We start from the raw sequence: 56,715 nt of genomic DNA, 5'->3' as shown, positions 1-56,715 counted from the left end.
TCGAGTACGGCAGCGCTGCCCAGGGCACCTGCTACGGCAAGTCGTGGTCGTCGATGCGGAGTTGGATCAAGGACTTCAACAGGACCGTCGTCGCCAAGACGGGCCGGTACCCCGCGATCTACACCACGACCGACTGGTGGAAGCGCTGCACGAACAACAGCAACCAGTTCTCGAAGAACCCGTTGTTCGTCGCGATCTACCCGGAGAAGAACTTCACCACCCCCGGCACCCTCGGACGCAGCTGGTCGAAGTGGACCTTCTGGCAGTGGGCGGCCAGCGGCACGCTCCCCGGGGACCAGGACGTCTACCGCAACGACATCACGTACCTGAAGCGCTTCGCGTCCCGGACGAGCTGACGCCCGTCAGGGACGGCGCTGCGACCGACGGCCCTGCCACCAGCCGACGGCGAACAGCACCGCGCCGACGAGCAGGAACGGCCCACCCGCGAAGACGAGGAACGCCGCGCCGAACGGGAAGCTCCCGCCGGTCGCGGCGGACACGGTCAGGATCAGCGCCCCGGTTCCGGAGACGGCTCCGCCGAGGGCGGCGGTGACGCCGCCGGCGATGGTGAGGGCTCGACGTTCGCTCATGTCGTCAGCCTAGGGGCGCGCCCCCGGCGCTCCGCCACCACGAACGGACAGGAGGCCCGTGGCGGTGTCGCCACGGGCCTCCTGTCCGGCACGGGCGCGCGTTCGCACCCGCCGTGTCAGCGCACGGTGTCAGCGGACGTCGCGCGTCGCCTCGGCGAAGTCGGCGTCGAGGGCGGTCGCCATGCGGGCCACGCCCTGCGCGAGCTGCGCGCGGACCGCGTCGCGGTCCGCGTCGAGCGCCTCGAGCTGCGCCGTGACGTCGTCGACGAACGTGGGCTCGAGTGCGGCCTCGATCGGCTTCGAGTAGGCCTGCTGGCCCATCTGCTCGAAGAACAGCCGACCCTTGTCGACGTAGTAGAGGACCGCGGCGGGGACCCCGGCGATGGTCGCGACGATCGCGGAGTGCAGGCGGCTCGCCAGGAACAGGCGGCTGCGCGACATCAGACCGGCGTACTCGGACGGCGAGAACGCGTCGGCCTCGACCACGTGGGTGCGGTCGGCGTGCCGCATCAGCGCGATGACCTCGCGGGCGAAGGCGGCGTCGCCCTCGGACGCTTCCATGTGCATCGGGTAGAACACGACGTCGGCGTCCCAGCGGTCGATCACACGATCGGCGAGGTCGGCGACGGCCTGCCGGTAGGTCACGAGCTTGTCGCTGTCGACACCGGTCTGGCGGAAGCGCTTCGGCAGGAAGCGGAACGGGATCCAGCCGCTGCGCTTGTAGTGGAACCAGCGACGGACGCCGAAGCCGATCGAGCCCTCGAGCTGCTCGGCCGTCAGGCCCGTGGTGCGCTCGAGCCGCTCGAGCACGTCCGCGTCGGGCGGCGTGACCGTCCCGACGACCGCGGGGTCGAAGGACGACACGATCGGTGTCTTCACGCCCCAGGACAGGAGCTTCTCGCGGGACTCGTCGTCGCGGACGGCGAACGCGCTGCAGAGGTCCACGGTGGCACGGATCAGTCGCTTGCTGACCCCGGCGGTGGTCGGGCCGATGCCCTGGAACGCCCCGACGAGGTGCTTGTTGACCGCACGGACGAGCAGCATCTTGCCGAACCAGTACACGAGGCCGAGCTTGTTCGTGTAGTCCTTGAGGATCTCGCCGCCGCCCCACAGCACCACGTCGGCGCCGCGGGCGGCACGGAGCAGCGCGAACAGGTCGCCGATGCCGGTGCTGTACGGGGAGACCGGCAGGAACCGGATCCCGAACCACGCGGCGTCCCGCTCGGGGTACTGGGACAGGGAGACGATCTCGGCGTCCGGCCACCGGCGGCGGACGAGCTCGACGTTGCCGGCGAGGATCGCCCGGTCCCCGCGGTTGTGGGGCGAATCGCTATTGTGGATCAGTACGCGCACGGGTGGAGAGCCTACCGGACCGTCCACCGCCAGCCCCGGAAAGGCACGATGTCCCGCAGCACCCGCTCCGCCCGTCCCCACGCTCCCCGGCCCCGCCTGCTGGTGCTCGGATCGACCTTCCCGGCCCGTCCGGACGACGGCGTGCCGGCGTTCGTGCTCGACCTCGCCCACCAGGAGGCCACCGAGTTCGACACCCTCGTGCTCACCCCCCGCGTGCCGGGCGGTGCCGCGAAGGAGCGCATCGGCGAGGTCGCGGTGCGCCGCTACCCGTACTTCCCGCGTCGCTTCGAGGACCTGGCCGACGGCGCGATCCTCGACAACCTCAAGGAGCGACGCTCCCGCATCGTGCAGGTGCCCGCGCTGGTGCTGGCGCAGTACCTGGCCGTGCGGCGCGTGGTGCGCTCCGCGAAGCCCGACGTCATCCACGCGCACTGGGCCATCCCGCAGGCCCTCGTCGCGACCCTGGCGGCCCCGGGCGTGCCCGTCGTCGTGACGACCCACGGCGGGGACATCTACGCGCTCCGCGCAGCTCCCCTGGTCCGGCTCAAGCGCTGGATCTTCGGACGATCGGCGCACGTCACCACCGTCAACTCGGAGATGCGCGAGCGCCTGACCGAGTGGGGCGTCCCCGAGTCGCGCTCGACCGTGATCCCGATGGGTGTCGACCTCGGCCCGGCCCGCGACACCCGCGCCCGTGTCGCGCCGCAGGAGCACCACGTCGTCGCTGTCGGTCGTCTGGTCGAGAAGAAGGGCTTCGGCAACCTGATCGAGGCGCTCCGCGGCCTGAGCGACGACGTGCCGTGGCGGCTGACCATCGTCGGCGACGGGCCCTACCGCGCCCAGCTCGAGCAGCAGGCGGCGGGGCTGCCGGTGACGTTCCTGGGCCAGCGGGGACGCACCGAGGTCCTCGAGACCCTCGCCTCGGCCACCGTCGTCGCGGTGCCGTCGATCCCTGCGGCGAACGGCGACCAGGAAGGGCTGCCGGTCACCCTGCTCGAGGCCGCCGCGGTCGGGGCCGCGATCGTGGCGAGCGACCTGCCGGGCATCCGGGACGTCGTGCAGGACGACGTGTCCGGCGTGCTCGTGCCCCCGGGCGACGTCCCGGCGCTCCGCGCAGCACTGCAGCGCACGCTCACCGACGACGCAGCGCGCTCGCGCTACCAGGAGCAGGCAGTGGTCTCGGCGGCGGAGTTCTCCACCGAACGGATCGGCGAGCGCTACCGGGCGGTGCTGCGCGCGGCGATCGCGTAGAGCACCACGACGGCCGCGGCGCACACCGCCGCGGCCGAGGCCGCCAGGACGACGACCGTCCCGGAGTGCCCGACGAGCTCGGACCCGGCCGTGTCGACGAGCGACCAGGTCGGCACGACGGCCGCCACGGCCCAGACCAGCGCGGTCCACGTGCCGAGTCGGCCCCAGGCGAGGAACCCGACCGACATCGCCAGGGCGATCGGCACCAGGACGGTGAGCGTGTAGCGGTTCAGCGGCGCGCCACCGCCGGCGGCGTAGCGGATCTCGACGACCACGAACAGCACGGTGACGACGACGAGCATCGCGACCACGAGCCGGCGCGGCCACCGGTCGTCGTCGGCCGGTGCCACGGGCCGCAGGCGACGCGCCACCAGGGCGGCGACGAACAGCAGCAGCGGCAGGAGCAGGAGCACCCACGGCAGCGGTGACGCGACGGGCAGTGCGCCGCGGAAGAGCGCGAAGAGCTGACGCCAGAACCCCAGCATCGAGACGACCTCGACCTCGGAGTAGTGCGGCCGGGGCGTGTACCCGGGCCACGCGGTCGGCCGACCGCTGAACGAGCCGGTCAACGCCTGGTTGCGGAGCCAGAACCACCCGGACGCCACGGCCGCGACGGCGAGGGGCACCGCGGCGACCAGGACACGGGCCCCGAGCCCCCGCAGGCGACCGAGCCGCACCGTCCGGGACAGCGCGAACGCGACGACGATCGCCACGAGCCAGAGCGCGAACGTCAGTCGCGTCGTCATCCCGGCGGCGGCGACGAGTGCTCCCCCGACCGCGAGCCCCGGGCCCACTCCGGAGCGGAGCGCCGCACCGGCCACCCCGCACGCGAGGGCGCAGGTCAACGCCGCCAGCGAGTCGTTGTAGACGACACCACCCTGCACCACGAGGACGCTGGTGGACGCGGTGACGACGGCGACGGTCGCGGGCAACCGCACGACGCCCGGGAAGCAGCGTGCCGCCGCCCACGCCGCACTCGGCACGACCGCGGCGGCGAACACGGCGTTGACCAGCCGACCGAACACGACCGCCTGCACCGGGTGGCCGGCGTCCACGAGCGGTCCGACCACCGGGGCGAGCAGGACGTAGTACAGCGGCGGGTGCTGGGCGACCCACTGCACGGGAGGCGTCCCGCCGAAGCCCGGCCGGAAGCGGATGCCGTCGAGCAGCACGGGCAGCTGCCCGTTCCACACCCGCAGCACGTAGTCCACGTGCGCGGACTCGTCGACGCTCGCGAGCGGCATCGACGAGAACGTCCGTGCCACCGAGGCGGTCAGGACGAGCAGCGTGGCGGCGAGGACGACCGGTGTCGCCCAGTCCCGGCCGCGGAACCCCGTGGTGAGCAGCGCGTGGACGCGGTCGGAACGCCGGGGGTGCCGCCGCACGTCAGGCGACGTCAGCGTCCCATGCCGCGGTACGTGAAGCCGGCGGCGGTCCACGCGTCACGGTCGAGGCAGTTGCGGCCGTCGATGACGACGGGCGACGCCACGAGTGCAGCGGCGGCGGCCGCGTCGAGCTCGCGGAACTCGGTCCACTCGGTGAGCACGAGCACGAGCTCCGCCCCGCCGAGCGCCTCGGCCGCGCTCTCGACGTAGTCGAGCTCGGGGTGCACGCGGCGGGCGGTGACGACGGCCTCGGGGTCGTACGCCGAGACGACGGCGCCGAGCTCGTGCAGGCGGGCTGCGATGTCGAGGGCCGGCGAGTCGCGCACGTCGTCGGAGTTCGGCTTGAAGGCCAGGCCCAGCACCGCGACACGCTTGCCGCTGACGACCCCGCCGAGCAGCTCCTGCGCCAGCTCGACGACGTGGGCGCGACGTCGCAGGTTCGTGGCGTCGACGTCGGCCAGGAACGCCAGGGACTCCCCGACCCCCAGCTCGTTCGCCCGCGCCTGGAACGCACGGATGTCCTTCGGCAGGCAACCGCCACCGAAGCCGAGGCCGGCGTTCAGGAACTTGCGGCCGATGCGGGCGTCGTGACCGATCGCGTCGGCGAGCGCCGTGACGTCGGCACCGGCGACCTCGGCGATCTCGGCCATCGAGTTGATGAACGAGATCTTGGTGGCGAGGAACGCGTTGGCGCTGATCTTCACGAGCTCGGCGGTGGGCAGGTTGACGACGAGTCGGGGCGTGCCGGCGGACAGCGCCTCGGCGTACACCTCGTCGAGGGCGGCGGCGGCCTGTTCGCCGGCCTCGCCATCCGGCACACCGTAGACGAAGCGGTCCGGGGCGATGGTGTCCTGCACGGCGAAGCCCTCACGCAGGAACTCGGGGTTCCAGACGAGCGTGGCACCGGGAACGGCTTCGCTGACCTCGGCGGCCAGCCGTGCGGCGGTGCCGACGGGCACGGTCGACTTGCCGACGACGAACTCGCCGGCGGACAGGTGCGGGGTGAGCGCGGCGACGGCGGCGTTCACGTAGGTCAGGTCCGCAGCACCGGTCGGACCCTGCGGGGTGCCGACGGCGAGGAAGTGCACGCGGGCACCGGCGACCTCGGCCATGTCGGTGGTGAAGCGGATCCGACCGGACTCGAGGGCCTCGGTCAGGATCTCGGGCAGGCCGGGCTCGAAGAAGGGGGCCTCGCCCGCGGCGAGCCGCTCGATCTTGGTGGGGTCGACGTCCACGGCGACGACCTCGTGTCCGAGTTTGGCCATGGAGGCGGCGTGCACGGCACCGAGGTAGCCGCAGCCGATCACTGAGATACGCACGTCGAAGAAGGTACCGGTTTCTCGCCGAAGTCTCATCACGGCGCCCGCAGCGACGCTCGCAGCGCCCGGTCAGGCCCGCACGTCGCCCCACGGCGGACGGTCCGGTCCGCCGACGATCTCGTCCCAGTCCGGCTCACGGTGCCGACGCCTGGCCTCGTACGCCTCCACCAGGTCGTGCAGGACGGCGACGACGAGGTCGGCGTGCGGCACGTCGGCGAGCACCACCGCGGGGTCGTCCCCGGGGAACACGAGCACGTCGCCGGAGCGGAACAGCCCCTGCAGCCCGCGGCGCCGTACCGTGACGTCGTAGCCGCGGGAGTGCAGGAGTTCCCGTCGGGTACGCGTGCCGAGTCCGTTGACCACGACCAGGCGACGGGTGGTGACGACGTACCGCTCCGACATCCAGCGGAACAGCGGGACGGCGCCGCCGAACACGACGAGCACCACGACGACGAGCGCGACGACGGCGTTCAGCCACGCCAGCTGTGCCTGGAACACGCCGAAGCCGAACCCGCCGGCCGCGGTGACGAGCACGACGAACACCGCCGGGCGCACCAGCCGACGGGCGTGCGGTCGCAGGCGTGCGACGACACGTTCGGGCGGGGGCTCGGCGGTCATGCCGTCATGCATACCGCAGGTGGGTGACGTCCCCCACCGCGACGCCCCTGGCGACGCCCGCCTGGTCCCGGATCGTGATGCGGCCGGCGTCGTCGATGCCGGTTGCGTCGGCCTCCTCGACGGTGCCGTCCGGCAGCTCGAGGCGGATGCGGCGACCGATCGTCCCACACGCGGCGCGGACGTGGGACCGGACCGTCTCAGCGGCTGGACCACCCGTGACCAGGCCGGCCACCGCCTCCAGGACGGACCGCAGGAAGGCGGCCAGGACCGCGTCGGCCAGGGCGGGTGCGTCGTCGACCGCGCCGGCGAGCAGGAGCGAGGTGGACGTCGGGGTGGGCAGTCGATCCGTCGGGATCGTCAGGTTCACGCCGGCCCCGACCACGACGCTGCCGTCGGCGGCGACCTGGCAGAGGATCCCGCACACCTTGTCCCCGGCGACCTGCACGTCGTTCGGCCACTTCACGACGACGTCGGCGCCGGCAGGGAGCACCGACGCGATCGCGTCGCGCATCGCCGCCCCGGCGACCAGCGGCAACCAGCCGCGGTCGTGGTCGTCCAGGTCCGCACGGACGAGCACGCTGGCGGCGAGCGTCTCACCGGCCGGAGCGGTCCAGGTGCGGTCCAGCCGGCCCCGACCCGCGGTCTGGTGCAGGGTGGCGACGACGCTGCCGTGCTGCTGCTCTGGGGCGGCGGCGAGCAGGTCCGCGTTGGTGGACCCGGTCTGGGCGGGAGCGGTGATCGTCGCGCCCGCCGACCGGACGGCCGCGCTGGTGGCGGGGAACGACGGCGACGGGGATGTGGACATGCACGCAAATGTACGGGCAGGAACCGTGGGGGTCCTCCAACCGGCACCGGTCCCACCCGCCGGTAGGGTGAGCGGGTGACTTCAGGAGACACCCCCGATCTGTCGACGACGGCCGGCCGACTGGCCGACCTCCGCGACCGGTACCACGAGGCCGTGACCGCCGCGGGCGAATCCGCCATCGCCAAGCAGCACGCGAAGGGCAAGGGCACCGCGCGCGAACGCATCGAGCAGCTGCTCGACGAGAACTCCTTCGTGGAGTTCGACGAGTTCGTGCGGCACCGCACCACGTCGTTCGGCATGGACGCCAAGCGCCCCTACGGCGACGCGGTCGTCACCGGCGTCGGCACGATCCACGGCCGCAACGTCGCCGTCTACGCGCAGGACTTCACGGTCTTCGGCGGGTCGCTCGGCGAGGTCGCCGGCGAGAAGATCATCAAGGTCATGCAGCACGCGCTGAAGACGGGCGTGCCGATCATCGGCATCCTCGACTCCGGCGGCGCCCGCATCCAGGAAGGCGTCGTCGCCCTCGGCAAGTACGGCGAGATCTTCCGCCTGAACACGCAGGCGTCCGGGGTCATCCCGCAGCTGTCGATCGTGATGGGCCCGGCGGCCGGCGGTGCCGTGTACTCCCCCGCCCTCACCGACTTCGTCATCATGGTCGACAAGACCAGCCACATGTTCGTCACCGGCCCCGACGTCATCAAGACCGTCACGGGCGAGGACGTCGGCTTCGAGGAGCTCGGCGGCGCCCAGACGCACAACGCGGTCTCCGGCGTGGCCCACTACCTGGCCGAGGACGAGACCGACGCGCTCGACTACGCGCGCTCGCTCATCGGGTTCCTGCCGGACAACAACCTGTCCGACCCGCCGGCCTACGACGTCGCCCCCGAGCTCGAGACCACCGACGCCGACCACGAGCTCGACCTCGTGATCCCGGACTCGACGAACCAGCCGTACGACGTCACCACGATCATCGAGCACATCGTCGACGACGGTGAGTTCCTCGAGGTCCAGCCGCTCTTCGCGCCGAACATCCTGATCGGCTTCGGCCGGGTCGAGGGCCGCACGGTCGGCATCATCGCGAACCAGCCGCAGGCGATGGCCGGCACCTTGAACATCGACGCCGGCGAGAAGGCCGCCCGCTTCGTTCGGTTCTGCGACGCATTCGGCATCCCGATCCTGACCCTGGTGGACGTGCCCGGCTACCTGCCCGGCACCGACCAGGAGTGGACCGGCGTCATCCGCCGCGGCGCGAAGCTGCTGTACGCCTACGCCGAGGCCACCGTCCCGCTCGTCACCGTGATCACCCGCAAGGCCTACGGCGGCGCGTACATCGTGATGGGCTCGAAGCAGCTCGGTGCCGACATCAACCTGGCGTGGCCGACCGCCGAGATCGCCGTCATGGGCGGCCAGGGCGCCGTCAACATCCTGTACCGCGCCGAGATCAAGCGCGCCGAGGAGTCCGGCGAGGACGTCGCCGCGGTCCGCACGAAGCTCGCGAACGAGTACACGTACAACGTCGCGTCCCCGTACCTGGCGGCCGAGCGCGGTGAGCTCGACGGCATCATCCAGCCGCACGCCACCCGGGTGTCGGTCATCAAGGCCCTCCGGTCGCTGCGGGGCAAGCGCGCCACGCTGCCCCCGAAGAAGCACGGGAACATCCCCCTCTGATGGAACCGGTCGAATCGCCGCGCACGGGATCATCACAGTCCCGCGGCCTGATGGAACCGGTCGAATCGCCGCGCACGGGATCATCACGATCCCGCGGCCTGATGGGTCGCCACGCAGCAGCCGTGCCCTCGGACGAACCGGCCTCGGTGGCGGACGTCCGGGTGGTCTCCGGCGACCCCAGCCCCGAGGAGCTCGCCGCCGTCGTGGCCGTCCTGCAGCGGCAGGCCGACGAGGCCGCTGCCGCCGGACGCGCCGCCGTGGTCGTCGAGCCTCGCACGGGGTGGGACGCCGCGGCCCGCGGACTGCGCCGCCCGCTCGACCACGGACCGGGCGCCTGGGGCCGATCGCTCCGCTGATGTACCCCTGGTGCGCAGGCGTCCGAGAACGGTCGCAGGGCGTACTTCCCGGTCGGTATCCCCTCACTCGGGGGACACGATCAGCGGATGCGGACCGGAAACGCCGGAATTGTCCCCCATAATGACGACTGACATGCAACACGGGTGTGGGCATAGTTGGTGGTGTTCGGTGTCCTTCAACGAAAGACATCGCAGGTCGGTGGCCGACTAGGGTACGAAGCCACCGTCCGCTGCGAGGCAGGGCGACATTCGGGTTGTCGCTCAGCCTCGGGTCGTGAACGGGCCGGTCGGTATCCGACCGGCCCGTTCCCCGTCCTCGGGGCGTGTCGCCGGTGCAGGCGGGCGCAGGTGCGGCTGGCCAGGGCGTGGACGGAGCCGATGCGGAACGACGCCGTCGACGTCGTCCGACGACGACGCGGTCGCCTCCGTGCGCGCGCCAGCCCGGCGCTCCCACGTGACGGCCGAGAGGCCCGTGGCGATGCCGCCACGGGCCTCCCGGCTGTCCCCCATCACGTCCACCGCCGCCCGCACGCCCGGCCGCGCCACCCGCCTCCGCAGCGCCCTCCACACCACGTTCGCGACGATCCACACGTCGATCACGTGGTGCATCGTCGCGACACGTGTGCCGGGCGGGGCGTGCGTCCGCGTGCCGCGCGCTACGCCGGCTCGTGCCTCGGGATCTCCAGCCAGAGCGCGACGGAGTCGTCCTCGTCCCCGTCGTCGTCGTCCATCCCCGCTCCGAGCGCCGCGGACTCGCTGGCCGCGCCGTCGAGCCGGAGTCCGACGACGGTCACCGCGGAGTCGGAGCCCTCGCTGACGGTCCGGACGATGACGTTGTCGGCATCGCGGGCCTGCCGGAGGGCCTCGGCGACGCGGGCGTGGATGCGGCGGATGTCCGGGGCGTCCAGGTCGTCGAGCCCGCCGTCGTCGTGCAGCTGGACGGTCGCTCCGCGGCGGCGCAGGCGCATCACCTCGTCGCGGACGTCGTCGGACAGCAGGGACCGGCCGCGGATCTCGTCGCGGATGGCCTGCTCGAGGTGCAGGCACTCGGCACGGTCGGCGTCGTCGAGGTCGCCGCAGGAGTCGATGATGCGCTGCAGCATCGGCAGGGCCATCCGGGTGGTCTGGCTCAGCCGGAACTGCCGCTCGAACACGTGGGCGTCCTGCGCGGCCTGCCAGTCGGCGGTCTCCTGCTCGGCGAGGACGAGCTCACGGGTGTTCCGGGTGGCGCGGCTCATCGCGGCGGCGAAGACCGTCGCGATCGCGACCCAGGCGACGCTGCCGACCACACCGAGCCCGCCGAGCGAGCCGAGACCGGCCCACGCGACGGTGTACACGGTCAGGAACAGCACGCCAGCCCATGCGAAGGGACCACGGCCGCGCACGACGAGCACCACCATGAGCGTGCCGATGGCCGCGATCCACCACGTGGCGGAGCCCGGACCACGACCATCGACGAGGACGGGGGCGGCGATCACCGGCATCACGATGGCGGTGGCGAGGGAGAAGCAGGCCGTCCAGACCGGTAGGACCCTGCCGGGGACGAACAGTGCGAGGCCGGTGGCTGCGGCGTACAGGACCATGCACGCGATGATCGGGGCGACCTGGTCGACGCGCGGGAGCGTGGCCGCGGCGAGGACCAGGTGGTAGAGGGAGAACAGCGACGCCAGGCCGATGGCGATGCTCGCCGGCAGGGAGACCTTCATGCGGTCACCTTCGCGGAAGGTGACCACGTCAGCACGATGCGGGTGCCCTCGCCCGGTGCAGTGTGCACCTCGGCGCGACCGTCGACGGTCGCGACCCGCTCCACGATGGAGCGGCGGACACCGAGCCGTTCGGCGGGGATGGCCGCGACGTCGAATCCGCGCCCGTCGTCACCGACCTCGACGAGCACGCCCTGGCCCTGCTGCTCGATGCGGACCCAGCGCGAGACGTCACCGTCGCCGGCGTGCTGCACGCTGTTCACCGCGGCCTGCAGCGCCGCCGAGGCGAGCGCGTCGGCGACCGATGCGGGCAGACGGACCGACCCGGTCGGTGTCGGGACCAGACGGACCGGGGCGGGCAAGGCACCCACCCCCTCGCGGATGCGCGCCCGGAGTTCCCCGAGGGCGACCGGCGCGACGTCACCGGGACCGTCGGTGGCCGCGGCCTCGAGGTGGTCGATCGCGTTCCGGGCCATCCGCGCGGCGAGGGTCTTGGCCTCGAGCGTGTCGGCGCGAGCGGCGGAGAGCAGCGTCGTGAGCACGCTGTCGTGCACGATGGCGTCCACCTGGACCCGCTCGACCTCGGTGGCGTGCTCCCGGATGGCGAGCGAGTACCGCCGCACGGCCGTGGACTGCGCCGTGTCGACCGACGTGGCCGCACGCCGCAGCACCACCGCGATGACGAGCACCGCGCCGCTGAGCAGTGCCGTGTAGACGCCGTCGAGCAGGACCGCGAGGACCCCAACGTCGCCGCCGAGCGGGCTGAGCCGGATCACCACGTAGACCGCGGGCACGAGCGCCGTGTAGACCGTCGCGCGCCACGTCGCGAAGCCCATCGCCGCCGCCGTGCAGCCGACCGTGCAGAACCACCACGGCCACGGCTGCTGCGACGACGGGATGGGCTCCTGCACGGTCGCCGTCCACGTCACGAGCACGACGAGGAACAGCAGCGCGCAGACGATCTGCGCCAGCTGCGCGACCCGCTGCACGAAGGCGGAGACCCCGACGAACACGAACGACGCCGCGAGGGCGAGCATCAGCGTCGGACCCCAGAACGGGTCGAGGTACGGCAGCTGCTGCAGGACCGCGGGCGCGTCGACGATGCCGAGGCCGATCGCCGCCATCGCGAGGAGGATCGCGAACGCGCGCTCCACCGACGCCTGCGTGATCGAAGCGCGGACGCTGCGCGCCGGATCGGCGCCGAACGGCGCCGGTTCGACGACCGTCCGCGCCGACTCAGCCGCGGTCGCCATCCGTGTCAGCGACCGTCGCCGTCGGGGTCGATGCCCGAGTCGAGCCCGGGGAGGATCCCGTCCTCGACGGCTCGACGCAGCAGGTCGACCTTCGTCGGGGCCGGGCGGCCGACCTCGACGTACTTCACCCGGATCCGGTCGAGGTACTCACGCGCCGTCGAGTAGCCGATGCCGAGCTGCTGGGCGGCGAGCTTGAGCGGGAGGCCCGAGGCGTAGAGGTGCAGGATCTCGCGCTCCCGGCGGCCGAGCTGTGCCTTCGCGAAGTCGCGGTCGGCGTCGATGGCGCTCGCCCACTCGAGATTGTTGAGCACGTCACCGCGTGCGACGGTGGCGACCGCGGCCATCACGGTCTTGGTGGCCGAGGACTTCGGGATGACGCCGGCAGCCCCTGCTGCGAGCGCCTCACGCACGTTGGCGACCCGGTCCGCGATGGAGTGCACGAGCACCGCCGATCCCGTCCCCTGCACGCCCTTGACGTTCTCGGTGACGGTCGAGCCGTCGCCGAGGGACAGGTCGAGGACGACGACGTCGACCTCTCGCCCGTCGAGGTTCTGGACGTACTCCGGGACGCTCGCGGCGGTGAGTACCACCTCGAACCCCTCGTTCTGGCACGCCGCCTGGATCCCGAGTCGGACGGACTCGTGGTCGTCGACGATCGCGACCCGGACCGGCCTGGTGGCCGCCCCTGACGTCTCGGTGCTGGTGGTTGTCGTTCCTGCTGCCACAGTGGCCTCTCGTTCCGATGCGCGACGCCGGCCCCTGAAACCGGAGTGCCATCAACGACCCAGGATACCCAGCCCGGACTCAGGTGCGGGGCTTCTGGGCTGCGCCACGCTGGCCGGTCCGCCGATTGGTGGACACCCCGGCACGCAAGCAGCGGCAGCCGGACCCGCCCCGGTCGCGCCAGGGTCGCGCCCGGGCCTCAGCGGGCGGGGACCAGGCGTGCGACGGCTTCCAGGTGGTGGGTGTGCGGGAACAGGTCGAAGGCCCGCAGTGCTTCGAGCCGGTAGCCGAGGTCGGCGAACGTCGCGACGTCGCGGGCCAGCGCCACCGGGTCGCACGCCACGTAGACGACCTGCTCCGGCTGGAGCGCGGCGATCTGCACGACCACGTCACGACCGGCACCGGCGCGGGGCGGGTCGAGCACGATCGTGCCGGCGCGGAAGCGGTCCTTCTCGGCGCGCGAGGCGTTCGCCACCGTGTTCGTCAGCCAGCGGTCCACGCGGCCGGTCTCGGCGCGGGCGCCGAGCCACTCGGACAGGTTCTCCTGCGCGTGCTCGGTGGCACGGGCGGCGCTCTCGACGCTCGTGATGCGCGCCTTCGGGCCGACCAGGTCGCCGAGGGCGGCGGCGAGCAGGCCGACACCGCCGTACAGGTCCAGGTGGGTGCCCTCGGGGTCGAGGCGGTCGCGGTCGACCAGGTCCTGCACGGCCTCGGTGAGCACGGTCGCCGCGGCGCGGTGCACCTGCCAGAACCCGTTGTCGTCGACCTGGAACGTGCGCTCGCCCACGACCTCGGTCACCACGGTCGGCTTCTGGTCGTCGATGACGAGCCGCGCGCCCTCGGAACCACTCGGTGCGAGGACGTCGATGACCGACGAGCCCGGCAGTGCCCCACGGCCGAGCGGGGCGCTCTGCTGCACGACGGCGGTCGCGAGCGGCAGGCCGGTCACCGGGATGACGGAGTGGGAGCGGGCCGCGAACGGACCGGCGGTGCCCTGCTCGTCGACGTGCAGCCGCACGCGGGTGCGCCAGCCCAGGCCGTTCGCGGCGTCGTCGCCGGGCGCGGCCTCGACGACGACGTCGTGGCCGAGCACCTCGGCGAGGTCCATCCGTGCGAACCGCGCGAACGAGTCGACGAGGACGTCGTGCTTGAGCGTGCGCTGGTGTGCGAGGGCGACGTGGCCGAACTCGGCACCACCCGGGCGCGTCTCGGGGTCACGCCCGAGCGCGGCCTCGGGCCAGACGTGGTCGACGCGGTGCTCGCTCGGCGTGACGACGCTGACCGTGTCGGCGCGCCAGAACGACTTCTTGCGGTCCTCGGTCACCCGGGCGACGACGCGCTCCCCGGGGATCGCGTCCGACACGAAGACCACCCGTCCTTCGTGCCGTGCCACCGAGATGCCGCCGTGGGCGATCCCGGTGACGTCGAGTTCGAGCAGCGTGCCGACGGATTCACCCATGGTGAGATGGTCCCATGCGTCTGTACCTCGCGAGTACATCCCCCGCCCGCCGAGCACTCCTCGCCCAGTCCGGGATCGAACCCGTGCTCGTGTCCCCCGGGGTCGACGAGGACGCCGTCGGTGCCGCCGCAGCGGCATCGCTCGGCCGCGCACTGAGCGGTCCGGAGCTCGTCTCGCTCCTCGCCGTCGCGAAGGCGTCCGCAGTCGCCGACTCCGCCGTCGCCGGGTCGCCGGTCGACGGGGTGGTGTTCGGCGGGGACTCCGCGTTCGAGGTCGACGGACAGCTGTACGGCAAGCCGCACGACCCCGCGGTCGCCCGGGAGCGCTGGCGGCAGATGCTCGCCGCGGGCGGCGGGACGCTGTGGAGCGGACACTGCGTGATCGATCGACGGCGCGACGACCGGCGCCGGGCCCCGGACCCGGCCACGGGACGGCCTGGAGGCGCGGCACCGGACCGCACCGTGCCTCCCGTCCGGTCCCTGGTCACGTCCACCGCCGGCGTCCCGCAGCTGGGTGACGTCGCGCCCGGTGGGTCGGCGCTGGCCGCCGGTGGCGACCGCGTGGTCGCGGTCGACAGCGCGGTGCTGACCTTCGCCGACGACGTGTCCGTCGACGAGATCGACGCGTACGTCGCGACGGGCGAGCCGCTCGAGGTGGCCGGTGCCTTCACCATCGACGGTCGGGCCGCGGCGTACATCACGCGGATCGACGGGGCACCGTCCGCCGTGATCGGGATGTCGCTTCCGGTGCTGCGATCGATGCTCCTCCGGGGCTTCGGCATCGCCTGGCACGACCTCTGGGCACTGTAGACATCCGCACCTCTTCGGGGCGGTTCTTTGTGGGTGCCAGTCAAAACGCACTCCCGCCGCACGAATACGCTGATGTGTCATGCCCCGTATCAGCAAGGTCCTCATCGCGAACCGCGGCGAGATCGCCGTCCGCATCATCCGCGCGGCCCGCGACGCGGGCAAGGCATCGGTCGCGGTCTACGCCGACCAGGACCGCGACGCCCTGCACGCCCGCCTCGCCGACGAGGCCTACGCGCTGAACGGCACCACGAGCGCCGACACGTACCTCGTCATCGACAAGATCATCTCGGTCGCCCGCCGCTCCGGCGCGGACGCCGTGCACCCGGGCTACGGGTTCCTCGCCGAGAACGCCGACTTCGCCCGCGCCGTCATCGATGCCGGGCTCGTCTGGATCGGCCCGTCGCCGGAGTCGATCGAGCGTCTCGGTGACAAGGTGTCCGCGCGCCACGTCGCCGAGAAGGTGGGCGCCCCGCTCGCCCCCGGCACCATCGAGCCCGTCAAGGACGCCTCCGAGGTCATCGCGTTCGCCGACGAGGTCGGCCTGCCGGTCGCCATCAAGGCGGCGTTCGGCGGCGGCGGCCGTGGCCTGAAGGTCGCACGGACGCGCGACGAGGTCGCCTCGCAGTTCGAGTCCGCCACGCGAGAGGCGATCGCCGCCTTCGGTCGGGGCGAGTGCTTCGTCGAGAAGTACCTGGACAAGCCCCGTCACGTCGAGACCCAGTGCCTGGCGGACGAGCACGGCAACGTCGTCGTCGTCTCCACCCGCGACTGCTCGCTGCAGCGCCGCCACCAGAAGCTCGTCGAGGAAGCCCCGGCGCCCTACCTGACGCCCGAGCAGCAGACCGCGCTGTACGAGTCGTCGAAGGCGATCCTGCGCGAGGTCGGCTACGTGGGCGCCGGCACCTGCGAGTTCCTCATCGGCGCCGACGGCACCGTGTCCTTCCTCGAGGTCAACACCCGCCTGCAGGTCGAACACTGCGTGTCCGAAGAGGTCACCGGCATCGACCTGGTGCGCGAGCAGTTCCGCATCGCCGAGGGTGGCGTGCTCGACTACTCGGATCCCACGCCGCGGGGACACTCCTTCGAGTTCCGCATCAACGGCGAGGACCCGGGTCGCAACTTCTTCCCCGCGCCCGGCCCCGTGCACGCCTTCAACGCGCCGTCCGGCCCCGGCGTGCGCGTCGACTCGGGCGTCGTCTCCGGCGACGTCGTGTCCGGCTCGTTCGACTCCATGCTCGCGAAGCTGATCGTCACCGGCGCCACCCGCGCCGAGGCGCTGGAGCGTTCGCGTCGCGCACTCGCCGAGTTCGAGGTCACCGGCCTGCCGACGGTGCTCCCCTTCCACCGCGCGGTCGTGTCCGACCCCGCCTTCGCGACCGACGACTCCTCGCCCTTCTCCGTGTACACGCAGTGGATCGAGACCGACTTCGTCAACGACATCCCGGCCTGGAGCGGCTCCCCCGAGGAGCTCCCGACGCCGGCCGCGCGCGACAGCGTCGTGGTCGAGGTGCAGGGCAAGCGCATCGAGGTCACCATGCCGTCGATCGTCGGTGGCGGTGCCGCCGGGCGTCGTCCGGCGGGCCCCTCCGCTCCCCCGAAGCGCCGTTCGTCGGCCGTCCGCGGGGGCCTGGCGAAGTCCGGGTCGTCCGTGGCGTCGCCGATGCAGGCCACCGTGGTGAAGCTCGCGGTCGCCGAGGGTGACACCGTGGTGAAGGGCGACCTGCTCGTCGTGCTCGAGGCCATGAAGATGGAGCAGCCCGTGCAGGCCCACAAGGACGGCGTCGTCACCGGGCTGAACGCCCCGGTCGGCCAGACGGTCTCGTCCGGTCACGTGCTGCTCGAGCTCGCGTAGCGCGGGCTCCCTCTCGCAAAACACCGGTGTTCGCCGGTTGAACACGCGCAGACCGCGGTTCGACTCGTGAACACCGGTGTTTTGCTTCATCGAACACGACGCACTCCGGCCGCCTCGAGTGCCACGGGGCCGTTGCCGCCCGGCTCGACGTCCGGCCACGTCACGCGGACGACCCTCCGGACGGAGCGGTGCGCACGGAGCCGGTCCTCTCGGAGCTTCTCGTCGATGACGACACGCTCAGGGGTCCGACCAGCGCGCATCGTCCGGTCGCGGTACTTGACCAGCCCGTCGAACTCCACGACCACGCCGGCGTCCTCGAACCAGAAGTCCACCCGGCCGATCAGGCCGGCCGCATCGCGGAACTCCTGCTGCAGCATCGGCGCCGGGAACCCCGCTTCTGCCCAACACAGCCGCGCCACTGACTCACCCGGCGAGTCAGCAGCCGCGTCCGCGAACTCGATCGCCCGTCGCGCGCGGGTGGACGCCCGCGGACGAGGCTCCCGACTGCGCAGTTCGGCGAGCAGCGCTTCGCGCGACACTCCTCGGGCCAACACCGCGTCCAACACGACCACCGCAGTGCGGAACGACGCTCGGAGCGCGACGTCGACCCCGGTGACCAGGAGGGTCGTGACGGGCAGGCCGCCGACGCTCGCACGAGCGATGGGACGACCCGCCCCTCCGACCTTCTGCAGATGGGCGCGACGTTGACCGGTCGCTCGACGCGGATCGGTGGCGACGACGTGCTCGGGGAACTCTCCGAGCCACGGGAGTCCGAGCATCGCCACAGCCGACTCGTGGGAGATCACGAGGGCGGGGTGGATGCTCGGCGCGACCGCTTCGACCCGTGCACGATGGCGTTCCGCTGCACTCGCTGCTCCGAACGCGTCTCGGTCGACGTACCGGCCGGCCGTGAGGCGGATGAGCGTCCCTCGGCGTGCGGCATCCGCGAGCCGTCTGTGCGCCCTCGGATCGGGATCGCCCGGAGCCGCGCCGAACACCGTGATGTGAGCCATGGCCCCACCGTCACGGCTCCCGCAGGACCCACACGAGGGCGACCCGCTCCTTGTGGGGAGTCCCTCGCTCCCCCACCCCCTGTGGAGGAACAGCAAAACACCGGTGTTCGCGCTCTGCACCGCGTTGTGCGGGTGTTCAGAGCGCGAGCACCGGTGTTTTGCGGACCGGCGCCCTACGACACCAAGGGGCGGACCGAACTCGCCAGGGCGTCGACGAGCCGCTGCGCCTCGGCGGGGCTGCCCGCGACGGTGTCGATGTAGACCTTCACCTTGGGCTCGGTCCCGCTCGGGCGGACGATCACCCGGGCGTCGCCGGACAGGTCGTAGCGCAGGATGTCCGAGGGCGGGAAGCCCGCCACCCCGTCGGCGTAGTCCGTCACCGTGTGCACGTCGAGGCCGCCGAGCGTCGTCGGCGGCGTGGACCGGAGCGACGCCATGATCTCGCCGATGCGCGACAGGTCGTCGACGCGCGTCGCCACCTGTCCCGACGCGAACGCCCCGAACTCGGCGGCGAACGCCTCGAGGTGGTCGGCGATGGTCGAGCCCGACGCGGCGAGCTCGTCGGCGAGGGACAGCAGTTCCAGTGCCGCCGAGATGCCGTCCTTGTCGCGCACGACCGACGGGTCGACCAGGTAACCCAGGGCCTCTTCGTAGCCGAACAGCAGCTCGGGCACGCGCGAGACCCACTTGAAGCCGGTCAGGGTGTCGCGGTACTCCAGCCCGTGTCGCGCAGCCACCCGGGCCAACGCCGGCGACGAGACGATCGACGCGGCGAGCGCGCCGGTCGCGCCGGACTCCGATGCCCGCGCGGCAGCGCGCCACCCGAGCAGCCAGCCGACCTCGTTGCCCGACAGCCGACGGTAGGACGGCGCACCGGCGTCCGAGCCCGTGGGGATCGCGAGCGCGAGCCGGTCGGCGTCGGGGTCGTTCGCGATCACCAGGTCCGCGCCGACGGCGACACCGCGGGCGATCGCCAGGTCCATCGCACCCGGCTCCTCGGGGTTCGGGAACGACACCGTCGGGAACGCACCATCGGGATCGATCTGCTCCGGCACGACCGCCGGCTCGGCGAACCCGGCCGCCGCGAACACCGCGCGAGCGGTCTCCCACCCGACGCCGTGCATGGCCGTGTAGACGACCTTCGGCTGCTCGTCGACTCCGAGTGCGGGAGCGGGCACGATCGCTGCCGTGGCGGCCACGTAGGCGTCGACCAGGGCCGACGACGCAACGGTGTAGTCCGTGTCGCGCGGCAGGTCCGTCACAGATCCCGCGGCGACCGCGTCGATGGCGTCCGCGATCTCGCCGTCGACGGGCGGCACGATCTGCGAGCCGTCGTCGTCCTGACCGAGGTAGACCTTGTACCCGTTGTCCCGCGGCGGGTTGTGGCTCGCCGTGACCATGACGCCGGCGCCGACGTCGAGGTGCCGGACGGCGAACGCGAGCACCGGCGTCGGCAGGGCCGACGGCAGCAGGGTGACCTCGAGCCCGAGGCCGCGCATGACCTCGGCCGAGTCGCGTGCGAAGACGTCCGAGTTCACCCGGCCGTCGTACCCGATCACGACGCTGCGCGAGCGACCGGTGTCGATGAGGAACCGGGCGAGCCCCGCAGCGGCCTGGGTCACGACGACCCGGTTCATCCGCAGCGGGCCCCAGCCGAGCTCCGCGCGGAGTCCGGCGGTGCCGAACTGGAGCCGGCCGTCGAACCGCTCGGCGAGCGCCCGGACAGCGGGCCCGTCACCGTCGGCCGCCGCATCGATCGCCGCGGCCAGCTCGTCGCGGGTCTCGGGGTCCGGGTCCTGCGCCAGCCACGCCCGCGCGGTGCCCAGCACCTGGTCGAGGTCGAGCTTCACGACGCCGACTGCCCGAGTGCGGCGACCACGCGTGCGAGCAGGTCCGCGATCACCGGCTCGGCCTGCTTGCCGGCCTCGAGGACCTCGGTGTGCGACAACGGGGTCTTCTGGATGCCCGCGGCGAGGTTCGTGATGAGCGAGAACCCGAGGACCTCCATGCCGGCCTGACGGGCCGCGATGGCCTCGAGCGCCGTGGACATGCCGACGATGTGCCCGCCGATGGTCTTCGCCATCTGGACCTCGGCCGGGGTCTCGTAGTGCGGGCCACGGAACTGCGTGTACACGCCCTCGTCGAGGGACGCGTCGACGGACCTCGCGACCGAGCGCAGCCGCGCCGAGTACAGGTCGGTGAGGTCGATGAACGTCGCACCCTCGAGCGGGCTGTCCGCGGTCAGGTTGATGTGGTCGCTGATGAGCACCGGCGTGCCCGGGGTCCAGTGCTCCTTGATGCCGCCGGCACCGTTCGTCAGCACCATGATCGAGGCACCGGTCGCCGCGGCCGTGCGGACGCTGTGCACGACCCGACGGACCCCGTGACCCTCGTAGTAGTGGGTGCGGGCACCGATGACGAGCGCGTGGCGGCCGTCGGCGAGGCGGATCGACCGGATCGTGCCGGAGTGTCCGGGGACGGCCGAGGCGCTGAACCCGGGGACCTGCTCGGCCGGGATCTCGGACACGGTCTCACCGATGATGTCGGCGGCCTTGCCCCAGCCCGACCCGAGGGTCAAGGCGATGTCGTGCCGCTCGATGCCGGACTGTTCGGCGATGGCGGCTGCGGCGTCCCGCGCGACCTCGAACGGGTCGGCAGCGGGGTCGTTCAGCGGGTTCTCGGTGCTCATGCCCCAACTCTAAAGGGCGGACTGAGCGCTCAGTGCTCGCCGAGCGCCCGGTCCACCGCCGCCGTGATCTCGCCCTGGTCGAAGTGGTTCGCGATGACGATGACCTCGGCGTAGGTGTCCCCGATCGCCTCCACGAACTCCTGACTCGTCAGGATCACGTTCGCGTCGTCGGAGACGTCCCGCACGGACGCGACGTCGGCCGCGACGACCGTCGCCGACAGTCCGAGGGCGTCGAGCGCCTTCTCGGCGTTAACCTTCAGGATGCCGCTCGACCCGATGCCGGCTCCGCAGATGGTCACGATCTTCACGCGGAGACCCCCATGATCGCACGGACCTCGTCCGCGGTGGACGCCGCCGCGATCCGCCCGGTCACGGTGGCGTCGTTGAACAGGTTCGCGATCTCGCCGATCGACTCCAGGTGGGTGCCGACCTCGGCCACCGCGAGCCCGAGCACCACACGGACGGGGTCGTTGTGCGGGTGTCCGAACGCCACCGGCGACGCGAGCGTCACGACCGCGAGTCCGTCCCGCACGACGGCACCACCCGGCCGGGCGTGCGCGAACGCGAGCCCCGGCGAGATGACGATGTACGGCCCGTGCTCCTCGACCATGCCGATCATGGCGTCGGTGTACTCGTCGGTGGTGGCGCCCGAGGCGACGAGCGCACCGCCGACCAGGCGCATCGCGTCACGCCACGCGGGCGCGTCCGCACCGAGGAGGACGGCGGTGTCCGGCAGCGGTGGCAGTCCCATGCGTCAGGCCTCCTGGTACCCGGCCGTGATGGTGGCGATGATCTCCTCGCGGTCCTCGAGCGGCAGGAACGACCCGAGCGCGGCGTTGATCTGGAACGCCGCCAGGTCGTCGAGGTCGTACCCGAACGTGCCGGCGAGCAGCGCGAGCTCCTTCGACAGCGAGGTCCCGCTCATCAGGCGGTTGTCGGTGTTCACCGTGACGCGGAAGCCGAGCTGGTAGAGCACGTCGAACGGGTGGTCGGCGAGGTCGTCGCCCCACGCGGCGATCGCCCCGGTCTGCAGGTTGGACGACGGCGAGACCTCGAGCGGGATCTCGCGGTCACGGACCCACGAGGCGACCTCGCCCAGGGAGGCCAGCGTCGAGCCGTCCCCGGCGTCGGACAGGGCGACGTCCTCGAAGATGCGGACGCCGTGCCCGAGACGGAGCGCCCGGCCGTCGACGAGGGCCGACCGGATGGAGGCGAGCCCGTCCGCCTCGCCCGCGTGCACGGTGACGGGGAACAGCTCGGACGCCAGGTGGTCGAAGGCGGCGCGGTGGTTCGAGGCGGGGAACCCGGCTTCGGCACCGGCGATGTCGAAACCGACGACCCCGGCGTCACGGTGGCGGACGGCGAGCTCGGCGATCTCGAGCGACCGGTCGGCGTGCCGCATCGCGGTGACGAGCTGGCCGATGCGGATGCGCCCACCGGCGGCGTCGACGGCTTCCTCGATGCCGGCCTGCACGGCCTCGACCGTCTGGTCGAGCGTCAGTCCGCCCTGCAGGTGCTGCTCCGGCGCCCAGCGGACCTCGCCGTAGACGACACCGTCGGCCACGAGGTCCTCGACGAACTCGCGGGCGATCCGGGTGAGCTGCGGTGCGGTCTGCATCACCGACGTGGTGACGTCGAACGTCTTCAGGTACTCGACCAGGGAGCCGGAGTTCGACTGGTCGGCGAACCACTGCCCGAGTTCGGCCGGATCGGTGGTGGGGAGCGTCACACCCGCCGAGGCCGCGAGCTCGATGATGGTCGCGGGACGCAGACCGCCGTCGAGGTGGTCGTGCAGCGAGACCTTCGGCAGGTCGTTGATGACCGCCCCGGCGTCGGGCAGGCGGTAGGTCGGGGCGTCGGCGCTCATGCACCCAGGCTATCGGTGGTCGCCGCCGCCGCGCAGGCACCTGTGCACAACCCACAACGGAAGACACTGGAGGCTCCCCACAGGTGTGCAGGGAGCCTCCGATCGGTCGGGTGACCGGGTTCAGGACCCGATGCGCTCGCGCACGATCGGCCCACGTGCCGCGACAGCAGAGCCGGCCGCGCCGATGGTCCACGCGCCCTCGAGCGACTCCAGCGCGCGCGGGATCCGCGACGCGTCGTCGGAGTGCAGCGTCCAGAGCGGCTGTCCTTCGGTCACGGTGTCCCCCGGCTTGACGTGGAGCTCGATGCCCGCGCCGGCCTGCACCGGGTCCTGCGCGCGGGCACGACCGGCCCCGAGCCGCCAGGCCGAGACACCGAACGGCAGCGCGTCCTGCTGCGTGAGCACCCCCGACGTCCCAGCGGTGACGACGTGCTGTTCGCGGGCCACGGGCAACGCCGCGGACGGGTCGCCGCCCTGCGCCTCGATCATCCGACGCCAGGTGTCCATCGCGCGGCCGTCCGCGAGCGCGGCTGCAGGGTCGGCGTCGGGCAGTCCGGCCAGCGTGAGCATCTCGGTCGCGAGCGCCACGGTCAGCTCGACGACGTCGGCCGGGCCGCCGCCGGCGAGCACCTCGACCGACTCCCGCACCTCGAGCGCGTTGCCGATCGTCAGCCCGAGCGGGACCTCCATGTCGGTCAGCAGCGCCGAGGTCGCGACCCCGGCGTCGTTGCCGAGGTCGACCATGGTCTGCGCGAGCTCCCGGGACGCCTCGTAGGTCGGCATGAACGCCCCGGACCCGAACTTGACGTCGAGCACGAGCGCACCGGTGCCCTCGGCGATCTTCTTCGACATGATGCTCGAGGCGATCAGCGGGATGCACTCGACCGTGCCGGTGATGTCGCGGAGCGCGTAGAGCTTCTTGTCGGCGGGTGCGAGACCCGAGCCGGCGGCGCAGATGACCGCGCCGACGTCGGACAGGATCTCCATCATCCGGTCGTTGGACAGCGCAGCCTGCCACCCGGGGATCGACTCGAGCTTGTCGAGCGTCCCGCCGGTATGGCCGAGACCGCGGCCGGACAGCTGCGGCACGGCGACGCCGAACGACGCCACCAGCGGCGCGAGCGGCAGCGTGATCTTGTCGCCGACGCCGCCCGTGGAGTGCTTGTCGACCGTCGTCTTGCCGAGCGACCCGAACGACATCCGCTCCCCCGACGCGATCATCGCGAGCGTGAGGTCCTTGATCTCGCGCCGCTCCATCCCGTTCAGGAAGATCGCCATCGCCATCGCGGCCATCTGCGGGTCCTCGACGTAGCCGCGGGTGTACGCGTCGACGAGCCAGTCGACCTCGGCGGTGCTCAGGGCCCCGCCGGAGCGCTTCGTGCGGATGAGGTCGACGGTGTCGAACGGCTCGACGGCCATGTCAGTGCTCCTGCTGGTACGTGGCGAGGGTGCGCGGCCCGAAGGCGTCCGGCAGGACCTCGTCGATGGTGCGGATGCCGGAGAGCGTCTCGAGGAGCATGCCCTCGGTCGAGTGCTCGAACAGCAGCTGGCGGCAGCGCCCGCACGGCATCAGGGTCGCCCCGTCACCGTCGACGCACGTGAACGCGACGAGCTTGCCGCCGCCGGTCATGTGCAGCTGCGACACGAGGGAGCACTCTGCGCAGAGCGTCACCCCGTAGCTCGCGTTCTCGATGTTGCAGCCGGAGACGATCCGGCCGTCGTCGGTGAGCGCCGCGGCGCCCACCGGGAACGACGAGTACGGCGCGTAGGCGCGCCGCATCGCGGCCGTGGCGGCGTCCCGCAGGGCGCCCCAGTCCACGTCGTCGACCGGGAGGCCCGTGGCGGCGTCCGTCGGGGCGGTGGCGGTGACCCCCTGGTCACCTGCAGCGTGCGTGTCGGTCATGTGTCGTGCCTCCAGGCCGTCAGCTCTTGATGTACGGCTTGCCGGACGCGGCTGGGCCGCGCGACTGGCCGACCAGGCCGGCCACCGCGAAGATCGTCACCACGTACGGCAGCATCAGCAGGAACTCGCTCGGTACGGGCGAGCCGACCGCGCTGAGCGTGTTCTGCAGGTTCGACGCGAAGCCGAACAGCAGCGCCGCGAGCGTGGCCTTGATCGGGTCCCAGCGGCCGAAGATGACGGCGGCCAGGGCGATGTAGCCCGCGCCCGCCGTCATGTCCTTCGTGAACCCGCCCGTGGCGTCGAGCGTGAAGTACGCGCCGCCGAGGCCCGCGATCGCCCCGGCGAGCGAGACGTTCCAGAACCGGGTGCTCGTGACGTTGATGCCCACCGTGTCGGCGGCCTGCGGGTGCTCGCCGACGGCGCGGAGCCGCAGACCCCAGCGGGTCTTGAACAGGCCGAAGGTGACGACCGCGACGGCGATGTAGGCCAGGTAGACGACGACCGACTGCTCGAAGAAGATCGGTCCGATGATCGGGATCTGGTGGAGCACCGGCACCTCGAACTTCGGGAACCGGATGCCGATGTTGAGCGTCTGCTGGTTCGGCGACAGCACCTGCGAGTACAGGAAGCCGGTCAGGCCCGAGATGAAGGCGTTGATGACGACACCGACGATGACCTGGTCGACCAGGTACTTGATGCTGAACGCCGCGAGGACGAACGACACGAGCACACCCGCGACGAGCGCTCCGACGAGACCGACCCACGGCGACCCGGTGAGCGAGGCGATGAGCGCCGAGGTGAACGCACCGGCGAGGAACTGCCCCTCGATCGCGATGTTCACCACGCCGACACGCTCGGAGATCACGCCGCCGAGTGCACCGAAGACGAGCGGGACCGCGAGGCCGAGCGCACCGAAGAGCATGCCGGGGATGGTGATCGAGTCGCCGGCGACCGCCCACGCCAGGAAGCCGACCACGAAGACGATCGCGAACACCGAGGTCACCCAGAGCGGCACACGACGCGAGGCACGGGTCTCGACGATCGCGTACACCGTGGCGAGCGCGAGCAGCACGGTCACGACGATCCCGGTGGCCGTCGCCGGCAGCGGGACGTTCGGCAGCGCGAAGAAGTCGCCCTTCGAGGCCAGGCGGAGCGTCGCCGTTCCGGGACGGTGTCCGAAGCCGAACAGCACGAGCGCGAGCAGCGTGAACACGCCGTACCCGATCGGGAGCTTCCAGCTGCGGGTCGTCTCGACCGGGCGGTCGTCCAGGGGCATGCGCGGCGCGGCCGCGGTGGGGCTGAGGGTGCTCATGCGGCGACCGCCTTCTTGCTGTTCTTGCTCGTCTTCGTGCGCTTGCGGGCACCCGGCTGCGGGATCCGGAAGATCGCGCGGACGAGCGGCGGCGCCGCGATGAAGAGGACGATGAGTGCCTGGATGACGCCGACGATGTCGATCGGGATGCCGTTGGCGGCCTGCATCGCGTAGCCGCCGTTCTTCAGGACGCCGAACAGGATCGCCGCCCAGAACACGCCCCACGGCTTCGAGCGGCCGAGCAGGGCCACGGTGATGGCGTCGAAGCCGATGCCGGCGTCGATGCCCGAGGTGAAGCCCGTGGTGACCGCGCCCTGCACCTGGTAGGCGCCGGCGATGCCGACCAGGGCACCGGAGATGACCATGACCCAGATGGTCAGCGACGGGACGCTCATGCCGGCCACACGGGCGGCGCGGGGGTTCTCACCGATGGTGCGGAACCGGAAGCCGAGCGACGACTTGTTGACGAGCCACCAGACGACGACGACCGCGATGATCGCGACGATGAACCCGAGGTCCACGCCGTACCGCACGCCGAAGAGCTGCGGCAGGAGCGCGCTGTCCTTCGTGGCGGGTGAGATCGGGTTGCTGCTGCCCGGGGCCTGCAGCAGGCCCGGGGTGCGGAGCAGGTAGCTGACCAGGTAGAGCGCGACGTAGTTGAGCATGATCGTGACGACCACCTCGTTCGCGCCCGTCCGGGCCTTGAGCACCCCGACGATCCCACCCCAGACCGCGCCGCCGACGATGCCGGCGATGATCGTGAGCGGGATGTGGATCGCGGCGGGGCCGTCGAACGAGAACCCGACCCACCCGGCGGCCGCGGCCCCCATCAGGATCTGGCCCTGGCCGCCGATGTTGAACAGCCCGGCGCGGAACGACAGGGCGATCCCGAGCCCGGCGGCGATGAGCGGCACCGAGTAGTCGACGGAGCGCGTGAGCGGCCCGATCGCCTGCTGGAAGGAGTCCGCTCCGAAGTTGAACACCGAGCCCTGGAACAGCGAGGCGTAGGCGCCGCCGACCGCGGTGCCGATCGCCTGGAGCATGTCCGTCGGGCGGGCGAAGAAGTAGCCGGCGGTGGCACGGACGTTCTCGTCGGTCACCGCGATGAGGATGCCGCACGCGACCAGCGCGAGGACGACGGCGAGCACCGTGACGAGCACGGAGCCGTTCAGGATCCCCTGCAGGGCGGCGTGCCAGCGGTCACCACCGGCGCCGTTGCGGCGCTCGGTGTCCGCTGCCGAGTCCGTCATCAGGTGCGGGGTCGACTCGACCTCCTGCAGACGGTCGTCGGTGAGCGGGGCGTCCGCGGTGCCTTGCGCGGCCGGGGCCGGCTGCTGCGTGTTGTCTGGCGGTGGGGTGGTCACGCGGCCAGCTCCGTTCCGGTCGTGGGTGTGGCTTGGATCTCGCCGGCCGAACCGGTCATGCGGCCAGCTCCGTTCCTTCGGGGATCTCCCCGGCCATCATGAGGCCGAGGACGTCACGGGGGGTGGTCGCGGGGACGATACCGACGATGCCGCCGCGGTACATCACGGCGATCCGGTCGGCCAGGGCCACGACCTCGTCGAGCTCGGTGGAGACGACGATGACCGGCACACCGGTGTCGCGGGTGGCGACGATGCGCTTGTGGACGAACTCGATCGAGCCGACGTCGATGCCGCGGGTGGGCTGCGCGGCGACGAACAGCCGCAGCGCACGGCTCAGTTCGCGCGCCAGGACGATCTTCTGCTGGTTGCCGCCGGACAGCCGACCGGCAGCGGTGGTGCGCCCCGGGGTCCGGATGTCGAACTCCGCGATCTTCTCGTCGGCGAAGGCGTCGCGCTCGGCGGCGCGGATCGTGCCGGCACGGACGAACTCGGCGTGGTCGGCCCGGTCGAGCATCAGGTTCTCGGCGATCGTGAACTCGCCGACCAGGCCGTCCTCCTTGCGGTCCTCGGGGACGAAGCCGACGCCGGCGTCGAGCACCTGCTTGACGCTCCGCCCGGTGAGTTCCTTGCCGTCGAGGGTGATGCGGCCGGCGTGGACGGGCTCGAGACCGATGATCGCCTCGGTGAGCTCGGTCTGCCCGTTGCCCTGCACCCCGGCGATCGCCAGGACCTCGCCCCGGCGTACCGTGAAGGAGACGTCGTCGACGAGCACGATGCCGGACGGGTCGGTCACGGTCAGGTTCTCGACGACCAGGGCGTCGGCGCCACCGGCCGCGGGAGCCTTGTCGACCACGAGCGAGACGGCACGGCCGACCATCAGCGCGGCCAACTCGTTGTTCGTGGCGGTCGGCGACGCCTCGCCGACGACCTTGCCGAGACGGATCACCGTGATGCGGTCGGCGACCTCGCGCACCTCGCGCAGCTTGTGGGTGATGAAGACGATCGCGGTGCCGGCTTCGCGGAGCTGGCGCATGATGCCCATCAGCTCGTCGGTCTCCTGCGGGGTGAGGACGGCCGTCGGCTCGTCGAACACCAGCACGGATGCGTCGCGGGACAGCGCCTTGATGATCTCGACGCGCTGCTGCACGCCGACGGGCAGGTCCTCGACCTTGGCGTCGGGGTCGACGTCGAACCCGAAGCGGTCGGAGATCTCCTGCACGCGCTTGCGGGCACCGGCCAGGTCGAGCCGCCCGCCGAAGGTGGTCTGCTCCTGCCCCAGCATCACGTTCTCGGCGACGGTGAACACCGGCACGAGCATGAAGTGCTGGTGCACCATGCCGATCCCGGCGCGCATGGCGTCACCGGGGCCGTCGAAGTCCTGCACCACGTCGTCGAGCAGGATCTCGCCCTCGTCGGCGTCGTACAGGCCGTACAGGACGTTCATCAGGGTGGACTTGCCGGCGCCGTTCTCACCCAGGAGGCAGTGGACCTCACCCGGCTCGACGGTGAGCGAGATGTGGTCGTTGGCGACCAGGGCGCCGAACCGCTTGGTGATGCCGCGGAGTTCGAGCTTCATGTTCGGGAGTCTATTTCTGTCTCGCGTGCGCCACGCGGGCGCACAAGAACGCGGGCGAGGGAAGATCCCCCGCCCGCGTCCATGGGATTAGGACTGGGTCTTGACCTTGATCGAGCCGTCGATGATGCCGGCCTTCACGTCGTCGAGCTCGCCCTGCAGGCCCTTGTCGACCTTGGACTCGAAGTCGTGGAACGGGGCGATGCCGACGCCCTCGTTCTCGAGGGTGCCCACGTACGGGTCCTTCGAGAACTTGTCGTCAGCCGCCTGCTCGACGACGTCCTTCACGGCCGGGCGCATGCCCTTCTCGACCGAGGTGAAGGCGATGTCCTTGTAGCGGGGGTCGGCCTCGTAGAGGTCGCTGTCCGCACCGATCAGGACGGAACCGTTGTCGGCGTCCTTGATGGCCTCGGCAGCGGACTGGTAGATCGGGCCACCGACGGGGAGGATCACGTCGGCGTCCTGGTCGAGGAGCGTCTGCGCGACCGACTTGGCCTGCGTGCCGGCCTCGAAGCCACCGGTGAAGGAGCCCTTGCCGGTGTCGACGTTCCAGCCGACGACCTTGACGTCCTTGTCCTTCTGCTCGTTGTAGTACTTCACGCCGTCCGCGAAGCCGTCCATGAAGATGGTGACGGTCGGGATCTGCATGCCGCCGAAGGTGCCGACGACGCCGGTCTTCGAGTAGGACGCCGCGGCGTACCCGGCGAGGAACGCCGCCTGCGAGGTGTCGAACGTGATCGGCTTGACGTTCTTCGCGTCGATCGAGTTGTCGTCGATGATCGCGAAGTCGGTGTCGGGGTTCGCAGCGGCCTGCTTCTTCGTGGCGTCGGCCAGGTTGAAGCCGACGGTCACCACGAGGTTGCAGTTCTGGCCGATGAGCTGCTCGATGTTCGAGTCGTAGACGGTGGCGTCCTTCGACTCGGCCTCCTTGTAGGTGGCACCGAGTTCCTCGGCGGCGTCCTTCATGCCCTCGTAGCCGAGCTGGTTGAACGACTTGTCGTCGAACCCACCGGCGTCGGAGACCATGCAGGGGCGGAAGTCGGTCTTCTTCGCCGAGTCGGTGGTGGACGGCGCCGAGGCGCAGCCGGCAAGGACGGCGACGGTGCCGGCGAGCGCGAGGCCGCTGAGGACGACCTGTCGGGTACGAGATGTCACGGGTTGGTTCCTCCGGGGAGCGTGCCCGGACCACGTGCGTTCCGGGCGATCGTGGCGACAGTACACGACCGTCGGGTCGGTACAGGACCCGTTGCGGGGGTCCTGCGGATCGGTTACGGGATCGCGACCCCGCCGAAACGCGCCCGTAACGCGGGGTCGCGCACAGACCCCCAGTTCGAGGGGTTTGTCGGTGGAGCGCTACAGGACGTCGCCGCGGCCGCTGATCTTCAGCGCATCCACCACGCTCTTCACCCGTTGCGCGTTCGCGCTCGTGGTGACGAGCAGGGCGTCCGGGGTGTCCACGACGACGATGTCCTCGACGCCGATGAGCGAGATGAGTCGCTGGCTGTGCGAGATCACGATGCCGCTCGACGAGTCCGCCAGGATGCGTGCACCGTCCCCCAGCACGGCGAGGTTGTTCGGCCGACCGCCGGACTGCAGCTTGGCGAGGGAGGCGAAGTCACCCACGTCGTCCCAGTCGAAGTCACCGGGGACGACCGCCATGCGTCCGGCGGCGGCGGCCGGCTCGGCGACGGTGTAGTCGATCGCGATCTTCTCGAGCATCGGCCAGACGGCATCGACGACGGCGCCGCGGGCCGAGGTGTCCCAGGCGTCGGCGAGTTCGTTGATGCCCGCCAGCAGCTCCGGCTTCGTCCGGCCGATCTCCGCGAGCAGCACGTCGGCGCGCGCGATGAACATGCCGGCGTTCCAGAGGTAGTTGCCCTGCTCGACGTACGAGCGGGCGGTGTCGAGGTCGGGCTTCTCGACGAACGACTTCACCGCGTGTGCGGTCGGGGCGCCCGCGATGTCGAGCGCGACGGTGTCGGCGTTGATGTAGCCGAAGCCGATCGCGGGTTCCGTCGGGGTGATGCCGATGGTGGTGACGTAGCCGGCGCGGGCGACGGCGACGGCCTCGCGCACCGAACGGCGGAAGCCACGGGCGTCCCCGATGACGTGGTCGGCGGCGAACGAGCCGATGACGACGTCGGGCTCGCGGCGCACCAGGATCGCCGCGGCCAGGCCGATGGCGGCCGTGGAGTCCTTCGGCTCGCTCTCGAGCACCACGTTGTGGTCCTCGACGCCGGGCAGCTGCGACTCCACCGCGACCCGGTGCGCACGGCCGGTGACGACCATGATCCGCTGGTCGCCGGCGAGCGGCGCCAGGCGGTCCCAGGTCTGCCGCAGCAGCGAGGTACCGGAGCCCGTCAGGTCGTGCAGGAACTTGGGTGCGTCCGCACGCGACAACGGCCACAGGCGCGATCCGATGCCCCCTGCGGGGATGATCGCGTAGAAGTCTTCGAGAGCGTCAGCCACGCGCTCACCGTACCGGTCCCGCCGGGCGGATCCTGGGTGGTCTCCGCACGATTCCCGCATGCGGGCTCCCGCAGCGTCGGCCGCCGCGTTGTTCACCCGGCGCGCGCGTCCCGTTCACGTCGTCGGCCCCGCCGGGTCACGTCCCGCCCGGAGCATGGGCAGCACCATGAGCGCACGCAGCGTGGAGCGCGGCACGTCCCCCCGGACCGTCGCCGTCGTGACCGAGAGCTTCCTGCCCACCCTCAACGGCGTGACCACCAGTGTCCTGGCGGTCCTCGACCACCTGGAACGACGGGGCCACCGCGCGGTCGTGATCGCACCGGACACCCCCGGGCTCGCCCAGTTCCGGTCGCGCAGCGCCGTGGAGCGCTACCGCTCCTTCGACGTCCACCGCATCCCCGCCGTCGCCTACCGCCAGTTCCCGGTGGCACTCCCCCACCCGGTGCTCGACACGATCCTCGCCGCCTCCGGCGCCGACGTGCTCCACGCCGCCAGTCCGTTCCTGTTGGGTGGACGCGCGATCACGGCAGCCGGGAGGCTCGGCATCCCCTCCGTCGCCGTCTTCCAGACCGACGTGGCCGGGTTCGCCCGCCGCAACGGCCTGACCGCGACCGTCCCGTTGGTGCGGAAGATCCTCGGACGCATCCACGCCGGGGCCTCGCTGACGCTCGCCCCGTCGAGCGCGACGGCCGCGATGCTCGCCGAGGAGGGCGTGCCCCGCGTCGCCCGCTGGGGTCGCGGCGTCGACACCGAGCTGTTCCACCCCGCGCGCCGGTCGACCGGGCACGTGCGGACGCTCCGCCGCCGCCTGGCCCCGAACGGCGAGACCATCGTCGGCTACGTCGGCCGACTCGCCCCGGAGAAGGAGGTCGAGCGGCTCGCCGAACTCGGCGGCGTCCCCGGCATCCGGGTCGTCGTGGCCGGAGGGGGTCCGTCGCGGGCGATGCTCGAACGTCGGCTCCGGCACCTCGACGTCACCTTCACCGGCCCCCTGCGCGGCGACGCCCTCGCCGACGCGTACGCGGCGCTCGACCTGTTCGTGCACACCGGCCCGGCCGAGACCTTCGGGCAGACCCTGCAGGAGGCCCACGCCTCCGGCCTGCCTGTGATCGCACCGGCGTCCGGCGGCCCGCTCGACCTGGTCGCCCCGGGGCTCGACGGCGAGCTCTACGACGCCGGTGCTCCGCAGGCCCTGCGGCACGCGGTCCTGCGGCTGCACCACGACCGCGCGCTGGCGGAGCGGATGGGTTCCGCCGGACGGCTCCGGGTCGAGGGAACCACCTGGGAAGCCGTCGGCGACCAGCTCCTCGACCACCACGACACGGCCCGCACCATCGGCGCGCCGCCCGTCGGACGGGGCCTCCGGGCCGGTCGGGACGAGAAGGTCAGCGCCCGCGCATAGGATGGGTCGTGTTCCACACGAACACGAACGGCAAGGGCTCGCCGATCGGGCGAGCCCGTCCTATGGAAGGACGAGCTCATGGCTGAGCACACCGGCGGGGGTACGGCAACCGCGGTGCCCGACGTCTCGATCGAAGCCCCGCGGGCTTCTCGGACGCCACAGGGCACGCTCTACCGCGGTTCGATCGGGATGTGGTCGTGGGTCCTCCACCGCATCACGGGCGTGGCGATCTACTTCTTCCTGCTCGTGCACATCCTCGACACGGCGCTCGTGCGGCTCTCCCCAGAGGCGTACAACGCGGTCATCGGCACGTACAAGACCCCGATCATGAACCTCGGCGAGATCGCGCTCGTCATGGCCATCGTGTTCCACGCCTTCAACGGCCTGCGGATCATCCTGATCGACTTCTGGTCGAAGGGCCCGAAGTACCAGCGGGCCATGTTCTGGATCGTCATGGTCCTGTGGGCGGTGGCGATCGCGGGCTTCCTGCCCCGCCAGCTCATGAACCTCGTCGCGGACTTCAACTGAGGGGCACGGACATGACCACGCAGATCGTCGAACCTCCCCGCTCGGCCGCAGCCGCCCGCAGCACCACCAACTGGGAGAAGTGGGGCTGGATCTACATGCGCGCCTCGGGCGTGCTGCTCGTCGTGCTGATCTTCGGCCACCTCTTCGTCAACATGGTGGCTGGCGAGGGCGTCAAGCAGATCGACTTCGCCTTCGTCGCCGGCAAGTGGGCCAATCCCTTCTGGCAGGTCTGGGACTCGCTCATGCTGGTCCTCGCCCTCATCCACGGCTCGAACGGCATGCGCACGATCGTCAACGACTACGTGTCGAAGCCCGGCATCCGCAAGACGCTGCTCGTCGCGATCCTGGCCGCCTGCGTCGTGCTGATCGTCCTCGGGCTCCTCGTCTGCTGGACCTTCGACCCGTGCCCCGCCGGCGCGGCTGCCGCCGACCTGCCGTCCTTCTGCCCGGCGCAGTAGCACCACCACCGCCACTGCCCGCGTTCCCACCGTCTACGGAAAGACCCCTGTGACCGAGACCACCGTCCACCACCACCAGTTCGACATCGTCATCATCGGCGCCGGAGGCGCGGGCATGCGAGCCGCGATCGAGGCCGGCCCGAAGGCGAAGACGGCCGTCATCTCGAAGCTCTACCCCACCCGGTCGCACACCGGTGCGGCGCAGGGCGGGATGGCCGCGGCCCTCGCGAACGTCGAAGAGGACTCGTGGGAGTGGCACACCTTCGACACGATCAAGGGCGGCGACTACCTGGTCGACCAGGACGCCGCCGAGATCCTCGCGAAGGAGGCGATCGACGCCGTCATCGACCTCGAGAACATGGGCCTGCCGTTCAACCGCACGCCCGAGGGCAAGATCGACCAGCGCCGTTTCGGTGGGCACACCCGCGACCACGGCAAGTCCCCGGTCCGCCGGGCCTGCTACGCCGCCGACCGCACCGGGCACATGATCCTGCAGACGCTGTTCCAGAACTGCGTGAAGCTCGGCGTCGAGTTCTACAACGAGTTCTACGCACTCGACCTCATCATGGTCGACGTCGTCGGTGACGACGGCGTCACCCGCCAGCAGCCGGCCGGCGTCGTCGCGTTCGAGCTCGCGACCGGTGAGCTGCACGTCTTCCACGCCAAGGCGATGATCTTCGCGACCGGCGGCTTCGGCAAGATGTACAAGACCACCTCGAACGCGCACACCCTGACCGGCGACGGCGTGGGCATCGTCTGGCGCAAGGGCCTGCCGCTCGAGGACATGGAGTTCTTCCAGTTCCACCCGACCGGGCTCGCCGGGCTCGGCATCCTGCTGACCGAGGGCGCCCGCGGCGAGGGCGCGATCCTCCGGAACGCCTCGGGCGAGCGCTTCATGGAGCGGTACGCCCCCACCATCAAGGACCTCGCTCCGCGTGACATCGTCGCGCGCTGCATGGTGCAGGAAGTGGCCGAGGGCCGGGGTGCCGGACCGAACAAGGACTACGTGCTGCTCGACTGCACGCACCTGGGGGCCGAGGTCCTCGAGACCAAGCTCCCGGACATCACGGAGTTCGCCCGCACGTACCTGGGCGTCGACCCCGTGGTCGAGCCGGTGCCCGTGATGCCGACCGCGCACTACGCGATGGGTGGCATCCCGACCAACACCGACGCCGAGGTGCTGTACGACAACACCACCGTCGTCCCCGGCCTCTACGCCGCCGGCGAGTGCGCCTGCGTCTCCGTGCACGGGTCGAACCGCCTCGGCACGAACTCGCTGCTCGACATCAACGTCTTCGGCAAGCGCTCGGGCAACAACGCCGCCGAGTGGGTCAAGACCGCCGAGTTCCTCCCCCTGCCGGAAGACCCGGCTGCCGGCGTCCGCACCATGCTCGACCAGCTCCGTGCTTCCACCGGCACCGAGCGCGTCTCCGCGCTCCGCAAGGAACTGCAGGAGGAGATGGACAAGAACGCGCAGGTGTTCCGCACCGACGAGTCGCTCGCCCGTGTGACCGAGACCCTGCACACGCTCCGCAACCGCTTCATGCAGGTCTCCGTGCAGGACAAGGGCAAGCGGTTCAACACCGACCTGCTCGAGGCCGTCGAGCTCGGGTTTCTGCTCGACCTGGCCGAGGTCGTCGTGTACTCCGCACGCAACCGCAAGGAGAGCCGCGGCGGCCACATGCGCGACGACTACCCGAAGCGCGACGACGAGAACTACATGCAGCACACCATGGCGTACCTGACGGGCGACCCGCACTCGTCCCTCGCCGACGACCACATCACGCTCGACTGGAAGCCCGTCGTCATCACGCGGTACCAGCCGATGGAGAGGAAGTACTGAGATGACCGACACCCTGGTCTCCGAAGCACCCCGCACCGACACCGTGCAGGACGCCCCTCCCGGATCCTTCTCCGTCACGGTCATCGTCCGTCGCTTCGACCCCGACGTCGACGACGAGCCGCGCTGGCAGGACTTCGACGTCATGATGCTGCCGACCGACCGCATCCTCGACGCCCTGCACAAGATCAAGTGGGAGCAGGACGGGTCCCTGACCTTCCGCCGATCCTGCGCACACGGCGTCTGCGGTTCCGACGCCATGCGGATCAACGGTCGCAACCGACTGGCGTGCAAGACCCTGATCAAGGACCTCGACGTCTCGAAGCCGATCTACGTCGAGGCGATCAAGGGTCTGCCGCTCGAGAAGGACCTCGTCGTCGACATGGAACCCTTCTTCCAGAGCTACCGCGAGGTGCAGCCGTTCCTGCAGTCCTCGTCGGCCCCGACGCCCGGCAAGGAGCGTGTGCAGTCCGTCGCCGACCGCGCCCGCTTCGACGACACCACGAAGTGCATCCTCTGCGCCGCGTGCACGTCGTCCTGCCCGGTGTTCTGGACCGACGGGCAGTACTTCGGTCCCGCCGCGATCGTGAACGCCCACCGCTTCATCTTCGACTCCCGCGACGACGCCGCGAACGTCCGCCTCGACATCCTCAACGACAAGGAAGGCGTCTGGCGCTGCCGCACGACCTTCAACTGCACCGACGCATGCCCGCGCGGCATCCAGGTCACGAAGGCGATCTCCGAGGTCAAGCAGGCGATCATGCGGGGCCGGGCGTAGTCCCGGCTCCGTCCGAGGCCCAGCACCACGCCGACCGATAGGCTCCCGACCATGACGTTCGCGGACACCCGCCCCATCCTCGACCAGCTCGGCTACACGACCCGGTACGTGCAGCTCCCCGGCGAGACCCTGCACGAACCGCCGGTCGAGGGGGCGCTCCGCGTCGTCCAGACCGACGCCTCCGGCTACGCGCTCGAGGTCGTCGACTACGGCACGGCTCGCCGTCTCGCGCAGGCCACGGGTGAGGACGACGCGGTCGAGATGCTCCGCCGGTTCCTGAACCGTCCGTTCCCGGAGCCGCGTGACATCCCCCGTCACGAGCTCGAGGGACTCCGCGACCGCGCAGCGTCGACCTACCCGCAGCTCGCGCAGCAGGTCGCGCAGGCCGGCGAGCAGGGGCTGACCATCCAGATCCCGGCCGGTGTGCCCGTCGACCGCATCGGTGGCCCGGACGGCTACCTGCTGCACCCGCTCGACACCCCGCTGCCCACCCGGTCGCTGCCCCCGCACGTGGCGGCGTCGCCGGAGACCCACCGGTACGTCGTCGACCGGCCGTTCCTGGTGAACGTCCGCTTCGTCCAGCCGTGGTTCGAGCAGCCGGGCGGCGCGCTGCGCTTCCAGATCGCCGACCCTTCGGCCACCGTGCGTGACCTGGTCGTCGACGGTGCGCTCGTCCGTCTCCGGGTGGTCTGAGCTCCGCCGACACACGAACAGCCCGCCCCGCGCTCGACGCGTGGGGCGGGCTGTTCTCGTCCGTGGAGCTACCGCAGGTCGGGGCGGTCGTACTGCGCACCGGCCGGGTTCGACGGCAGGCAGCCGAACACGATCGCAGCGGCGCTGACGAAGAGCGCGATCAACCAGAACGGGCCTGCCAGGTTCGCGTCGTGCACGCGACGCCAACCGAGGGCGATACCCGGCACGATCGTGGCGAGCCACCAGATGAAGTAGAGCGCGAGCAGGACGAAGGCGAACGGCGACGGCGCGCTGTTCCCCGTGGGGTTGCCGTACTCGTCGACGGCGCCACTCGTCCCGACCGTCGCGAAGAGGACGGCGTAGAACCCGCCGAACAGCACGATCGTCACGATGGCGTTGGCGAGCACGAAGTACCAGAACTCGCTCCGGCTGGCGCGGCCGTCGAACCGGGCGTACTTCTTGAAGAACCGGGTGAACGCGTCGAGGAACCCGATGCCGTACCACGGTGCCCAGATCGGCGGGACACCGTCGGGCCCGAGCGGGACCGGCTGCGCGAACTGCGGGTACGGGTCAGCGTACGGCTGCGCGTACGGCTGCTGGTGCGGCTGCTGTCCGTAGCCCGGCTGCTGTCCGTACTGAGGCTGCTGCCCGTACTGAGGCTGCTGCCCGTATCCCGGCTGCTGCCCGGAGCCCGGCTGCTGCCCGGAGCCCGGCTGCCCCTGCTGCTGATCGCCCCCGGGCTGGCCCCACTGGGGCGTCCCGTCGTTGCTCATCGGCTCGAGTCGGGGCGGTCGTACCGCGCACCCTGCGGGTTCGAGGGCAGCAGGCCGAAGACGATGCCGACGATGCCGACGAAGAGCGCGATGATCCACAGCGCACCGGGGAGGTTCGCGTCGTGCAGGCGGCGCCATCCGAGGGCGAGCGTCGGGACGATGATCACGAGGCCCCAGAGCAGGAACAGGATGCCCGAGATGACGAAGAGTGCCGACGGGTCGGTGACGGTCGACTGGACGCTGGTGGACGTCGCGGTCGACGTGGACACGGTCGAGCGCTCTGAGGTGCCGATACCGATGCCGTACAGGATGCTGAGGACGACGAACACGATCCCGTTCGCCAGGTACCACCACCAGAACTCGCTCCGGCTGGCACGACCGCTGAACGTCGCGTACTTCTTGAAGAAGCGACCGACGGCCTTGCCGAACGAGATCCCGTACCACGGCGCCCAGAGCGGCGGTTCGCCGTCGGGCCCGGTCGGCGGCTGCTGGCCGTACTGCGGTACGCCGCCGTACTGCGGTGCGCCGCCGAACTGGGCGTTCGGCTGGTTGTTCGGATCCTGCGGGTACTGGTCGCTCACGTGGTCCCCCTCGAGTGGTGTCCGGCGTCTTCGTCCGAGTCAACCAGAACTCCTGAGGGGCCGTCAGAACCGGGTCCGCGCGTCAGCCCTGCAGCGGGCGGTCGTACTGCTGCCCCTGAGGGTTCGAGGACATCAGCCCGATGATCAGCGAGAACAGGATGCCGATCGGCGGGACGATGAACAGCAGGGCGAGCAGGCCACTGCGGTTCACGTCGTGCAGCCGCCGAACCGTCAACGCGATGAACCCGAGGGCACAGGCGAGACTCCACAAGCTGCCGAGGCCGTCCGAACCGTCGTCGACGAACGGCAGCACGTCGAACCCGCTGCCGATGATGCCGGCCACCGCCGAGCCGATGAGGTACCAGAGCGCCCAGAACCAGTACTCCGACTGGCTGGCCCGACCGTCGAACCGCACGTACTTCTTCCAAAACCGCAGGAACGCTTGGGGGAAGGGGATGCCGTACCAGGGCGCCCAGAGCGGCGGCTCGGACCTCCCACCACTCGGCTGCCCCGGACCGGGCCGCGCCGACTGCCCGTTCTGCCCGTACTGCCCGTACTGCCCCGGAGGCTGCTGGCCCCACGGCTGCTGTCCGTACGGGCCCGGCTGCTGCCCGTACGGGTCGCGGGACGGGTACTGGTCGCTCATCGGTGCGTTCCTTCCGGCGGGGGCTGTCGGTCCACACAGAGTGTGGCACTCCCCCGAGCCGGCGAGCGTCATCCGTGCGGACGACTCCTGTCCCGACCGTGCACCTGACCCGACCGTGCGGTCAGGGCAGGAGCGCGAGCTTGCCCCCGGGGTGCCCGGACTCCAGCAGCTCCGCCGCCGCCTTCGCCTCCGCCAGCGGGAACGTCCGCGCCACCGGGACCTCGAGGTGCCCGGCACCCGCGAGGTCGATGAGCCGCTGCCGCACGGAGTCACGGAACGCCTTGCTCTCCGGTTGTGCGCCGCCGATCGCCCGGATGCCGTCGGACTCCGCCCGGCCGGGCGCCGCGATGGTCACGATGCGCGAGCGGTCTGCGACGAGCGCGAGGGAGACGTCCACCGCCTCGTCGGTGCCGACGCAGTCGAGCGCCACGTCGACGCCGTCGCCCGTGCCGTCCGCGACCAACGCTCGGACCCGCTCCTCGAGCCCGTCCCCGTAGGCGATCCACTCTCCGCCGAAGTCCGCGACCACGTCGGCATTCCGTTCGGACGCGGTCCCGATCACCCGGGCGCCGAGCAGGCGGAGCTGCTGGAGCAGGCTGATCCCCACGGCTCCGGCGGCGCCGTGCACGAGGACGGTGTCGTTCCCGGAGGCCCGGGTCACCCGGAGCATGTCGGCCGCGGTGGTCCCGGCGAGGAGGAGGTTCGCGGCCTCGGGGAAGCCGAGCGAGGCGGGCTTCGCGAACACATCGCGCGCAGGCACCGTCAGTTCCTCGGCCCACCCGCCCTGGACGCGGAACGCGAGGACCTCGTCACCGACGGCTCCCCCTCCGGACGCGATCTCGGTGTCGGGCCCGATCGCGCTGATGGTGCCGGCGACCTCGTAGCCGACGGCGATCGGCAGGTCGGACGGGTCACCCTGGCGGGTGTGCTTCGTGTCGGCGGGGTTCATGCCGGCAGCGCGGACGCGGATGGTGACCTCGCCGGGGCCCGGAGCGGGAACCTCTGCGTCGGTGTACTCGAGGACCTCGCTGCCGCCGAACCGCGGTGCTACCCAGTGCTTCGTCATGCACCGGACGGTACGCGCTGCCTCCCGCAGGCTCTCGGGGTGCACCCCTCCGCGGCACCGCGGAGGAATTCGTCGCGACCCCGTGACGGACTGGAGGCCCGTCACCAGCTGGTGACGGGCCTCCAGTCGGGGAGACGCTGGCGTCGTCAGGCGCGCGCCTGGCGCACCCGGTCCGCGAACGCGGCGTGCAGCGGGTGCGCCGTGTCGAGCCCGGTGATCTGCGTGACCACGTCGGCGTCGGACGCGTCCGATGCCAGGAGGGCCTGCAGCTCGACGCTCTGTTCGTCGTCCGCGACGTCGAAGCGGAGCGCCGCGGCCATCGCGTCGAGGAGCGCGGTCGGCTCGGTACCGTCCTCGGCCAGCGCGGCGGCAGGCGAGACGAAGCGCTCGTCGCGCGACAGCTTGCGGAGCGGCTGACGGCCGACGCGGGTCACCGTGTCGGGCAGGTGTGGGTTCTCGAACCGGCCGATGATCGCCTGCACGTACGCGCGGTGCACCTCGGGGTCAAGCTCGTGCCGGCGGATGAGCAGGTCGCTCGTCTCGGCGAGCACGGACTCGAGCTCGGAGCGCACGGCGGGGATCGCGATGGCGTCCGAGATCTTGTCGGCCCCGGCGACGAAGCCGTGGTACGCGACGGTGGCGTGTCCGGTGTTCACCGTGAAGAGCTTGCGCTCGATCGACGCCGCGAGGCCGTCGACGTAGTGCGCGCCGGGGATCTCCGGCTCGTTCCCACCGAACGGCGTGCGGTCGATGGCCCACTCGTAGTAGGTCTCGACGGTGACGTCGAGTCCGCCGCCCTCGGGCTGTGCGGGCACGATGCGGTCGACGGCGGTGTTCGCGAACACGGCCTTGGCGAGGGCCGCGTCGCGGCCGTCCTCGGGCAGGGCCGCGACGATGAACTCGCGCAGCCGGTCGGTCGCGTTCAGCGCGTTCTCGCAGGCCATGACGGCGATCGGGGCCGCGTCGGCGTCGCGGACGACGAGCGCCCGGGCGATGACCGGCGCGATGAACCTCAGGACGTTCGGGCCGACGGCGCACGTGACGACCGCGGCGGTCGCGATCTCGGCGACCACGCCGTCCTCGTCCTGCGCGCTGTTCAGCGCGCGGAAGTTCGTGACCTCGTGGTCCTGCGCACCGGCCCCGACCTCGTGCACGGTGTACGAGTCGGCGGCGGCGAGGGCGTCGATGAGCGGTGCGGCGACGTCGGCGAAGACGACCTCGTACCCGGCCTCGTGGAGCAGGAGCCCGACGAAGCCGCGGCCGATGTTGCCGGCACCGAAGTGGACGGCGGTGCTGGTGCTCACTCGTTGACCTCGCCGAGGATCGACAGGATCGCTGCGGTGTCCTGGGCGTCGGTGAGCTTCTGGACCTCGTCCTCGTCGGAGAACACGATCGCGATCTTCGACAGGATGTCGAGGTGCTCGTTGTTCACACCGGCGATGCCGACGACGAAGCGCACGGGGTTGCCGTCCCAGTCGATCGGGCTGGCGTAGCGGATGAACGACAGTGCGGACGACTTGATGGCGTCCTTCGCGTCGTTGGTGCCGTGCGGGATGGCGAGGAAGTTGCCCATGTAGGTGGACACGCTCTTCTCGCGCTCGAGCATCGCCGGGTAGTAGTCGGCCGTGACCGCGCCCGCAGCCTCGAGGATCTCGGCCGCCTCCTTCATCGCCTCCGACTTGGTCGGCGCGGTGTCCTCGGTGTGGATGCGGATCTGGCTCTCCTGCAGGACGGGCATCGGGGGTTCTCCTTGTGTTGAGGACGAGATGGAGGGGACGGGTCAGCCCCGTCCCCTCCGATACTGCACTTCGTTACTGGTTGTGGCGTTACTGGTTCTTCAGCTGCTCGACGACCTGGTCGTACTGCGGCGCGTTCATGAAGTTGCCGACCGACACGTGCTGCGCGTTCGGGTTCTTCTGCTTGGCGCGGTCCGTCAGTTCTTCCTGCGTGATGATCAGGTCCTCGTCACCGGACAGGTTCGCGATCGCCTTGTTGGAGACCGTGACCCCTTCGATGCCCGCCTTCTTGATCTTGTTGCGCAGGACGCTGGCACCCATCGCACTCGAGCCCATGCCGGCGTCGCAGGCGAAGACCAGGTTCTGGACCTTCGTCGCCGTCGCCGTGTTCGCCGAGCCGACGCCGCCGAGGGAGGCCTCGGCCTCTTCCTCGTTGGCCGGGGAGTTGTTGCCGAGCAGGCCGGCGGTCGCCGAGTTGACGTCGCGGCCCTTGTTGGCCTGGAGCTTCGCCATGGCGGCGCTCATGTCACCGCCGCCGTTCGCCAGGTCGCGCTTGCGGCTGGCGAGCAGGAAGAAGGACGAGACCGCGAACGACACCGCGGCGGACAGGACGACCGACAGGATCACGCCGAGGAAGCTGTTGCGCTCGGTGGCGCCGAGCACCGCGAAGATCGAGCCGGGCGACGCCGGGGCGACGAGGCCGGACTGGAACGCCACGTTCGTGGCGACACCCGTGGCACCACCGAGGATGACGGCGATGAACAGGATCGGCTTCTGCAGCACGTACGGGAAGTAGATCTCGTGGATGCCACCGAAGAACTGGATGATGATCGCGCCGGGAGCGGTCGAGCGGGCGATGCCGACACCGAAGAAGGTGAATGCCAGCAGCAGACCGAGACCGGGGCCGGGGTTCGCCTCGAGCAGGAACAGGATCGACTTGCCGGACTCGGCGACCTGCGCCGCGCCGAGCTGGTCGAGCACACCGTGGTTGATGGCGTTGTTCAGGAAGAAGACCTTCGCCGGCTCGATGATGACGCTGGCGAGCGGCAGGAGCGAGTGCTGCACGAGGAAGTCCACCGCGGAGCCGAGGCCCTCGGCGATGAGCTTGAACAGCGGCGCGAGCCAGAAGAAACCGATCATCGCGAGGACGAAGCCCAGGATGCCGGCCGCGTAGTTGTTGACGAGCATCTCGAAGCCGGGCTTGATCTTGCCGTCCCAGATCCGGTCGATCTGCTTGATCAGGTAGGCACCGAGCGGGCCACAGATCATCGCGCCGAGGATCATCGTGGTGCCGGAGGCCCCGATGATGACGCCCATGGTCATGATCGACCCGACGACGGCACCGCGGGTGTCGTAGATCATCCGGCCGCCCTGGATGGCGATCGCGAGCGGGATCAGGTAGGTCAGGATCGGGCCGACGAGGCCGGGGTTGGCGACACCGGCCGTCTCACCGAACCCGCCGAGGACGCCGACGGGGGTCCACCCGGTCTCGATGAAGAAGGCCGTGATGATGCCCCACGCGATGAAGATCGCGATGTTGGGCATGACCATGCCGGAGAGGAACGTGCCGAACTTCTGAACGGCGACGCGTGCGCCGCCCCGCGACTTCGCGGGTGCGTCGGGCGCTGCAACGGACGACGTTGTCATGTGCGGTGACTTTCTGTGTGGTGGAGCTGCTGCGTGGTGATGGGAGGGGTGGTGCTGGGGGTGGTGGCTCAGGCGGCGTGCGTCGCGGCCGCGGCAGCGGACTTCGCGGCCGCCGCCGTGCTCGCGGCGAGCGCCGCCGTCGCCATCTCGCGGGCCTGTTCGAGCGTGTAGCGGCCGAGTTCGGCGCGCACGTCGGCCAGAGCCGCGGGGGTCATGGAGAGGGTTGTGGCGCCGAGACCGACCAGGACGACGGCGAGCAGCGGGTCGGCTGCTGCTTCACCGCAGATCCCGACGGCCTTGCCGGCGGTCGCCCCCGCGGAGCCGAGCTGCGCGACGAGGCGCAGGACGGCGGGGTGCCACGGGTCCTGGTAGGACGCGACGGTGCCGAGCATGCGGTCGGCAGCCATCGTGTACTGGGTCAGGTCGTTCGTGCCGATCGACACGAAGTCGGCGTTCTGGAACACCTGCTCGGCCATCAGCGCGAGCGACGGCACCTCGGCCATGACACCCGCGGTGCGGATGCCGAGTTCGCGGGCCAGGGTGACGAAGTACTCGGTCTCCTCGGCGTCGGCGACCATCGGGGCCATGACCCACAGGTCGGCCTCGGTCGCGGCGTCGGCCTGGGCGAGCGCGGTGAGCTGGTCGCGCAGGACCTCGGGGTGGTTCCGCAGCGCACGCAGGCCGCGGCGCCCGAGGGCCGGGTTCTCCTCGTCCTTGTCGGTGAGGAACGGCAGGGGCTTGTCGGCGCCGGCGTCGAGCGCGCGCACGACGACCTTCTTGCCGGGGAACGCCGCGAGGAGCTGGCGGTACGACTCGGTCTGCTCGTCGACCGTGGGGGCCTTCGGCGAGTCGAGGAAGAGGAACTCGGTGCGGAAGAGCCCCACGCCCTCCGCACCGAGAGCAACGGCGCCGGCGGCGTCGGCGGGGCTGCCGAGGTTCGCGAGCAGGGGCACGACGTGGCCGTCGGCGAGCGCACCGGCGGTGAGCGGTGCCGCTGCGGCGGCGAGACGGTCGGCGATGCGCTGCTCGACCTCGGCCACGAGCTCCGCAGAAGGGTCGGTCACGACGGTGCCGGCGAGGGCGTCCACGACGACGGACTGGCCGTCGGCCAGGTCGTCGGCGCCGGTCACGCCGACGATGGCGGTGATGCCCTTGGCACGGGCGAGGATCGCGGTGTGCGACGTCGGGCCGCCGTCACGGGTGACGAGCGCGAGCACCTTCTCGAGGTCGAGCAGCGCGGTGTCCGCCGGGGCGAGGTCGCGGGCGACGAGGACGAAGGGGATGTCCGACTCGGGGACGCCGGGTGCGTGCACGCCGCGGAGCTTGGCGATGATGCGCTGGGCGACGTCGTCGAGGTCGGCCGCGCGCTCCCCCATGTAGCCGCCCATGCCGACGAGCAGGTCGCGGAACTGGGCGAACGCCTCGTACACCGCGCGCTCGGCGTTGGTACCGCCGTCGATGCGGGTGTGCACGTCGTCGAGGAGCGTCGGGTCCTGCGCCATGAGCGCCTGGGCCTCGAGCACGGCCTGCGCATCGCCACCGGCGAGCTGTCCGCGCTTGTTGAGGTCGTCCGCCACGGCGGCCAGTGCGTCGTGCACGGCCTGCTTCGCGTCCTCCGCCGAACCCACCAGGGCGTCCTTCGACGGTTCGCCGAGCGGGTCAGCCATCCGGAGCACGGGGCCGTGGGCAACGCCACGGCCGACGCCGGTGCCGAGCAGTTCGGACATTCGAGACTCCTTCATCTCACACGCGCTTGCGGTGGGGTGGATCGTTCGGTGCTGACGACACGGGAACAGACCACGCCCGTGCGGCTGAGCAGCACACTACCCCGCTTCGCGTTGACAAACAAACACATCCGGGGATAAAAATGCAGAAACAGATGCCCGTTTGCGTCTGGCGGATCGAACGCAGGGCACGACGTCGCGGATGTCGCGCCCGAGCATGTCCGTTCCGTTCCGACCCGAGACGACGAGGTCCGATGTACGCACCAGAACGCCACCAGCGCATCGTCGAGCAGGCACGCGCGCAGGGCCGGGTGGACGTCAAGGACCTGGCCGAGTCGCTCGCCGTCACGCCCGAGACCATCCGCCGCGACCTGACGAGCCTGGAACGCCGCGGTCTGGTCCGTCGCGCACACGGCGGCGCGATCCCCGTCGAGCGGATCACCCTGCACCCCGGCGTCGGGGACCGCGGCGGCATCAACCAGGCCGAGAAGATGGTCATCGCCGAGGCCGCCCTGGCGGAACTGCCCGAGAACGGCTCGATCATGATCGACGCCGGCACCTCGACCATCTGCCTGGCCGAGCTGCTGCCGACCGACCGCGGGCTGACCGTGGTCACGCACTCGCTCCCGGTCGCCACCGCCGTCGCGAACCGCCCGGGCATCGACCTGCACCTGCTCGGCGGCAACATCCGCAGCGACTCCCTGGCCGGCGTCGGCACCTGGACGCACCAGCTCATCGGCATGGTCAGCGTCGACGTCGCCTTCATCAGCATCAACGGCATCACGCCGGAGCGCGGCCTGACGACCCACAACATGGCCGAAGCTGCCGTGAAGAGCGCGATGATCAAGTCCGCCCGACGGAGCATCCTGCTCGCCGACCACACCAAGTTCGGCCGCGAGGAGTTCGGTCGCGTCGCCCCGCTCGCCGCGATCGACACGATCATCACCGACCCCGCCGTCAACCTCGACCTGGTCCGCGAGGTCGAGGCCGCCGGTACCGAGGTCTTCTGGCCCGGCCGACCCTGACCGTGCCCCGTTCCCGCCCACCCAGTGCTCGCTAGCATGAGCCAACCACCCATCGACAGGAGTACATCGATGTCCGAAGCCACCCGCACCGTGACCGTCGCCAGCGCATCCGGCCTGCACGCTCGCCCCGCATCCCTCTTCGTCCAGACCGTGACGGCGTCGGGGCACCAGGTCACGATCGCCAAGGGCGACAAGTCCGGGAACGCCGGCAGCATCCTCGCCCTGCTCGGGCTCGGCATCGAGAACGGCGACGAGGTCACCCTCACCGTCTCGGGCGACGACGCCGAGACCACCGCGGACAGCCTGGTCGAGTTCCTGAAGACGGACCACGACGCGGCCTGATCGCGCAGGTCGCGTCCTGCACGCGACCACCAGACGGACGGGAGGCCCGTGGCTGCGCAGCCACGGGCCTCCCGTCCGCCTGTCGGGGGCGTCCAGGGCTGTCGGCACCCGCCGATAAGGTGTTCTGCATGACACGCCTGCGCCTCGCATCCGTCAACGTGAACGGCGTCCGCGCCGCCTTCCGCAAGGGCATGGGCGACTGGCTCACCACCCGCGACGTCGACGTGCTGGCCCTGCAGGAGGTGCGCGCGTCGAGCGACGACCTGGCTGCGCTGCTCGGCGACGAGTGGGACATCGTGCACGACCCGGCGACCGCGAAGGGCCGGGCCGGCGTCGCGATCGCCTCGCGCCACGGTGCTGGTCACACGCGTGCCCAGATCCACCGCGTCGCGCTCGGCCCGGACGACTTCGACTCCGCCGGCCGCTGGCTCGAGGCCGACTACGAGATCGGCGGCACCACCGTCACGGTGGTCTCCACCTACGTGCACTCGGGCGAGGTCGACACCCCCAAGCAGGACGAGAAGTGGAAGTTCCTCGACGCGATGACCGAGCGGCTGCCGGCGCTCCGAGCGCACAACCCGCTCGCGGTCGTCGTCGGTGACCTGAACGTCGGGCACGACGAGCGCGACATCAAGAACTGGAAGGGCAACGTCAAGCGCGCCGGCTTCCTGCCCCGCGAGCGTGCCTACTTCTCGCGGTTCTTCGGCACCGACGGCGAACCGGTCGAGGGCGCCGACGGTTCCACGGGCCCCGGGCTCGGTTGGGTCGACGTGGGTCGCGCCCAGGCCGGTGACGTCGACGGCCCGTACACCTGGTGGTCGTGGCGCGGTCAGGCCTTCGACAACGACACCGGATGGCGCATCGACTACCAGATGGCGACGCCCGACCTGGCCGCCAAGGTCACGGAGTACAGGGTCGACCGCGCCGCGGCGTACGACCAGCGATGGTCCGACCACGCCCCCGTGGTCGTCGACTACGAACTCTGACCCCTCTTCTCTCGCTTCACCTGACGCACCGGAGCACCACCATGACCAAGACCCGCATCTTCTCGGGCATCCAGCCGTCCGCCGGATCGCTGCACCTCGGCAACTACGTCGGGGCACTCATGCAGTGGAGGACCCTGCTCGACGACTACGACGCCATCTACTGCGTCGTCGACATGCACGCGATCACTTCGCCCCAGGACCCGGCCGAGCTCCGCGCGAACACCCGAGCCACCGCTGCGCAGTACATCGCGTCGGGCATCGACCCGTCCAAGGCGACACTGTTCGTGCAGTCGCACGTGCCGGCGCACGCCGAACTCGCCTGGGTGCTGAACACCCTGACCGGCTTCGGCGAGGCGAGCCGGATGACCCAGTTCAAGGACAAGTCGGCACGCCAGGGCGCCGAGGCCGCGTCGGTCGGGCTGTTCACCTACCCGATCCTGATGGCCGCGGACATCCTGCTCTACGACACGAAGGTCGTGCCGGTCGGCGACGACCAGCGACAGCACGTCGAGCTCACGCGCGACCTGGCCGGACGCTTCAACTCGCGGTTCGGCGACACCTTCGTCACGCCCGAGGCGCGGATCCTGACCGAGACCGCACGCATCTACGACCTGCAGGACCCGACCAGCAAGATGAGCAAGTCCGCAGCGTCGGACAACGGCCTCATCCGCCTGCTCGACGACCCGAAGCGCACCGCGAAGAAGATCAAGTCGGCCGTCACCGACGCCGAGCGCGAGATCCGGGCCGACCGCCAGACGAAGCCCGGTGTGACGAACCTGCTGTCGATCCTGTCGGCGTTCACCGGCACCTCGATCGCCGCGCTCGAGGAATCGTTCGCCGGCAAGGGCTACGGCGACCTGAAGGGCGAGGTCGCCGACGCCGTCGTGGCCGAGCTCGAACCGGTCCGCGCCCGCACGCTCGAGCTGCTCGACGACCCGGCAGAGCTCGACCGGCTGCTCGCCGTCGGCGCCGACCGTGCCGAGTCGATCGCGCGGGAGACCCTGACCCGCGTCTACGACCGCATCGGGTTCGTCCCGCGGTCGCGGGGCTGATCGTGCAGCCCGTCACCCTGGAGTCCGCGCGGGTCCGGCTCGACCTGCCCACCCGCGCCGACACCGCGGCGATCACCGAGGCCTGCCAGGACCCGGAGATCGTCCGGTGGACGACGGTGCCGACGCCGTACCGCGAGCAGGACGCCCGGACCTTCGTCGACGCCCTGGTCGGACCGGGGTGGGCCTCGGACCGCGAGTACACCTGGGCGATCCGACCGGCCGGTTCGACGTGGCTCGCGGGCATCATCAGCTACCGCACCGCCGGTCGTGACCTCGGGTTCTGGCTCGCACCGACCGCGCGCGGTGCCGGACTCATGCACGACGCCGTCCGGCTCGTCGTCGACTGGGCGTTCGAGCAGGGCGCGCCGGACGTCTACTGGGAGTGCTACGAGGGCAACACGGCCTCGGCGGCCGTCGCCCGTGGGGCCGGGTTCTCGTTCACCGGCCTCGGCGCGGCCCGGGTCCCGGATCGCGACGGCGGCCCGACCACGGCGTGGACCGCACTGCGACGCGCCGACGGTGCTCCTGCCTCCGAGCTCCCCTGGCCCAGCGCCTGAACGCGCTCACAACCGTGGTGACGTGTCACCCAACCACCGCCGGTAGGCTCGGCCCGTGAGCGACACGGCACGACCCACCGAGGTCCGGGCGATGCGCCGCGGACTCGAACTCGCGGCCCTCGGCCCCGTCGTCGGCGACCATGCCCGCGTCGGCGCCGTGATCCTCTCCCCCACCGGCGAGGTCCTCGCCGAAGGCTGGCACAAGGGCGCCGGCACCCCGCACGCCGAGGTCGACGCGATGGCCAAGGTCGACCCGGCACTGCTGCGCGGTGCAACGGCGGTCGTCACCCTCGAACCCTGCAACCACGTCGGCCGCACCGGACCGTGCGCCGTGGCACTGCTCGACGCGGGGATCGCCCGGGTCGTCTACGCGATCGACGATCCCGGCGCCGACGTGCACGGCGGCGCCGATCGACTCCGTGCCGCCGGGGTCCAGGTCGTCTCCGGGGTCCTGGCCGACCAGGCCGAGGCGTTCCTCGAGCGGTGGCTGCTCTCGGTCCGGCTCGGCCGGCCGTGGGTCACCGTCAAGTGGGCGTCCAGCCTGGACGGGCGCGCGGCCGCCGCCGACGGCACGAGCAAGTGGATCACGGGCGCCGCCGCACGGCAGCACGTGCACGAACAGCGTGCCGCCCACGATGCGATCCTCGTCGGCACCGGCACCGTCCTGGCCGACGACCCGAGCCTGACCGCGCGCGGGGATGCCGGCGAACTGCTCGCCGACCAGCCGCTCGCCGTGGTGCTCGGTGACCGCCCGGTGCCGGCCGACGCCGCGGTCCGTCGGCACCCGCGCGGGCTCGTGTCCCTGCCCGGGCACGACCTGGCCACCTCGCTCGGCGCACTGCGCGGGCACGGCGTGCACTCGGTGTTGGTCGAGGGTGGCCCCACGGTCGCGTCGGCGCTCATCGCCGCCGGACTCGTCGACGAGTACCTCGTGTACATCGCCCCGGTGCTGCTCGGCGGGCCCCGTGTCGCCCTCGACGACCTGGGCGTGGGAAGCATCTCCGACCGTCGGCGGTTGGACGTACTATCGACCACCAGCCTCGGCCCCGACCTGCTGGTCCGAGCCCGACCGCAGCATCCCCAGAACCAGGACCAGCACCAGCACGACCCCCAGCAGCAGCACGACGCGACACCCGGGCTCGGGAACGACGGGCCCACGAACGACCGGAGCACCCCATGACCGATGCGCTGACCTCGCCCACGCCGGGGAGCCCGGTCAAGTTCGAGGTGTCGACGAACGTGCCGACCACCCACGGCACGTTCCAGATGCGCGCCTACCGCGACCTCGTGACGAGCGCGGAGCACGTCGCGATCATCGGCACTCTGCCGGACGGCTCGATGCCCACCGACGGCGCGCTCGTCCGGGTGCACTCCGAGTGCCTGACCGGTGAGGCCTTCGGGTCGCTGAAGTGCGAGTGCGGCCCCCAGCTCGACGCCGCGCTCGACACGATCGCGGCCGAGGGCGGCGTGGTCGTCTACCTGCGCGGGCAGGAGGGCCGCGGCATTGGCCTCATCAACAAGCTCAAGGCGTACCGCCTGCAAGAGGACGGCCTCGACACCCTCGACGCCAACCTCGCGCTCGGACTGCCCGCCGACTCCCGTGCCTACGGCGGCGCCGCGGGCATCCTCGCCGACCTCGGCATCACCCGCGTCCGGCTGCTGTCGAACAACCCGGAGAAGCGGCGCCAGCTCGAGGAGCACGGCATCACCGTCGATTCCCTCGTGCCACTCGTCGTCGGCATCTCCGCGCAGAACGCCGGGTACCTCGACACCAAGCGCGACCGGATGGGCCACCAGCTGCCCGAGCACCTCGAAGCGGGGGCCGGCGCGGGCGCCTGAGCGCGCGTGGGCGACCGATGCCGCGGCCAGCTGACTCTGGGCTGATTCGCAGGCAGACGACATCTGTCGTATGATCGGGCTTCCGTCACAAGCGGTCCCCCTCAGCCGAACGCACCCGACCGGTGCCCGCGCCACCCCGCGCGAACCGATCGGTGTCCGCCGTTTCGGATCCTCGTGCTCCCTGTCCGGAGCACGCAGCACGGAAGACCCCGCCCTGTCATGACCGCCGCCCCGGCACCCGCAACCCCCACCTCCGCTCCGGCACCCGCCGGCAACCCGCGCTCCCGCGTCGTCATCGCGAGCCTCGTCGGCACGTCGATCGAGTTCTACGACTTCTACGTCTACGCGACCGCCGCGGTGCTCGTCTTCCCGACGCTGTTCTTCCCGAACGAGGACCCCACGGCCTCGCAGCTGTCGTCCTTCGTCACCTTCGCCCTGGCGTTCTTCGCCCGGCCGGTCGGGTCGATCATATTCGGGCACTTCGGTGACCGGATCGGCCGCAAGACCACCCTCGTCGCGTCGCTGCTCGTGATGGGCACCGCCACGTTCCTGATCGGCTGCCTGCCCACGTTCGACACCATCGGCGTCTGGGCCCCGATCCTGCTCGCCGTGATGCGCTTCGCCCAGGGTGTCGGGCTCGGCGGCGAGTGGTCGGGTGCGGCCCTGCTCGCGACCGAGAACGCACCGAAGGGCAAGCGCGGCGTGTTCGGCTCGATGCCGCAGCTCGGTGCCCCGATCGGCTTCCTGCTCGCGAACGGCCTGTTCATCGCGATCAACGCGGCGATGCCCGCCGGCGCCGACGGCACCCCGAACGCCGACTTCCAGGCGTGGGGCTGGCGCATCCCGTTCCTGCTCTCCGCCGTGCTCGTCGTCATCGGCCTCTACGTGCGCTTCAAGCTCGTCGAGTCGCCGGTGTTCCGTGGCGTGCAGGAGTCCGGCACGGTCGCGAAGGTCCCGCTCGGTCGCGTGTTCCGCACCTCGTGGCGGGCCGTCATCGTCGGCACGTTCGGCATGGTCGCCACCTACGTGCTCTTCTACTTCATGACGACGTTCACCCTGTCGTACGGCACGACCGGTGCCGAGGCGAGCGCACTCGTCCCGAAGGTCGGCCTCGGCTACACCCGTGGCGAGTTCCTGACCCTGCTCATGATCGGCGTCGTGTTCTTCGGCATCTTCACGCCGATCGCCGGGCTGCTCGCCGACAGGTTCGGCCGCCGCAGGACCCTCATCCCGACCACGATCGGCATCGCGCTGTTCGGCCTGACGTTCCAGTTCTGGTTCGCGGCGTCGAGCGGGCCGATCACCGTGGTGACGTTCCTCATCGTCGGGCTCTCGCTGATGGGGCTGACCTTCGGTCCGATGGGTGCGCTGCTGCCTGAGCTGTTCCCGACGAACGTCCGGTACACCGGCTCGGCCATCGCCTACAACGTCGCCTCGATCCTCGGTGCGTCGCTCGCCCCGACCATCGCGTTGGCGCTCTGGAAGCCGGACGGCGACATCTTCCTGGTCGGCCTGTACCTGACGATCGCCGCGGTCGTGACGCTGGTCGCGCTGCTCTTCGTGCGCGAGACCAAGTCGAAGGACATCGCCGACGCCTGATCGGCGACGCATCCGCGGGACGGGAGGCCCGGTGCCAGCTGGCACCGGGCCTCCCGTCCGTCGTGTGCGCGGCCCCACTGCGCGGCTCGCGCCGTCAACGCAGGTTGACGTATGTCGTCGCGTCAATGTAGGTTGACAGGCATGGACCGACCGACCATCACGAGCCTCGCGGCCGGAGCATCGGGGGACGACCCGTTCTCCGCCCTCGCCAACGTGCGGGAACTGCGCCGTGAGCTCGACCGGACCGAAGAGCTCGCCGCGCGACGTGCCCGCACCGCCGGCGCCTCGTGGCAGGAGATCGCAACGCTGCTCGGTGTCAGCCGACAGGCAGTGCACAAGAAGTACGGCAGAAACTAGGAACACGATGAGCTTCCCCTTCGCACGTCCGAAGACTTCCGACGGCCCCCGCGCCACGTTCGGTCGCCTGCTGTCCTACCTGTTCGAGAACAAGCCCGCGATGGTCGTGATCATCGTGCTGAGCGTCCTCGGCGCGGGGGCCTCGCTCGCGCAGCCGCTCCTGGTCAACCAGGTCATCACCGCGGTGCAGCAGGGCAACACCCTGAGCACGCTCGTGTGGCTGCTGGTCGGGCTCGTCATCGTCGCCGGGGTGCTGAACGGTGTGCAGCACTTCCTGCTGCAGCGCGCGGGCGAGGGCGTCGTGCTCTCCACCCGCCGCAAGCTCATCGCCCGCATCCTCAACCTGCCGATCTCGGAGTTCGACACCCGCCGGACCGGTGACCTGGTGTCCCGTGTCGGCAGCGACACCACGCTCCTGCGGGCCGTCCTGACCCAGGGACTGATCGAGTCGATCGGCGGCGCACTCACGTTCATCGGCGCCATCGTCGCGATGGCGATCATCGACCCCCTGCTGCTCGGCATCGTGATCGTGATCGTCCTGATCGCCATCGTCGTCGTCGGCGGGTTGAGCCGTCGCATCCGGGTCGCCTCGAAGCGTGCGCAGGAGAAGGTCGGCGACCTCACCGCAGCGGTCGAACGCGGGATCGGCGCGGTCCGCACCATCCGTGCGGCCGGCGCCACCGAGCGCGAGGTGCGCGAGGTCGACGGCCACGCGACCGAGGCGTACAAGCGCGGCCTCGACATCGCCAAGATGTCCGCCTTCGTGGTCCCCGTCGCGAGCATCGTCATGCAGGTCGCGTTCATCGCCGTCCTGGGCGTCGGCGGGGCACAGGTCGCGGCCGGCACCATCACCATCGCGACGCTCATCACGTTCATCCTGTTGCTCTTCATGATGATCATGCCGCTCGGCCAGGCGATGGGCGCAGCCGTCGCCGTCGCCCAGGCGCTCGGCGCGCTCGGCCGGATCGAGGAGATCCTGCACCTGCCGACCGAGTCGCAGGACGACGAGTCGGTCCGGCCCGCCACGGCGGTCGCCACCGACGACGCCATCGCGTTCGAGCACGTGTCGTTCCGGTACCGCGCCCAGGCGGACGCCTCGGGTGCCGACGGCGCGGTCGCGTCCGACCCCGCGGACCGTCCAGGAGGCCCGGATCACGTCGACGACGAGCGCTCGGCTGACGACGTGGTGCTCCACGACGTGTCGTTCCGGGTGCCCCGCGGCTCGCGCGTGGCACTCGTCGGCCCGTCCGGTGCCGGCAAGTCGACGACGCTCGCGCTGATCGAGCGGTTCTACGACCCCACCGACGGCGTGATCCGCCTGGGCGGCATCGACGTCCGTGGCATGGACCGCGACGAGCTGCGTGCCCAGATCGGCTACGTCGAGCAGGACGCGCCCGTGCTCGCCGGCACGATCCGTGCCAACCTGCTGCTCGGGTCACCGAACGCCACCGAGGACGACTGCGTCCGGGTGCTCGAGGCGGTCAACCTCGGCGAGGTCCTGCACCGCGATCCCCGTGGTCTCGACGCGCAGGTCGGTGAGGACGGCGTGATGCTCTCCGGTGGCGAACGGCAGCGCCTGGCCATCGCCCGCGCGCTGCTCGCCGCTCCCCCGATCCTGCTGCTCGACGAGTCGACGTCGTCACTCGACGGGGTCAACGAGCAGAAGATGCGGCTCGCGATCGACGCCGTCGCCGAGGACCGCACCCTGCTCGTGATCGCGCACCGGTTGTCGACGGTGGTCGACTCCGACGTGATCGTCGTCCTCGAGCACGGCCGGGTGGTCGGCAGCGGCACGCACTCCGAGCTCGTGGAGTCGACGCCGCTCTACCGCGACCTGGCGAAGCACCAGCTGCTCGTGTGAGTGACGGTACGGCCGCGTGCACCGCGGCCGTACCGTCGATCCAGGCTCAGGCGGCGAAGGGGTCCGGCGTCAGCACGTAGACGGTTTCGAGGTACTCCTCGATGCCCTCGTGCGAGCCCTCGCGACCGAGGCCGGAGGACTTCACGCCGCCGAACGGGAACGCTGCGTTCGAGACGACGCCCGTGTTCAGCCCGAGCATGCCCGTCTCAAGACGCTCGGCGAGCCGCTGGCCACGGCGGAAGTCGGTCGTGAAGGCGTAGGAGATGAGCCCGTACTCGGTGTCGTTCGCGAGCCGGATCCCCTCGTCCTCCGTGCTGAAGCGCGTCACCGAGGCGACCGGACCGAAGATCTCCGTCGTCATGATCTCCGAGCCGGGCTGCACGTCGTCGATCACCGTGGGCTCGTAGAACGTGCCCGGGCGGTCGATCCGGTGCCCGCCGGTCACGAGTCGGGCACCGCGGCCGAGGGCGTCGTCGACGAGCGAGGCGGCCTTGTCCACGGCGCGGTCGTCGATGAGCGGTCCGAGCGTCGTGCCGTCCTCGGTGCCCCGACCGACGCGCAGGGCATCCACCTTCGCGGTGAGGGCCGTGACGAACGCGTCGGCGATGCCGTCCTGCACGAAGAACCGGTTCGCGGCGGTGCAGGCCTCTCCCGTGTTGCGGAACTTCGCGAGCATCGCCGCGTCCACCGCCTCGTCGAGGTGGGCGTCGTCGAACACGAGCAGCGGAGCGTTGCCGCCGAGCTCCATGCTCGTCTTGAGCACGTTGTCCGCCGCCTGCTTGAGGAGCGCCGAACCGACCGGTGTCGAACCGGTGAACGTGAGCTTGCGCAGGCGCGGGTCGGCGATGATCGGCTCGGACAGTCCCTTGGCGTCACTCGACGGGATCACGTTGAGCACGCCGTCCGGCAGCCCGGCACGGCGGAACAGCTCGACCAGGAACAGGGTCGTCAGCGGGGTGAGGTCGGCCGGCTTCGCGACCACCGTGCAACCGGCGGCCAGGGCCGGTCCGATCTTCCGGGTCGCCATCGCGAGCGGGAAGTTCCACGGCGTGATCGCGTAGACGGGGCCGACCGGACGCTTCAGCACGATCGCGCGGCCCGTGCCTTCCGGGTTCGTGCGGTAGTCGCCGGTGATGCGCACCGCTTCCTCCGAGAACCACCGGAGGAACTCGCCGCCGTACACGACCTCGCCGCGGGCCTCGGCCAGCGGCTTGCCCATCTCGAGCGACATCAGGGCCGCGAGGTCGTCGGCGTGCTCGTGCACCAGGTCGAAGGCCCGGCGCAGGATGTCCGAGCGCGTGCGCGGGGCCGTCGCTGCCCACGACGCCTGCGCCTCGGCGGCGGCGTCGAGGGCGGCGATGCCGTCCTCGGGGGTGGCGTCGGCGACCTCGGCCAGGACGGCACCGGTCGACGGGTCGTGCACGGCGAACGTGGAAGCGCTCGACGAGGCACGCCAGGTGCCGCCGATGAAGAGTCCGGTGGGGACGCCCTCGATGCGGACGTGTTCGTCGGCGACGGTGGTGGTGGTCTCGTTCGTGGTGGTGTCGGTCACAGTCGTGCTCCTCCTGGGTTCGCGAGGCCCTCGTCCATGTCGCTGCGGTCGACGTGTCCGCCGGCCGCCCGGATCTCTTCGAGCGCCCGGGCGCTGCGCTCGGCGTCGACACCGGCCACCAGGTCCTCGTAGACGGCGACGTCGAGGCCCGCGGCACGGGCGTCGAGCGCCGAGGCTCGGACGCAGTGGTCGGTCGCGATGCCGACGACGTCGATCGTGTGCACGCGGCGCTCGGCGAGCACCTCGGCCAGCGGGACGCCCGTCTCGGTCCGGGCCTGGAACGCCGAGTAGTCCGGCGTCCCCTGTCCCTTGAGGACGTCGACGTCGATCAGTGCG

Annotated in this window: 55 protein-coding genes and 1 pseudogene (2 of these 56 only partly in view); 22 read left to right on the top strand and 34 right to left on the bottom strand. The window is 71.1% G+C overall.

The window, feature by feature from the left end:
• On the top strand, positions 1–356 hold the end of the coding sequence (locus Q9R26_RS03365; RefSeq protein WP_311226537.1) for a GH25 family lysozyme. Its footprint begins 589 nt before the window's first position; only the last 356 of its 945 coding nucleotides appear in the window; the start codon falls outside the window, past its left edge; it ends in the stop codon at positions 354–356.
• Positions 357–362: 6 nt separating this feature from the next.
• Here Q9R26_RS03365 and Q9R26_RS03360 read toward each other — a convergent pair whose 3' ends face one another.
• Positions 363–590: a hypothetical protein gene (locus tag Q9R26_RS03360; protein WP_182065840.1), complete on the bottom strand. Its 228-nt coding sequence runs from the start codon at positions 588–590 to the stop codon at positions 363–365.
• A gap of 129 nt (positions 591–719) precedes the next feature.
• Positions 720–1,943, bottom strand: coding sequence for a polysaccharide pyruvyl transferase family protein (locus Q9R26_RS03355; RefSeq protein ID WP_311226536.1), 1,224 nt, complete (start codon positions 1,941–1,943; stop codon positions 720–722).
• A gap of 48 nt (positions 1,944–1,991) precedes the next feature.
• On the opposite strand from Q9R26_RS03355, the gene Q9R26_RS03350 reads away from it, so the two are divergent.
• Positions 1,992–3,194, top strand: coding sequence for a glycosyltransferase (locus Q9R26_RS03350; RefSeq protein WP_311226535.1), 1,203 nt, complete (start codon positions 1,992–1,994; stop codon positions 3,192–3,194).
• Here Q9R26_RS03350 and Q9R26_RS03345 read toward each other — a convergent pair.
• The 4 genes from Q9R26_RS03345 to Q9R26_RS03330 form a co-directional block, all read right to left on the bottom strand.
• Complete coding sequence (locus tag Q9R26_RS03345; protein ID WP_311226534.1) at positions 3,161–4,579, bottom strand: hypothetical protein; 1,419 nt, start codon at positions 4,577–4,579, stop codon at positions 3,161–3,163. The genes Q9R26_RS03350 and Q9R26_RS03345 overlap by 34 nt on opposite strands.
• 11 nt (positions 4,580–4,590) lie before the next feature.
• A complete protein-coding gene (locus Q9R26_RS03340) occupies positions 4,591–5,898 on the bottom strand; it encodes a UDP-glucose/GDP-mannose dehydrogenase family protein (protein WP_311226533.1) in 1,308 nt (435 codons plus the stop codon).
• Positions 5,899–5,967: 69 nt separating this feature from the next.
• Positions 5,968–6,516, bottom strand: a complete 549-nt coding sequence (locus tag Q9R26_RS03335; RefSeq protein ID WP_071244247.1) for a PH domain-containing protein — start codon at positions 6,514–6,516, stop codon at positions 5,968–5,970.
• Between the two features lie 4 nt (positions 6,517–6,520).
• Positions 6,521–7,321 carry a biotin--[acetyl-CoA-carboxylase] ligase gene (locus tag Q9R26_RS03330; RefSeq protein WP_311226532.1) on the bottom strand — a complete coding sequence of 267 codons (801 nt, stop codon included), beginning with the start codon at positions 7,319–7,321 and terminating at the stop codon, positions 6,521–6,523.
• Positions 7,322–7,396: 75 nt separating this feature from the next.
• On the opposite strand from Q9R26_RS03330, the gene Q9R26_RS03325 reads away from it, so the two are divergent.
• Positions 7,397–8,992 (top strand): acyl-CoA carboxylase subunit beta, encoded by a 1,596-nt coding sequence (locus tag Q9R26_RS03325; RefSeq protein ID WP_071406413.1) that lies wholly within the window; start codon positions 7,397–7,399, stop codon positions 8,990–8,992.
• A gap of 101 nt (positions 8,993–9,093) precedes the next feature.
• On the top strand, positions 9,094–9,348 hold the full coding sequence (locus Q9R26_RS03320; protein ID WP_182065863.1) for an acyl-CoA carboxylase subunit epsilon: 255 nt from the start codon (positions 9,094–9,096) through the stop codon (positions 9,346–9,348).
• Between the two features lie 261 nt (positions 9,349–9,609).
• Here Q9R26_RS03320 and Q9R26_RS03315 read toward each other — a convergent pair whose 3' ends face one another.
• The 5 genes from Q9R26_RS03315 to Q9R26_RS03295 all read right to left on the bottom strand — a co-directional run bounded on the left by Q9R26_RS03315 (position 9,610) and on the right by Q9R26_RS03295 (position 14,486).
• Complete coding sequence (locus Q9R26_RS03315) at positions 9,610–9,948, bottom strand: hypothetical protein (protein WP_311226531.1); 339 nt, start codon at positions 9,946–9,948, stop codon at positions 9,610–9,612.
• A gap of 56 nt (positions 9,949–10,004) precedes the next feature.
• Entirely contained in the window at positions 10,005–11,081 is a 1,077-nt protein-coding gene (locus Q9R26_RS03310; protein WP_311226530.1) for a hypothetical protein, read from the bottom strand.
• The gene (locus Q9R26_RS03305) at positions 11,051–12,304 is read right to left on the bottom strand and encodes an ATP-binding protein (protein ID WP_311226529.1); all 1,254 of its coding nucleotides are present in this window, start codon (positions 12,302–12,304) and stop codon (positions 11,051–11,053) included. The genes Q9R26_RS03310 and Q9R26_RS03305 overlap by 31 nt, the downstream gene beginning before the upstream one ends.
• Positions 12,305–12,309: 5 nt before the next feature.
• Entirely contained in the window at positions 12,310–13,029 is a 720-nt protein-coding gene (locus Q9R26_RS03300; RefSeq protein WP_017888757.1) for a response regulator transcription factor, read from the bottom strand.
• Between the two features lie 197 nt (positions 13,030–13,226).
• A complete protein-coding gene (locus Q9R26_RS03295) occupies positions 13,227–14,486 on the bottom strand; it encodes a TRAM domain-containing protein (protein WP_311226528.1) in 1,260 nt (419 codons plus the stop codon).
• Between the two features lie 14 nt (positions 14,487–14,500).
• On the opposite strand from Q9R26_RS03295, the gene Q9R26_RS03290 reads away from it, so the two are divergent.
• Positions 14,501–15,295 (top strand): Maf family protein, encoded by a 795-nt coding sequence (locus Q9R26_RS03290; RefSeq protein ID WP_311226527.1) that lies wholly within the window; start codon positions 14,501–14,503, stop codon positions 15,293–15,295.
• 79 nt (positions 15,296–15,374) lie between these two features.
• Positions 15,375–17,147 carry a biotin carboxylase N-terminal domain-containing protein gene (locus Q9R26_RS03285; RefSeq protein ID WP_311226526.1) on the top strand — a complete coding sequence of 591 codons (1,773 nt, stop codon included), beginning with the start codon at positions 15,375–15,377 and terminating at the stop codon, positions 17,145–17,147.
• A gap of 86 nt (positions 17,148–17,233) precedes the next feature.
• Here Q9R26_RS03285 and Q9R26_RS03280 read toward each other — a convergent pair whose 3' ends face one another.
• From Q9R26_RS03280 to Q9R26_RS03220, 13 genes are all read right to left on the bottom strand, one after another.
• A complete protein-coding gene (locus tag Q9R26_RS03280) occupies positions 17,234–18,160 on the bottom strand; it encodes a hypothetical protein (protein ID WP_311226525.1) in 927 nt (308 codons plus the stop codon).
• Positions 18,161–18,333: 173 nt separating this feature from the next.
• Positions 18,334–20,010: a phospho-sugar mutase gene (locus tag Q9R26_RS03275; protein ID WP_311226524.1), complete on the bottom strand. Its 1,677-nt coding sequence runs from the start codon at positions 20,008–20,010 to the stop codon at positions 18,334–18,336.
• Positions 20,007–20,849 carry a purine-nucleoside phosphorylase gene (locus Q9R26_RS03270; RefSeq protein WP_182065828.1) on the bottom strand — a complete coding sequence of 281 codons (843 nt, stop codon included), beginning with the start codon at positions 20,847–20,849 and terminating at the stop codon, positions 20,007–20,009. Before Q9R26_RS03270 ends, Q9R26_RS03275 begins: the two co-directional genes overlap by 4 nt.
• A gap of 29 nt (positions 20,850–20,878) precedes the next feature.
• Positions 20,879–21,157, bottom strand: coding sequence for a PTS sugar transporter subunit IIB (locus tag Q9R26_RS03265; RefSeq protein ID WP_259579403.1), 279 nt, complete (start codon positions 21,155–21,157; stop codon positions 20,879–20,881).
• Positions 21,154–21,600 carry a PTS sugar transporter subunit IIA gene (locus tag Q9R26_RS03260; protein WP_311226523.1) on the bottom strand — a complete coding sequence of 149 codons (447 nt, stop codon included), beginning with the start codon at positions 21,598–21,600 and terminating at the stop codon, positions 21,154–21,156. Before Q9R26_RS03260 ends, Q9R26_RS03265 begins: the two co-directional genes overlap by 4 nt.
• A gap of 3 nt (positions 21,601–21,603) precedes the next feature.
• On the bottom strand, positions 21,604–22,716 hold the full coding sequence (locus Q9R26_RS03255) for an adenosine deaminase (RefSeq protein ID WP_182065825.1): 1,113 nt from the start codon (positions 22,714–22,716) through the stop codon (positions 21,604–21,606).
• Positions 22,717–22,836: 120 nt separating this feature from the next.
• On the bottom strand, positions 22,837–24,135 hold the full coding sequence (locus Q9R26_RS03250; protein WP_209135078.1) for a thymidine phosphorylase: 1,299 nt from the start codon (positions 24,133–24,135) through the stop codon (positions 22,837–22,839).
• 1 nt (position 24,136) lies between these two features.
• A complete protein-coding gene (locus tag Q9R26_RS03245; RefSeq protein ID WP_182065823.1) occupies positions 24,137–24,619 on the bottom strand; it encodes a cytidine deaminase in 483 nt (160 codons plus the stop codon).
• Positions 24,620–24,638: 19 nt separating this feature from the next.
• Positions 24,639–25,931 (bottom strand): ABC transporter permease, encoded by a 1,293-nt coding sequence (locus Q9R26_RS03240; RefSeq protein ID WP_182065822.1) that lies wholly within the window; start codon positions 25,929–25,931, stop codon positions 24,639–24,641.
• Positions 25,928–27,295: an ABC transporter permease gene (locus Q9R26_RS03235; RefSeq protein WP_311226522.1), complete on the bottom strand. Its 1,368-nt coding sequence runs from the start codon at positions 27,293–27,295 to the stop codon at positions 25,928–25,930. Before Q9R26_RS03235 ends, Q9R26_RS03240 begins: the two co-directional genes overlap by 4 nt.
• Positions 27,296–27,350: 55 nt before the next feature.
• Entirely contained in the window at positions 27,351–28,871 is a 1,521-nt protein-coding gene (locus Q9R26_RS03230; RefSeq protein WP_311226521.1) for an ABC transporter ATP-binding protein, read from the bottom strand.
• Positions 28,872–28,958: 87 nt separating this feature from the next.
• On the bottom strand, positions 28,959–30,023 hold the full coding sequence (locus Q9R26_RS03225) for a BMP family protein (protein WP_182065819.1): 1,065 nt from the start codon (positions 30,021–30,023) through the stop codon (positions 28,959–28,961).
• A 198-nt stretch (positions 30,024–30,221) separates the two neighbouring features.
• Positions 30,222–31,337, bottom strand: coding sequence for a mannose-1-phosphate guanylyltransferase (locus Q9R26_RS03220; protein ID WP_311226520.1), 1,116 nt, complete (start codon positions 31,335–31,337; stop codon positions 30,222–30,224).
• A gap of 166 nt (positions 31,338–31,503) precedes the next feature.
• Here Q9R26_RS03220 and Q9R26_RS03215 point away from each other — a divergent pair, with 166 nt between their 5' ends.
• The 6 genes from Q9R26_RS03215 (at position 31,504) to Q9R26_RS03190 (ending at position 37,036) form a co-directional block, all read left to right on the top strand.
• Positions 31,504–32,739, top strand: coding sequence for a glycosyltransferase family 1 protein (locus Q9R26_RS03215; RefSeq protein WP_247737939.1), 1,236 nt, complete (start codon positions 31,504–31,506; stop codon positions 32,737–32,739).
• A gap of 78 nt (positions 32,740–32,817) precedes the next feature.
• On the top strand, positions 32,818–33,267 hold the full coding sequence (gene sdhC / locus Q9R26_RS03210; RefSeq protein ID WP_017888739.1) for a succinate dehydrogenase, cytochrome b556 subunit: 450 nt from the start codon (positions 32,818–32,820) through the stop codon (positions 33,265–33,267).
• An 11-nt stretch (positions 33,268–33,278) separates the two neighbouring features.
• Complete coding sequence (gene sdhD, locus Q9R26_RS03205) at positions 33,279–33,725, top strand: succinate dehydrogenase, hydrophobic membrane anchor protein (RefSeq protein WP_027466446.1); 447 nt, start codon at positions 33,279–33,281, stop codon at positions 33,723–33,725.
• Between the two features lie 49 nt (positions 33,726–33,774).
• Positions 33,775–35,568 carry a succinate dehydrogenase flavoprotein subunit gene (sdhA, locus tag Q9R26_RS03200; protein ID WP_259579412.1) on the top strand — a complete coding sequence of 598 codons (1,794 nt, stop codon included), beginning with the start codon at positions 33,775–33,777 and terminating at the stop codon, positions 35,566–35,568.
• A 1-nt stretch (position 35,569) separates the two neighbouring features.
• Positions 35,570–36,343 (top strand): succinate dehydrogenase iron-sulfur subunit, encoded by a 774-nt coding sequence (locus Q9R26_RS03195; protein ID WP_017888736.1) that lies wholly within the window; start codon positions 35,570–35,572, stop codon positions 36,341–36,343.
• Positions 36,344–36,394: 51 nt separating this feature from the next.
• A complete protein-coding gene (locus Q9R26_RS03190; protein WP_311226519.1) occupies positions 36,395–37,036 on the top strand; it encodes a TNT domain-containing protein in 642 nt (213 codons plus the stop codon).
• Positions 37,037–37,104: 68 nt separating this feature from the next.
• On the opposite strand, the gene Q9R26_RS03185 is transcribed toward Q9R26_RS03190, so the two are convergent.
• The 8 genes from Q9R26_RS03185 to ptsP form a co-directional block, all read right to left on the bottom strand.
• On the bottom strand, positions 37,105–37,809 hold the full coding sequence (locus Q9R26_RS03185) for a DUF805 domain-containing protein (RefSeq protein ID WP_311226518.1): 705 nt from the start codon (positions 37,807–37,809) through the stop codon (positions 37,105–37,107).
• The gene (locus Q9R26_RS03180) at positions 37,806–38,390 is read right to left on the bottom strand and encodes a DUF805 domain-containing protein (RefSeq protein WP_311226517.1); all 585 of its coding nucleotides are present in this window, start codon (positions 38,388–38,390) and stop codon (positions 37,806–37,808) included. The genes Q9R26_RS03185 and Q9R26_RS03180 overlap by 4 nt, the downstream gene beginning before the upstream one ends.
• A gap of 82 nt (positions 38,391–38,472) precedes the next feature.
• Entirely contained in the window at positions 38,473–39,036 is a 564-nt protein-coding gene (locus tag Q9R26_RS03175; RefSeq protein WP_311226516.1) for a DUF805 domain-containing protein, read from the bottom strand.
• A 121-nt stretch (positions 39,037–39,157) separates the two neighbouring features.
• Positions 39,158–40,102 carry an NADP-dependent oxidoreductase gene (locus Q9R26_RS03170; RefSeq protein WP_311226515.1) on the bottom strand — a complete coding sequence of 315 codons (945 nt, stop codon included), beginning with the start codon at positions 40,100–40,102 and terminating at the stop codon, positions 39,158–39,160.
• Between the two features lie 146 nt (positions 40,103–40,248).
• Positions 40,249–41,406: a mannitol-1-phosphate 5-dehydrogenase gene (locus tag Q9R26_RS03165; RefSeq protein WP_311226514.1), complete on the bottom strand. Its 1,158-nt coding sequence runs from the start codon at positions 41,404–41,406 to the stop codon at positions 40,249–40,251.
• A complete protein-coding gene (locus Q9R26_RS03160) occupies positions 41,403–41,840 on the bottom strand; it encodes a PTS sugar transporter subunit IIA (protein ID WP_182067233.1) in 438 nt (145 codons plus the stop codon). The genes Q9R26_RS03165 and Q9R26_RS03160 overlap by 4 nt, the downstream gene beginning before the upstream one ends.
• Before the next feature lie 88 nt (positions 41,841–41,928).
• The gene (locus tag Q9R26_RS03155) at positions 41,929–43,485 is read right to left on the bottom strand and encodes a PTS mannitol transporter subunit IICB (RefSeq protein WP_182066618.1); all 1,557 of its coding nucleotides are present in this window, start codon (positions 43,483–43,485) and stop codon (positions 41,929–41,931) included.
• Positions 43,486–43,553: 68 nt separating this feature from the next.
• The gene (ptsP, locus tag Q9R26_RS03150) at positions 43,554–45,212 is read right to left on the bottom strand and encodes a phosphoenolpyruvate--protein phosphotransferase (RefSeq protein ID WP_311226513.1); all 1,659 of its coding nucleotides are present in this window, start codon (positions 45,210–45,212) and stop codon (positions 43,554–43,556) included.
• Between the two features lie 251 nt (positions 45,213–45,463).
• Here ptsP and Q9R26_RS03145 point away from each other — a divergent pair, with 251 nt between their 5' ends.
• The 10 genes and pseudogenes from Q9R26_RS03145 (at position 45,464) to Q9R26_RS03100 (ending at position 54,827) form a co-directional block, all read left to right on the top strand.
• Positions 45,464–46,234, top strand: a complete 771-nt coding sequence (locus Q9R26_RS03145; protein WP_182066620.1) for a DeoR/GlpR family DNA-binding transcription regulator — start codon at positions 45,464–45,466, stop codon at positions 46,232–46,234.
• 69 nt (positions 46,235–46,303) lie between these two features.
• The gene (locus Q9R26_RS03140) at positions 46,304–46,576 is read left to right on the top strand and encodes an HPr family phosphocarrier protein (protein ID WP_022905912.1); all 273 of its coding nucleotides are present in this window, start codon (positions 46,304–46,306) and stop codon (positions 46,574–46,576) included.
• Between the two features lie 128 nt (positions 46,577–46,704).
• Positions 46,705–47,562, top strand: a complete 858-nt coding sequence (locus Q9R26_RS03135) for an exodeoxyribonuclease III (protein ID WP_311226512.1) — start codon at positions 46,705–46,707, stop codon at positions 47,560–47,562.
• A 41-nt stretch (positions 47,563–47,603) separates the two neighbouring features.
• Positions 47,604–48,614: a tryptophan--tRNA ligase gene (trpS, locus tag Q9R26_RS03130; protein WP_262138603.1), complete on the top strand. Its 1,011-nt coding sequence runs from the start codon at positions 47,604–47,606 to the stop codon at positions 48,612–48,614.
• 2 nt (positions 48,615–48,616) lie between these two features.
• Positions 48,617–49,171 (top strand): GNAT family N-acetyltransferase, encoded by a 555-nt coding sequence (locus Q9R26_RS03125; RefSeq protein ID WP_311226511.1) that lies wholly within the window; start codon positions 48,617–48,619, stop codon positions 49,169–49,171.
• A 91-nt stretch (positions 49,172–49,262) separates the two neighbouring features.
• A complete protein-coding gene (gene ribD / locus Q9R26_RS03120; protein ID WP_311226582.1) occupies positions 49,263–50,351 on the top strand; it encodes a bifunctional diaminohydroxyphosphoribosylaminopyrimidine deaminase/5-amino-6-(5-phosphoribosylamino)uracil reductase RibD in 1,089 nt (362 codons plus the stop codon).
• Positions 50,352–50,362: 11 nt separating this feature from the next.
• Positions 50,363–51,010 (top strand): annotated as a pseudogene (gene ribA / locus Q9R26_RS03115) (GTP cyclohydrolase II); the annotation flags it as partial.
• A 219-nt stretch (positions 51,011–51,229) separates the two neighbouring features.
• Complete coding sequence (locus tag Q9R26_RS03110) at positions 51,230–52,609, top strand: MFS transporter (RefSeq protein WP_182066626.1); 1,380 nt, start codon at positions 51,230–51,232, stop codon at positions 52,607–52,609.
• A 141-nt stretch (positions 52,610–52,750) separates the two neighbouring features.
• A complete protein-coding gene (locus Q9R26_RS03105; protein ID WP_027466417.1) occupies positions 52,751–52,966 on the top strand; it encodes a hypothetical protein in 216 nt (71 codons plus the stop codon).
• Positions 52,967–52,973: 7 nt separating this feature from the next.
• A complete protein-coding gene (locus Q9R26_RS03100; protein ID WP_311226510.1) occupies positions 52,974–54,827 on the top strand; it encodes an ABC transporter ATP-binding protein in 1,854 nt (617 codons plus the stop codon).
• 46 nt (positions 54,828–54,873) lie between these two features.
• Here the strand turns inward: Q9R26_RS03100 and Q9R26_RS03095 are convergent, their stop codons facing one another.
• Together Q9R26_RS03095 and Q9R26_RS03090 are read right to left on the bottom strand one after the other, a co-directional pair.
• Complete coding sequence (locus tag Q9R26_RS03095; RefSeq protein ID WP_396136812.1) at positions 54,874–56,379, bottom strand: NAD-dependent succinate-semialdehyde dehydrogenase; 1,506 nt, start codon at positions 56,377–56,379, stop codon at positions 54,874–54,876.
• On the bottom strand, positions 56,376–56,715 hold the 3' portion of the coding sequence (locus Q9R26_RS03090; protein WP_311226509.1) for an isochorismatase family protein. Its footprint extends 281 nt past the window's final position; the window shows 340 of its 621 coding nt (coding positions 282–621); its start codon lies off the right edge, out of view — the gene reads right to left on this strand; its stop codon occupies positions 56,376–56,378. Before Q9R26_RS03090 ends, Q9R26_RS03095 begins: the two co-directional genes overlap by 4 nt.

Source organism: Curtobacterium sp. BRB10, assembly GCF_031844325.1.
GTDB classification, from domain to species: Bacteria; Actinomycetota; Actinomycetes; order Actinomycetales; family Microbacteriaceae; genus Curtobacterium; species Curtobacterium poinsettiae_A.
This window is presented reverse-complemented; position numbering and strand designations above follow the sequence as displayed.

Coding starts and splice junctions, on each gene's coding strand:
- sdhD (WP_027466446.1), top strand. CDS start 33,279: ATGACCACGCAGATCGTCGAACCTCCCCGCTCGGCCGCAGCCGCCCGC.
- Q9R26_RS03270 (WP_182065828.1), bottom strand. CDS start 20,849: ATGAGCACCGAGAACCCGCTGAACGACCCCGCTGCCGACCCGTTCGAG.
- Q9R26_RS03295 (WP_311226528.1), bottom strand. CDS start 14,486: ATGGGTGAATCCGTCGGCACGCTGCTCGAACTCGACGTCACCGGGATC.
- Q9R26_RS03250 (WP_209135078.1), bottom strand. CDS start 24,135: ATGGCCGTCGAGCCGTTCGACACCGTCGACCTCATCCGCACGAAGCGC.
- Q9R26_RS03260 (WP_311226523.1), bottom strand. CDS start 21,600: ATGGGACTGCCACCGCTGCCGGACACCGCCGTCCTCCTCGGTGCGGAC.
- Q9R26_RS03100 (WP_311226510.1), top strand. CDS start 52,974: ATGAGCTTCCCCTTCGCACGTCCGAAGACTTCCGACGGCCCCCGCGCC.
- Q9R26_RS03285 (WP_311226526.1), top strand. CDS start 15,375: ATGCCCCGTATCAGCAAGGTCCTCATCGCGAACCGCGGCGAGATCGCC.
- Q9R26_RS03240 (WP_182065822.1), bottom strand. CDS start 25,931: ATGAGCACCCTCAGCCCCACCGCGGCCGCGCCGCGCATGCCCCTGGAC.
- sdhC (WP_017888739.1), top strand. CDS start 32,818: ATGGCTGAGCACACCGGCGGGGGTACGGCAACCGCGGTGCCCGACGTC.
- Q9R26_RS03305 (WP_311226529.1), bottom strand. CDS start 12,304: ATGGCGACCGCGGCTGAGTCGGCGCGGACGGTCGTCGAACCGGCGCCG.
- Q9R26_RS03135 (WP_311226512.1), top strand. CDS start 46,705: ATGACACGCCTGCGCCTCGCATCCGTCAACGTGAACGGCGTCCGCGCC.
- ptsP (WP_311226513.1), bottom strand. CDS start 45,212: ATGTCCGAACTGCTCGGCACCGGCGTCGGCCGTGGCGTTGCCCACGGC.
- trpS (WP_262138603.1), top strand. CDS start 47,604: ATGACCAAGACCCGCATCTTCTCGGGCATCCAGCCGTCCGCCGGATCG.
- Q9R26_RS03105 (WP_027466417.1), top strand. CDS start 52,751: ATGGACCGACCGACCATCACGAGCCTCGCGGCCGGAGCATCGGGGGAC.
- Q9R26_RS03190 (WP_311226519.1), top strand. CDS start 36,395: ATGACGTTCGCGGACACCCGCCCCATCCTCGACCAGCTCGGCTACACG.
- Q9R26_RS03290 (WP_311226527.1), top strand. CDS start 14,501: ATGCGTCTGTACCTCGCGAGTACATCCCCCGCCCGCCGAGCACTCCTC.
- Q9R26_RS03195 (WP_017888736.1), top strand. CDS start 35,570: ATGACCGACACCCTGGTCTCCGAAGCACCCCGCACCGACACCGTGCAG.
- ribD (WP_311226582.1), top strand. CDS start 49,263: ATGCGCCGCGGACTCGAACTCGCGGCCCTCGGCCCCGTCGTCGGCGAC.
- Q9R26_RS03245 (WP_182065823.1), bottom strand. CDS start 24,619: ATGACCGACACGCACGCTGCAGGTGACCAGGGGGTCACCGCCACCGCC.
- Q9R26_RS03320 (WP_182065863.1), top strand. CDS start 9,094: ATGGGTCGCCACGCAGCAGCCGTGCCCTCGGACGAACCGGCCTCGGTG.
- Q9R26_RS03360 (WP_182065840.1), bottom strand. CDS start 590: ATGAGCGAACGTCGAGCCCTCACCATCGCCGGCGGCGTCACCGCCGCC.
- Q9R26_RS03160 (WP_182067233.1), bottom strand. CDS start 41,840: ATGCCCGTCCTGCAGGAGAGCCAGATCCGCATCCACACCGAGGACACC.
- Q9R26_RS03175 (WP_311226516.1), bottom strand. CDS start 39,036: ATGAGCGACCAGTACCCGTCCCGCGACCCGTACGGGCAGCAGCCGGGC.
- Q9R26_RS03255 (WP_182065825.1), bottom strand. CDS start 22,716: ATGAGCGCCGACGCCCCGACCTACCGCCTGCCCGACGCCGGGGCGGTC.
- Q9R26_RS03330 (WP_311226532.1), bottom strand. CDS start 7,321: ATGTCCACATCCCCGTCGCCGTCGTTCCCCGCCACCAGCGCGGCCGTC.
- Q9R26_RS03230 (WP_311226521.1), bottom strand. CDS start 28,871: ATGAAGCTCGAACTCCGCGGCATCACCAAGCGGTTCGGCGCCCTGGTC.
- Q9R26_RS03145 (WP_182066620.1), top strand. CDS start 45,464: ATGTACGCACCAGAACGCCACCAGCGCATCGTCGAGCAGGCACGCGCG.
- Q9R26_RS03215 (WP_247737939.1), top strand. CDS start 31,504: ATGAGCGCACGCAGCGTGGAGCGCGGCACGTCCCCCCGGACCGTCGCC.
- Q9R26_RS03280 (WP_311226525.1), bottom strand. CDS start 18,160: ATGGCTCACATCACGGTGTTCGGCGCGGCTCCGGGCGATCCCGATCCG.
- Q9R26_RS03155 (WP_182066618.1), bottom strand. CDS start 43,485: ATGACAACGTCGTCCGTTGCAGCGCCCGACGCACCCGCGAAGTCGCGG.
- Q9R26_RS03335 (WP_071244247.1), bottom strand. CDS start 6,516: ATGACCGCCGAGCCCCCGCCCGAACGTGTCGTCGCACGCCTGCGACCG.
- Q9R26_RS03170 (WP_311226515.1), bottom strand. CDS start 40,102: ATGACGAAGCACTGGGTAGCACCGCGGTTCGGCGGCAGCGAGGTCCTC.
- Q9R26_RS03140 (WP_022905912.1), top strand. CDS start 46,304: ATGTCCGAAGCCACCCGCACCGTGACCGTCGCCAGCGCATCCGGCCTG.
- Q9R26_RS03350 (WP_311226535.1), top strand. CDS start 1,992: ATGTCCCGCAGCACCCGCTCCGCCCGTCCCCACGCTCCCCGGCCCCGC.
- Q9R26_RS03110 (WP_182066626.1), top strand. CDS start 51,230: ATGACCGCCGCCCCGGCACCCGCAACCCCCACCTCCGCTCCGGCACCC.
- Q9R26_RS03185 (WP_311226518.1), bottom strand. CDS start 37,809: ATGAGCAACGACGGGACGCCCCAGTGGGGCCAGCCCGGGGGCGATCAG.